Consider the following 57,671-nt stretch of genomic DNA (forward strand, 5'->3'; position numbering starts at 1 on the left):
TTTTTAACTTTATAGAATTTTCTGCTAAAATTGGCATATCGGTAAGTTGAACCAATACCTGATAAACTTTTTCTTTTTCAGGATTCCATTCATCATAACTTTGTTCGTCATTCCAATACAGTAAAGCAAAGATTAATCCCGCAATTCCTATGGCTAATCCTAAAGCATTCAAAAATGAAAACAGTTTGTTTTGCTTTAGGTTATATATAAATATTCGTATCCAATTTTTTAGCATTTTTATTCGTATTTTAAATATTTTAATACATCGACTCTTGTGGCTTGATACGCTCTTGATAGTACTACAACTAGCGTTAAAAACAGCAAAACAACAAATCCTATTACAAAAGGGAAAATTGAAATTTCGATTCTATAAGCGAAGTTTTCTAACCATTTATTCAATAAATAGTAGACTGGATATAAAGCAATTAAAAACCCTATTATACAATACAAAATGTATTGTTTGGAAAGTTCTTTTAGTAAAACATTAGTTTCGGCGCCAAGTGTTTTTCGAATAGCGATTTCTTTCATTCTACTTTGTATAGAATAGGAAGCCAAAGCAAATAATCCGAAAAGAGCAATGGCAATTACTACTAAATTTAATAATGAAAAAAGATTTTTTTGCTTTACGTAGCTGCTGTAAGATCTTTGATATTCTTTGTCGACGAAATCGTACTGAAATGGATAATCTATATCCACTATTTTGGTCCAAAATTTCTCGATATCACCCAAAATTTGATCCATATCTTTGGGAGTTGCGGCTACATAAATATTGTTTAGAAATACAGTAAACCACGGAACTGTTTTAAAATGGAAAAAAGACATTGGCGGTATTGCTTCACTAGGATTTCCTAGGTTAAAATCTTTCACAACACCAACAATTGTAATATCTTTATTATCCCATTTTACTATTTTTCCAATCGGATTTTTTTCTTTTAACATTTTGGCTGCAGTTTCATTAATCAACATCGTATTGATGGTATCTTGAGAAAATTTTGAACTTAAATAGCGTCCTTTTGCTATTTTTATATTCATCATTTCTAGCATACCAAAGTCAATAGGCATATTATCTCCATCAATATTTAAATCTTTATAATAATAACTTATTGTTGATTTTGCTCCTCTTCCAAATACAAAACCTCCACCTGAAACTTGATGTACACCTTTAATCCTTAATAATTCATTTTTAATTCTGTTATACCTATCAAATCTATATTGATCTGTAATTGCTTTATCTTCGCCGTAAACATTTCTATAGGAAATATTCAAAATTTGTTCTCCTTTAAAACCAAGATCTTTTTTACCCATAAAATCTATTTGTTGGTAAACAATGTAAGAACCGATGATAAAGAAACTTGCAATTGCAAATTGAAATATTAGCATTCCGTTACGCAACCAAACACCTTTTTTACTTCGTCCGAAATTTCCTTTAAGCACTTTCAGAGTTTCAAAATTGGAAACGTATATTGAAGGAAATATTCCTGCCATTATAACAATTACAATAAATAATAATATAAGTTGCTTATAAAACTGGCTTCCTTGCAAAAAAAGACTTTTATCTAAAAAATCATTATAATAGGGTAAAGAAAGTTCTACAATAACTAATGCTATCAAAATGGAGAACAAGGAAAGTATCGCAGTTTCAAAAATAAATTGTAGAATTATGTTTTTTCTTGAAGCACCCATAACTTTTCTAACTCCAATTTCTTTAGCTCTTTTAATAGCATTTGCTGTAGCTGAATTAACATAGTTTACTATCGACAGAATTAAAATTAAAATAGATAATCCAATCATAATTAATAAGAATTGAAAATTACCTTTTCCTTCCACTAAACCACCAGTTTTAGTATGCAAACGAAGTGCGGAAAGTGATTCTAAATTAGGTTTTGAAGTTCCAAATTTATCTTCATATTGTTGTACAGTAATTCCCATATTCTTTGCATAACGAACAGTCATATTCTCAAAATATAATTTTTTAAGATTTTTTGTCACAAGTTCTGTATCGTTAGAATTCTTTAATTTAAGCAACAAAACCAATTGAAAATTCCCCCATTGTTCGATAGATTTTTTTATTCTCAAATCCATAAAATTGACTACGCAAGAAGGTGCATAGGAAGATTTTTTATTCAATTTATATATACCTCTAACTATCAATTTCGTATTCCTTAAAACCAATTCTTTGCCTAACACCTCTTCTTGACCAAATAGTTGAAAAGCGAGTTCTTCTGATAAGCAAATACTGTTCTCATCTGGCAATGAACCTTTTTTATTTCCTTGTACAAAGTCAAAAGGGAAAAAGTCAAAAAAGTTACTTTGAGCAATTATTATTTTATCAGACTGAATTTTTTTATTCTTGAATGCAATAATTTCATTACTGTAATCTCCCTCTAAATAACAATATGACTCTACTTCCGGTGTAGTCTCTTTAATCGCTGCTCCAATAGGTGCTGAACTTGAAGCCCAAAAACTGGTTGCATCCATTTGATTAGCTAGTAGAAACACATTATTTTTATTTGGATTCCATTCATTGTAACTTTGCTCGTCGTTCCAATACAGTAAAGCAAAGATTAATCCCGCAATTCCTATGGCTAATCCTAAAGCATTCAAAAATGAAAACAATTTGTTTTGCTTTAGGTTATATATAAATATTCGTATCCAGTTTTTTAACATTTTTATTCGTATTTTAAATATTTTAATACATCGACTCTTGTGGCTTGATACGCTCTTGATAGCACTACAACTAGCGTTAAAAATAGCAAAGCAACAAATCCTATTACAAAAGGGAAAATTGAAATTTCGATTCTATAAGCGAAGTTTTCTAACCATTTATTCAATAAATAATACACCGGAAACAAGGCGATTAAAAAACCTATTATACAATACAAAATATATTGTTTGGAAAGTTCTATTAGTAAAACATTAGTTTCAGCACCAAGTGTTTTTCTAATGGCAATCTCCTTCATGCGTCTTTCTATCGAATAGGAAGCCAAAGCGAATAAACCAAACAGCGCAATGACAATAACAACTACGTTTAATAAAGAGAAAAGATTTTTTTGTTTCACATATTCCTTATAGGACCGTGCGTATTTTTTATCGACAAATTCATACGAAAACGGATATTCAGTGTCTACTTTTGTAGTCCAAAATTGCTCAATATCGTTGATAGTATTTTCAATATTCGCTGTATTTACTTTTACAAAAATTGAATTCACGTTTTGCGCCATCAACGGAAATGTTTTTAAATGCACAAATATCATTGGTGCTTTTTTTTCTTGTGGTCCTCTTAAATTAAAGTCTTTTACAACGCTTATTATTTTTAATTTTTCTCCATCACCAGAAACTATTTCTTTACCTATTGGTTGTCTGATTCCTAAAATTCTCACTGCAGTTTCATTAATAATTACGTTATTTATGGTATCTGAAGCATATTTATTATTAAAATATCTTCCTTCTTTTAGTTTGATGTCCATCATTTCCAGCATCCCAAAATCAACCGCCATATTTAATCCTTGAACATTAGCATTTTGATATAAATAATCTCGTGAAGAACGTGCTCCCTTTCCAAAAGAAAAATTGCCAGTAGCAACTTGACTAACTCCTTTTACCTTGGCTAATCGATCTTTTATTCTCAGGTAATCCCTTAAAAATTCATTTTGATAACTTTCATCAGAATGTGTGTCAAACTTTTTGAGATAATCAATTTCAATAATTTTATCACCTTTAAAACCTAAATTTTTATTGGTCAAATGGCTGACTTGTTGATAAACAATTGTTGATCCGATAATAAAAAAAACGGCTATTGCAAACTGAAAAACCAACATACTGTTTCGAAACCAAATTCCCATTTTACTCCTGTTAAAGTTTCCTTTTAATACTTTTTGAGTTTCAAAACTTGAGATATAAAGTGCAGGAAAAAATCCACCGAGAAAAACCACAATTCCAAAAATAAAGAGCAATTGTAAATAAAACTCACTTCCGTACATTTTTAAATCCTTCTCTAATAATTCATTGTAAAACGGCAATGATATTTCGACAATTACTAATGCAAAAAGAATAGAAACTAGTACTATTATGATAGTTTCAGATATAAATTGAGCAATAATATTTCTTCTACTTGCGCCTAATATTTTACGCATACCAACTTCTTTAGCTCTTTTTATAGCACTTGCATTAGCTAAATTGACATAGTTAACAATGGAAAGAATCATTATCAAAATAGATAATACTACCGTTATAATTAAGTATTGATAATTACCGATTCCTTCAGGATATCCCCAATTTTCATTTAATTCTGAATTAAGACGCGCATCGCTTAGGGTTTCTAGATGTATTGCCACGATTCCGTGTTCTTTTATTTGCTGTTCTAAAGTAATATTGGCTTCATTTGCTTCTTTTTTTATAACGTTTTCTATAAAAAGTTTTTCAATCTTACGTTCAACCGCTTCTTTACTAGCATTAGTTTTAAGCTTGAGAAGTAAGCAAAAATTAAAAGTTTCCCATTGATCTAAATTCTTCGTAATGATTTTTTTAAAATTATCCGTCAGTACTACATCAGGTGCAAATGAACTTTTCATTTCATTTTTATATACGCCATTTACAGTGTAAAAATTTTTACCAAACTTAATTTGTTTACCTATTGGATTTTCATTGTTGAAAAAAATCTTATAAATTTTTTCAGAAATAGCAATAGACGAATCATCTTTAAGCGCATTTTTATCATTTCCAAAAATGAAGGGAAATGGAAAATAGTCGAAAAATTTACTTTGAGTATTAAATGCTTTTTCAATTTTTTGCTTCTTTCCATTATAACTAAACAATTCCGAATCGTACCAATTAAAACTGTAGTTATAACTTTCAATATTTGGATCACCGTCAAAATATTTACCAAGAGTACCAACTGTATAAGGCCATTGTTCATTATTTACCTTATTTATAACCATATGAATATTGTTCTTTTCAGGATTCCATTCATTGTAACTTTGCTCGTCGTTCCAATAGAGCGTGGCAAAAATTAATCCTGCTATTCCTATCGCTAAACCCAAAACATTTAAAACTGTAAAAAGCTTATTGTTTTTGATGTGATAGAAAAATATATTTATCCAATTTTTTAGCATGATTCAAAAATTTATGAAGTGATTAGTACATCAACATTACGACTATTCGTTTTTTCAGAAAGTACTATTCCGTCCTTCATCAATATTGTTTTTTGCGAAAAAGAAGCGTCATAATCAGAGTGTGTAACCATCAAAATGGTAGCGCCATTGGCATGTAAATCCGTCAATAATTCCATTACTTCATTTCCGTTTTTACTATCTAAATTTCCTGTAGGTTCATCGGCAAGAATAATTTTTGGATCATTAATTAATGCTCTTGCTACTGCAACGCGCTGCTGTTGTCCTCCAGAAAGTTGTTGCGGATAATGTTTCAATCGGTGTGAAATATTCAGTTTTTCAGCAATTGCTTCTACTTTTTGTTTTCTTTCTGCTGCAGGAATTTTGTTGTAAATCAACGGTAATTCAATATTGTCATACACCGATAATTCATCGATCAAATTGAAGTTTTGAAAAATAAATCCAATATTTTCTTTTCTCACCTTCGATTTTTGCTTTTCTTTTAAACCCACCATTTCCTGATCGAGTAATTGGTAACTTCCGCTAGAAGCGCTGTCTAATAATCCCACAATATTCAGTAAAGTCGACTTTCCGCTTCCTGATGCTCCCATTATCGAAATAAAATCACCTTGATTAATGGTTAATGATACGTCACTTAAAGCTTTGGTTTCAATTTCTTCGGTTCTAAATACTTTTGAAAGGTTTTTGATTTTGATCATACTATTCGTTTTTTGATTGATGTTATTTATTTACTAACTATTTACTAAGAACTAATTACTACGTGCAATTCAATTCTGTTTATTCTAAATTTAAAACTTCTACTTGCTTGTAATCTTTGTAAGAGGAAGTAATGACTTTTTCTCCCGGTTTTAATCCTTCCAAAACTTCATAATACAACGGATTTTCTCTTCCTAATTTAATGGCTCTTCTTTCTGCTTGGTTTCCTTTGACTACAAAAATCCATTTTCCATTGGTTTCTTCGTTAAAACTTCCTTTAGAAACGACAATTGTTTTCGTTTTTTCAGATAAATTTAGTTTTACACCAAAACTTAATCCTTGCTTTAAATCCAATTTTTCTTTTGATATAAAATCCAGTTCGACTAAAAATCTTCCATTTTTAATTTCTGGAATTACTTTAGTTATTTGAACTTCTATGTTTTTATTGTCAAAAATAACCGTTCCTTTTTGCTTCTCTGAAATACGGTCCAGATAAAACTCATCCACATCAGCGACTAATTTATACCCTTTTCGATCATCTATAATTCCAATGGTAGAATTCTGAGGATAATTTTTTCCAAGAATAGGTTCAAATGAAGACAATCTTCCGGAAAGTGGCGCCGTAACCAGAAAGTTCTTTTTGTTAGTTCTTAAAATTTCAAGACTTTTATTCATCACTCCAATTGATTGATTGAATTGTCCGATTTGCACTAAATTGGCTTGCTTTTCTTTACTTACACTTTGTTTTATAATTCCCATTCGCTCTTGTTGAAAACGAAAATTTTCTTTGGTTTTGTTCCACTCGCTTTTAGCTAAAATTTCCTGTTCAAATAAATTTTTATTCAAATCATATAAATTTTTGGCATCTAAATAATCGTGTTCTATTGCAATCAAATCTTTACTGAGATTTAATTCTTGGTTTCTTAAATCGAGTTTCGCTTTATTCAGATTATTAATTTGCTCAATAATAGCGGTTTCTTGTTGCATATACGCCAATTCTGAATTAGGATTGTATAATTTTGCTAACGGTTGTCCTTTGCTTACTTCATCCCCATTTTCGACAAAAATTTCTTGAACAGATCCACCTTCAATGATATTAATCAACATCGAATTTAGTGGAACTGCCTTTGCTTGAAAAGACATAAAATCTTCAAAATAATTATCTTCGACTGATTTTATTGAAATTTCATTTCTTTTAATTGTAAGACTTCTCTTTTTTGTTGCCGATGTAAAAACAACATATCCAACAATCAAGATAATTGGTAATGCGATTAATACGTACTTTTTTTTGTTACTTTTACTTTTAATAATGGTATCCATTGTTGCTAATTTGATAAGTGTAAAGGGAATTTCATGCCACTGATTTATAAATCATAACAATTTAAATTTCAGTTATTTGCATTTAAAAAATTATTCTATATGTCCATTATTGAACACTATTTGTCCGTAAACGAACACTATTATAATTGACACTATTTTAATAGAAGCTTAAAAAATAAAATATACGCCGTAAATGAAAAAAACAAATGCCTCCATTTTAATAATCGACGATCAAGAAGACATTCTTTTTGCTTCAAAAATGTTCTTGAAAAAACATTTTGAAACTATTTTCACCCTTAGCAATCCAAAAAATGTAGTCGATTTATTAGCTCAAAATAAGATTGACGTCGTTTTATTAGACATGAATTACCGAATAGGTTTTGAAGATGGTAAAGAGGGTTTGTATTTATTGAAAGAGATAAAAACACTTTCGCCACGAACTGTAGTCATTTTAATGACGGCTTTTGGTAAAGTAGAAACCGCTGTCGAAGGATTAAAATCGGGCGCTTTTGATTATATTTTGAAACCTTGGGAAAATGAAAAATTGCTCGAAGTAGTCAAACAAGCCGTACACAAATCCCGTAAAGACCAAAAGAAATGCGATTCTAATTACTCCGATATTGAGTTTTTTACAGGAACTTCAGAAGTAATAAAAAAAGTTTACGCTGTGGCGGATAAAGTAGCCAAAACCGATGCAAATGTGCTGATTTTAGGTGAAAATGGAACCGGAAAATTTGTTTTATCACATTATATCTTTAGTCAATCCGAACGAAAGGAAAACCCATTTATTCATGTTGATTTAGGTTCTTTAAACACCAATATTTTTGAAAGTGAACTCTTTGGCTATGCCAAAGGTGCTTTTACGGATGCTAAAGTAGATACACCTGGACGTTTTGAAATGGCTCAAAATGGAACGATTTTTCTAGACGAAATAGGAAATGTGCCGCTTCATTTACAATCAAAACTACTGCAAGTTATTCAAACCAAAACAGTAACTAGATTAGGTGAATCGAAAGCTAGACCTTTGAACGTAAGGATTATTACTGCGACAAATTTGAATTTGAAGGAAGAAGTAGCCCACAAAAATTTCCGAGAAGATTTGTATTACCGCATTAACACGATGGAAATTATCTTACCACCTTTGCGAGAAAGAGACGCTGATAAAATACCGTTGGCAGAATATCTGTTGAAAAAAATGAGTTCTAAATATCAGCGAGAAGCCATTACTTTTGACGAAAAAGTAATCGATGCAATCGAAAAACACGCTTGGAATGGTAACATTCGGGAAATGGAAAACAGAATAGAACGTGCAGTAATTTTATGTGAGAACGATACAATTACTGTTTCTGACTTAGATTTAGACCAACTAACCGCGTACGATGAAAATACAACCGATCATCAACTTTGGTCAATTGAAAAAAATACCGTTGAAAAAGCGCTCTTAAAAAACAACAATAATATCAGTAAAACGGCAGAAGACTTAGGATTATCAAGAGGTGCATTGTACCGCCGTTTAGAAAAACATAACATTAGCACTAATTAATATGTTTAAATCTTTTAAAATTTACAATCTGCTTTTTGCACGATTGATTCTGATTCTTTTAATGAGTGCAATGTCTATTTTTCTATTTGAAAAAGAACTTATTTTCACTTCTACTTTTGTAGTTTTCATCGTAGTATTGCTTGTTATAGAACTTTATTTTCATGTTAAAAATGTATTTTCTATTTACGACAGAACCATTACTTCTATCTTAAAAAATGATTTTACTGCTGATTATTCAACTTATAGCGGCTATAAAAACTATGTAGAATTATTTCATTTATATGAAAGTTTAAAACACAAGCAAAAAGAAGAAACTTCAAAAGACATTGTGTATCGTTCGATTTTAAATAATATAGATAGCGGAATTATTATTCTACAAAAAGAAGAAACCGATTGGAAAATATTTTTGATGAATGATTACTTTTCTAAACATTTTCAGGTTCCTAAGGTTTCCAAGTGGAAATATCTTAAAAATCAATTGCCGTCTTTGTGCCAGATCATTGAAGATCATCAATTTCAGGAACTTAAAACCTCATTAGAAATACGTGTCAATCAGCAAGATAACCAAACTTTTGCGTTACAAACCTCAAGAAGTGAAATTTACAATCAAGATTATTTTATTGTTTTATTAGATTCTATCCAAAATGTGATTGAGAAAAAAGAAAAAGAAGCGTGGATTAATTTGATGAAAGTCATTTCTCATGAACTTTTAAATTCGATCACTCCTATTCGATCGCTTTCGCAAAATTTACAAGATTTAGTACAACAAGAAACCATTTCTACAGAAGATTTAGACGACATGAAAAATAGTGTAGCGGCAATGCTTAGAAGAAGCGATCATTTGCAGCAGTTTGTAGAAAGTTACCGAAAATTAGCGATGTTGCCTTCTCCCAAAAAAGAAAAAATCAAGTTGCACGACCTCATTCACAATAGTCTACAATTGATGGCGCCACTTTTTAAACAAGAACAAATTGAAGTGATTAACACTATTGCTTTAAACCATAACTTAAATATTGATTTTCAACAAATAGAACAAGTTTTGATCAATCTGTTTACCAATTGCAAGTATGCTTTAAAAGAAGTGTCAAAAAAGCAAATCTATCTATCGGCTGAAGCTAAAGAAAACAGAGTTTTTATATACATTTCAGATAATGGAAATGGTGTTGAAAAAGAGATTGAAAATAAAATATTCTTGCCGTTTTTTACAACTCGTAAGGAAGGTGCCGGAATTGGCTTGACCTTGTCTAAAAACATAATCGAATCGCATGGTGGCTATTTGGCTTACCGAAAGGATAATAACAAAACTACTTTTGTTATTTGTTTGGTTGATTAACAGTTTATCAAATAATTATATAAAACCTCCAAAGAGCAACCTTTGGAGGTTTTTTTTGTAATAATCCATTTATAATTTATATGATATTATTCAAAATAAGATTTTAGTATTAGATTTTTTTTAAGTCATTTTTTATCATTTACACACCACAAATAATGAGTAATTGTCTCAAAGTGGGTAATTTTTACACAGTGATAAATAGTAATAGTATTTGCAAGTGTTTGATTTACAATTAGAAATCGATTAGGAACAAAAATTGCTAAATATTTAAAAAATAATTACACATCATTTTAGTCCTTTACCATGAGAACACAAACCATAACAACCGCTGACATTTTATTTGCTAATAAGGAAATAGCATCTACACCTAAAACTACCACTTCAAAAAGTGCTATTGCCAATCGAATTGTTTTATTAGCTACAATGCTATTATTGATTGGTGGTGCTGCATTAGTATATTTTTTGCAACCCCATTTTTATAATTTTAATCAAAGCAGAATCAACTCTCCTATCGGATTAACATTTCTTATCATAACAACGGGTTTACTTGTATTTAAGGTTTTATTTTTACTATATAATGCTTATTTGTACTTACAATATAAGCCTATTGCCTCTGTCAGTGACGAATTATTGCCTACTTGTACCGTAATTGTACCCGCTTATAACGAAGGAAATTTAGTTTTTCAAACTTTATTAAGTATTGCTAATAGTGATTTCCCAAAACATAAATTACAAATTCTAGCGATCGATGATGGTAGTAAAGACGATACTTGGTATTGGATGAATAAAGCTAAAGAACAATTAGGAGATCAAATAGTTGTTTTTCAACAACCGGAAAACAAAGGAAAAAGACATGCACTTTACCGTGGATTTAATTTAGGAACTGGTGAAATATTTGTTACTATTGATAGTGATTCAATTATTAAAACGGATACTTTAAGAAACTTAGTTAGTCCATTTGTAAAAGATGCCAATTGTGGTGCTGTAGCTGGAAATGTTCGTGTACTAAACAATAAAACTGCTATTTTACCTAAAATGTTGAATGTGAGTTTTGTAATGAGTTTTGAATTTGTACGATCTGTTGAAAGTCAATTAGGAAGTGTACTTTGTACTCCTGGAGCCTTGGCTGCTTATAGAAGTTCTGCTGTTTTTGAATGCCTTCCAGAGTGGATTAATCAAACTTTTATGGGAAGCGCATCGGATATTGGTGAAGACAGAGCAATGACAAATATGATTTTAAAACAAGGGAAAAAAGTACTTTTTCAAAGAAATGCACTAGTTTTAACAGACGTTCCAGAAAAATACCAAGGATTGTATAAAATGTTCATTCGTTGGGGAAGAAGTAATGTTCGTGAAAACCTGGCCATGGCCAAATATGTATTTACCGACTTTAAAAAGGAATCTAAAGCGGGAACTAGATTGTTATTCATTAATCAGTTTTTAACATTAGTAATGACCTACCCTTTTTTAATTTTTATGTTGTTTTTTATAGTGGTTCATCCATTACTATTTATAAGTTCTACACTTTTAGGAATACTTATTGTGTCTAGTTTTCCTGTTCTTTTTTATGCTAAAAGATACAGCGCAGCAGAATCATTGTGGGCCTATGCTTATAGTGTTTTATATACTTTTGGTTTATTCTGGATTCCACCTTATGCCATTGCAACAGCAGGTCGCAGTGGTTGGTTAACTAGAGAGCTTTCTCAAAAATAAATTTTATGTTGTAATTAAAAAAGCCACTTTTGAAAGTGGCTTTTTTTTGATTTAAAACGAAATTTTACAATAATTCTATCTTTTATAAAACTCATAAAATAAAAAAACTCCTTAATTTCTTAAGGAGTTTCTTGGTGGGCGATGAGGGGTTCGAACCCCCGACCCCCTCGGTGTAAACGAGGTGCTCTGAACCAGCTGAGCTAATCGCCCTTTCGGGTTGCAATGTCTTTCGTTATTGCGAGTGCAAATATACAGCTCCATTTCGATTTCACAAGCATTATTTTAAAATAAATTGATATTTTTTTTCCGAAATTTGCTTTCACACTCTTTAACAGCATTTTAAATAAGAAATGAATCTGAATCATTTTTTTGTATTCACTTCTTATAGTCTTACATTTGCTTCACAAATAAAAAAAAATGGGAAGATTCAAAGAAAATGATTTACCAAAATCAAAAATTACAGCAAGTTCACTCAATAAAGCAAAAATAATTTTTAAATATGCAGGCAATAATAGCTGGAAATTCTATGTTGGTCTTGTTTTTTTATTACTAACCAGTGTAACGGCATTGGCTTTTCCTAAATTTATGGGAATGCTAGTGGATTGTGTCAATAAAAAAGACAGCCATTTAGCCAATCAAATTGCACTTGGCCTTGGATTGGTATTGATATTGCAATCCGTTTTCTCCTTTTTTAGATTGTCTTTGTTTGTCAATTTTACCGAAAATACCTTGGCAAATGTTCGGTTGGCTCTTTATACTAATTTAGTAAAATTACCAATGACGTTTTTCTCTCAAAAACGCGTTGGAGAATTAAATAGTAGAATAAGCAATGACATTACACAAATACAAGATACATTAACTACAACAATAGCCGAATTTCTGCGTCAATTTATATTGATCATTGGAAGTTTTATTATGTTAGCAAGCATCAATGTCAAATTAACCATTATGATGGTTTCTGTAGTGCCTTTAGTAGGTGTTGCAGCGGTATTTTTTGGTAGATTTATTAGAAAATATTCTAAAAGAGTGCAAGATCAAGTTGCCGAAAGTCAGGTTGTGGTTGAGGAAACCATGCAAGGTATAAGTATTGTAAAAGCTTTCGCTAATGAATGGTATGAAATAGCACGTTATAAAGAGAGAATTAAGGAAGTTGTAAAAATTGCTATTCAAGGTGGTCAACTTAGAGGTTATTTTGCCTCTTTTATCATTATTTGTTTGTTCGGAACTATTGTAGCGGTAGTTTGGTACGGCGTACAGTTAAGTATTGCAGGAGAAATTACCGTTGGAGAATTATTCACCTTCATCTTGTATTCTAGTTATGTAGGCGCTTCCTCTGGTGGAATTGCAGAATTGTATGCTCAAATGCAAAAAGCCATTGGTGCGACGGAACGAGTTTTTGAACTATTAGAGGAAACTCCTGAAAAAATAAATGCCGTTAAAAATAATACTTCTCTTGAAAAAATAAAAGGAAACGTAACGTTCAAAAACGTAGCGTTCAGTTATCCATCTAGAAAAGAAATCAAAGTTTTAAAAAATGTAAACTTTACCGCTAATTTTGGTCAAAAAATTGCAATAGTAGGACCTAGTGGTGTAGGAAAATCGACTATTGCCTCGTTATTATTACGTTTTTATGATATCGAAGGTGGAGAAATATTAATTGACGGAAAAAACATTTCTGATTTCGATTTAGAAAACTTACGTGGAAATATGAGTATTGTTCCTCAAGATGTAATCCTTTTTGGAGGAACCATAAAAGAAAATATCGCTTATGGAAAACCAGATGCTTCAGATGAAGAAATTCTTTTGGCAGCAAAACAAGCCAATGCCTTTAACTTTATTGAAGGTTTTCCGGAGAAATTTGAAACGATTGTAGGTGAAAGAGGAATTAAATTATCAGGAGGACAAAGACAACGTATTGCTATTGCTCGCGCTTTACTTAAAAATCCAAGTATTTTAATACTAGATGAAGCCACTTCCTCTTTAGATAGCGAAAGTGAAAAATTAGTTCAAGAAGCATTAGAAATTTTGATGGAAGGAAGAACAAGTATTATAATTGCTCACCGTCTTTCTACAATTCGCAGCGCTGATCAAATTTTAGTGTTGGATAATGGAGTGATTTCTGAACAAGGAACCCATCAAGAGTTAATTGGTTTAGAAAACGGGATTTATAAAAATTTAAGCAACTTACAGTTTAGTACTACTTAGAATCCTCTCCCCATCCCTCTCCAAAGGAGAGGGTGATTAGATAGAAAAACATTGGGTTCCAAAGTAAAAATTTACAATAATCGAAATATAAAATATTTTATTGCTATTCATGACCATCTCAAATTGATATAGAAATTAGAAATAACACTAAAGCAAAAAGCTCCAGTTTTTCAATTGGAGCTTTTTTGTATATTTAAAATTCTGACTCGTTAAAACTGAAAATTATTTCCCTTTTCTTCTATTTCTCTCTGATTTGATCATTGATAATTCACGACTCGTTTGTCCTGCTACTGAAGTATTTTCTTCAGCACGACGAATGAGGTACGGCATAACATCCTTTACAGGACCAAATGGAAGATATTTAGCCACATTATAGCCATTAGCAGCCAGATTGTAACTAATATTATCACTCATGCCATATAACTGTCCAAACCAGAATCTGTCATCATTGGCGTTTATTCCTTTTTCCTTCATAATATCCATGAGCTTATAAGTACTCAATTCGTTATGTGTTCCTGCAAAAATGGACATCATTCCCAAATGATCAGCCATATAACGCACCGTATCATCATAATTTTTATCAGTAGCCTCTTTAGTCTCGCAAATTGGAGACGGATATCCTTTTTCTATTGCTCTTGCAATTTCTTTTTCCATGTAGGCACCGCGAACTAATTTCATTCCAATAAAAAAACCTTCATTTTTAGCTTTTTCATGTAATTTTTTCAAATAATCCAAGCGATCCCAACGGTACAATTGTAAGGTATTAAAAACAATTGCTTTCTCTTTATTGTACTTGCGCATCATATCAGTTACTAAATCATCAGCTGCATCTTGCATCCAAGTCTCCTCGCCATCAATTAATAAGGCTACATTTTTTTTATGTGCTTCGCTACAAACTAAATCAAAACGAGCCACTACTCTATTCCATTCTGCTTGTTCATCTGCGTTTAAAGCTGTTTTTTCTCCAATTTTTTCATACAGTTCAAAACGTCCAAAACCGGTTGGCTTAAAAACAGCAAATGGGATCGCTTTACGTTCTTTGGCAAATTCAATAGTTTTTAGCGTCATCTCTAATGCAGCATCAAACTGATTTTCTTCTTCTTTTCCTTCAACAGAATAATCCAAAACAGACGAAACTCCTTTAGTATACATTTTATCAACTACGGATAAACAGTCATCTTCATTTACACCACCACAAAAATGGTCAAAAACAGTAGCACGAATCAATCCTTCGACAGGAAGATTTGCTTTTAAGGCAAAATTAGTAACTGCAGTTCCTATCCTAACTAAAGGTTGATTGTCAATCATTTTAAAAAGAAAATAAGCTCTATCTAGTTCCGTATCGCTTTTTAATGAAAATGCAACTTGTGTATTATCGAATATTTTTTCCATTTTTTTGTGAAATTTTTGTACAAATATAAAGAGAGTTTTAAATATTATTCAGCAAAAATTACCTTATTTTGCCATTACTATAAATTATTTAAGATGCAATCAATTCAAGCCAACGGATATCCAATTCATTTCAACGAAAAAGCATACGAAGCTTTAAACCTTCATTTAAAAGAAAACAAATATTCTAATCTTTTTATTTTAGTGGATAGCAATACAAATGAGTCTTGCTTACCAAATTTATTACCTCTTTTAGAAACGGATTTAAACATTGAAATAATTGAATTTGAAGCAGGAGAATCGAATAAAAACATCGAAACTTGCGTTCAAATCTGGAACGTACTAACGGAACTTGGAGCTGATAGAAAAACTCTTATAATTAATTTAGGTGGTGGAGTTGTTACGGATTTAGGTGGCTTTGTAGCCTCTACCTTCAAAAGAGGAATAGATTTTATCAACATTCCCACTACTTTGTTAGCGATGGTAGACGCATCAGTTGGAGGAAAAAACGGAGTTGATTTAGGCAATTTAAAAAACCAAATTGGAGTTATAAACGTTCCTAGTTTGGTTCTTATAGATACTCAATATCTTGAAACACTGTCTCAGAACGAAATGCGATCCGGTTTAGCCGAAATGCTAAAACACGGTTTAATTTATGATAAAAACTATTGGGAGCAATTTTTGGATTTGAAAGCCATTGATTTTGCTGATTTTGATCAACTAATATACCGTTCCGTTGAAATTAAAAATGAAATTGTAACTCAAGATCCTACAGAAAAAAACATTCGAAAATCTTTGAATTTTGGACATACTTTAGGGCATGCAATAGAAAGTTACTTTTTAGAAAATGAAAATAAAACTACTTTATTGCATGGAGAAGCGATTGCCGTAGGAATGATTTTAGAAAGTTATATTGCTTTGCACAAAAACTTGATTAGTAAAGCAGAGTATCATCAAATAAAAGCAAGCCTAAAATCAATATATGAAACTATTATTTTTGAAGATAATGACATCGAACCTATCCTTGATTTACTTATTCATGACAAAAAAAATGAATATGGTACGATACAGTTTGCTTTGATAGAAGGTATCGGAAAAATAAAGATCAATCAATCCGTTGAAAATGAATTAATTCTTAATGCCTTTGAGGATTATAAATCTTAATTTTATTTTTATAAAAAGGAAGCATACTGTTTATAATATTTTTTTACATTTGCATCAATGAAAAAGTGTCAAAATAAACCCAATTATAGTTCTAATAAAACGCGAAACAATATGTCTTTTCTAAGGATATTGAAACGCTTTTATTCTATTAAAGGAAACTTTAGTTTTGATATTTTTCAGTACTTGAAATCTGATCATGAGAAATTACAGATTATTTATGCTAATATTCGGGTTTGAATTATAGATTTATTTGTTTTAAAATATTCTAATCTCTAAAATTCAAAAAATCTAATGAATACAAAATATTCTGATTTAATCAATCAAACTTACTATTTTCCTCAAGAGGAATTCAAACTTAATAAAGACAATCTTCAGTTTCACAATATCGATTTGATGAGCTTGGTTGAAAAATATGGTACGCCATTAAAATTCACCTATTTACCTCAAATATCAAACAATATCAATAAAGCCAAAGGCTGGTTTAGAAAGTCGATGGAAAAAAATAAGTACGAAGCTAAATATTTTTACTGCTATTGTACCAAGAGTTCTCATTTTGAATATATCATGAATGAGGCTTTCAAAAACAATATTCACATTGAAACCTCTTCTGCTTTTGATATTAATATTGTTGAGAATTTACTTGAAAATGGTAAAATCAATAAAAGCACTTATGTAATATGTAATGGTTTCAAAAGAGATCAATATGTAGAAAATATTGCTCGATTGATCAACAACGGTCATAAGAATACTATTCCTATCATTGATAATTACGAAGAATTAGATTTACTGCAAGCAGAAATTAAAGGAAAATTTAAAATTGGAATTCGTATTGCTGCCGAGGAAGAACCTAAATTTGAGTTTTATACTTCAAGACTTGGAATTGGATACAAAAACATTGTTAGTTTTTATAAAAAACAAATTCAAGAAAATAAAAATTTGGAACTGAAAATGTTGCACTTTTTTATCAATACAGGAATAAATGATAATGCGTATTACTGGAATGAATTAGTAAAATGTATTAAAGTATATGTTGCCTTAAAAAAAGAATGTCCATCGTTAGACGGATTGAACATTGGTGGTGGTTTCCCTATAAAAAATTCACTTGCATTTGATTTTGATTATCAATACATGATTGACGAAATCATCAATCAAATTAAAATTGCTTGTGACGAAGCTGAAGTTGATGTTCCGAATATTTTTACCGAATTTGGATCTTTCACAGTTGGAGAAAGCGGCGGTGCTATTTATCAGATTTTGTATCAAAAACAGCAAAATGATAGAGAAAAATGGAACATGATTGACTCTTCTTTCATTACCACTCTTCCTGATACTTGGGCAATCAACAAACGTTTTATCATGCTAGCTGTAAATCGTTGGAATGATACTTACGAAAGAGTGTTATTAGGAGGAATGACTTGTGATAGCGACGATTATTACAACTCTGAGCAGAATATGAATGCCATTTACTTACCTAAATACAATAAGGAAAAACCTTTGTATATTGGATTTTTCAATACGGGAGCGTATCAAGAAACAATTGGTGGTTACGGAGGATTACATCACTGTTTGATTCCACAACCTAAACATATTTTAATAGATAGAGATGAAAATGGTATATTAGCTACCGAAGTATTCTCAGAACAGCAAACTGCTGAAGATGTTTTAAAAATATTAGGTTACGATAAAAAATAAAAACAAACCTTTTTTAATTACGCTACTATTCAAATTTATTTTATTAGATTTGGATAACTACTTTACAACTAAATAATTACAAGATTTTAAATTAAATAAAAATGAGCAAAGGACCAATTAGTCAGTTTATTGAAAAGAATTATTTGCATTTTAATGCAGCTGCCTTAGTAGATGCTGCAAAAGGATATGAAGAGCATTTATTAGATAATGGCAAAATGATGATTACCCTTGGTGGTGCGATGAGTACTGCTGAACTTGGAAAGTCATTAGCAGAAATGATACGCCAGGATAAAGTACATATTATCTCTTGTACTGGTGCAAACCTTGAAGAAGATATCATGAACTTAGTAGCTCATAATTCTTATAAGAGAATTCCAAATTACAGAGACTTGACGCCTCAAGAAGAAAGAGACTTGTTAGACAATCACTTTAATCGTGTAACGGATACTTGTATTCCTGAAGAAGAAGCTTTTAGAAGATTGCAATCTCATTTATTTGATATTTGGAACAAGGCAGATAAATCAGGAGAGCGTTATTTTCCTCATGAATTCATGTACCAAATGATTAATTCTGGAGTTCTAGAACAGTATTATGAAATAGATCCTAAAGATTCATGGATGGTTGCTGCAGCCGAAAAAAATCTTCCAATAGTAGTTCCAGGTTGGGAAGACAGTACCATGGGAAATATTTTTGCTTCTTATTGTATCAAAGGAGAATTCAAGCCAACAACAACAAAAAGTGGAATTGAATACATGATGTGGTTAGCAGATTGGTATCCTAAAAACTGTAGTGGTAAAGGAATTGGTTTCTTCCAAATTGGTGGTGGTATCGCCGGTGATTTCCCTATTTGTGTTGTACCAATGTTAGATCAAGATTTAGAAGTAGAAAATGTTCCGTTTTGGAGCTATTTCTGCCAAATCTCAGATTCTACTACGAGTTATGGTTCGTATTCGGGAGCAGTTCCTAATGAAAAAATTACTTGGGGTAAGTTAGATATTTCAACTCCTAAGTTTATTATAGAGTCAGATGCAACAATAGTAGCACCTTTAATTTTCGCTTATTTATTAGACCTATAGCATATTTATGAAAAGAGTAATAGTTGATTACGCAAAACTTACAAACGAAATTTTAAACCTTCTAGTAGAAAAATTTCCAGACGGTTATGATGATTCTAACATCATTAGTTTTAGAAACGCAAAAAATGAATTGATTGAAGCAGTCGAAGTGCGAACTGAAGATACTATTTATTTAGTAAAAGTAAGTACTAAGCTATCTGATAGGATTGAAAATTACGATGAAGATGATGAAATGTTAATTGACGAAGTAGTAGAACCGATCAAAGGTCTTGACTTAGACGATGACATCGAAGATGATGACGAAGATGAAGTTATCGACAAACCTGATACTGGTGATGACGAAGATGATGAAGATGGAGATGATAAGGATTTTTCTGATGATGAAGAAGATCAAGATGATGAAGATTAATAAATCTTAATTATAATACTATTTAAAAGGAACTCTCAATTGAGTTCCTTTTTTTATTACTTTAGGTTTAAATATACGCCAAAATGAAAAATCAAATTTTACACGACACTTTAAAGGAAAACTTTGGTTTTGAAAAATTCAGACCCAATCAGGAAGATATAATTAATTGTGTATTATCTGGACAAGATACACTTGCCATTATGCCTACAGGTGGTGGAAAATCAATTTGTTTTCAATTGCCTGCCTTATTATTCCCCGGAATTACCATCGTGATTTCTCCACTTATCGCTTTGATGAAAGATCAAGTAGATAGCTTAAAAGCAAATGGGATCGAAGCTTGTTTTATAAATAGTAGCCAAACCGAAGAAGAGCGTCAATTTTTCATAGAGAAATTACAATCTAATCTTATTAAATTAGTTTATATCGCTCCAGAAAGTTTATCGTTTTTGGACAATATTTTCAATAGCTTGACAATAAGCTTAATTGCAATTGACGAAGCACATTGTATTTCAGCTTGGGGACATGATTTTAGACCCGCTTATACCAATTTAGGGTATCTTAAAAATCGCTTCCCTTCTACTCCAATCTTAGCTTTAACTGCCACTGCGGATAAAGCTACACGTAAGGATATTAGCGATCAATTAAACTTAATAAATCCTACTGTATTTGTAGCATCATTCGATAGGAAAAATCTAAGTTTAGAAGTGCGTCCCGCTTTAGATCGTGTAAAAAAAATTATAGATTTTATAAAAGAAAAACCAAACGAGTCAGGAATTATTTATTGTTTGAGTCGAAAAACAACCGAAGAACTTGCCGAAAAATTACAAAAAGTTGGTGTAAATGCTAAAGCATATCATGCAGGTTTAGACAATAAAATTCGATCCAAAACACAAGATGAATTTATTAATGATGATTGCCAAGTAGTTTGTGCAACCATTGCTTTCGGAATGGGAATTGATAAATCGAATGTACGTTGGGTGATTCATTATAATTTACCTAAAAATATAGAAGGCTATTACCAAGAAATTGGTCGTGCAGGTCGCGATGGTTTACCTTCTGAAACGGTTTTGTTCGAAAGTTACGGCGATCTAATTCAGCTTCAAAAATTTGCATCACAAGGTTTGAATGCTGAAGTGCAACTAGCAAAGTTAGAACGCATGAAACAATATGCGGATGCCTTAAGCTGCAGACGTAAAATTTTACTTTCTTATTTTGGGGAACTCGTTACGGAAAATTGTGGGAATTGTGATATTTGTAAAAATCCGCCTTTATTTTTTGATGGAACTGTAATTGCTCAAAAAGCATTATCAGCAATAATACGCTTACAAGAAAGCGAACCATTACCCGTTATTGTTGACTTTTTGCGAGGTTCTAAAAATGCTTATATTTTTGAGAAGGAATATCAAAACCTAAAAACCTACGGCGTTGGCGCAGATCTTTCCTGGTACGACTGGAACCAATACTTAATCCAATTGATTAATTTAGGTTATTGTGAAATTGCCTTTCACCAACAAAATAAAATTAGATTAACGGCTTTTGCAAAAAAAGTATTATTTGAAGGTGAAAAAGTACAATTGACAACCGTGCAAAAAATTAATATTGAGAAGCAAGAAGTCAAAGAAAAAAAATCAAAATCAGTTGCTAATTCACTATTTGAAACCTTACGCAAATTACGTTATGAAATCTCAAAGGAAGAAGAAGTTCCTGCTTATGTGATTTTTAGTGATGCGGCTTTACGCCAAATGGAAACCGAACGTCCTATGAGCGAACAAGAATTATTAGCGATTGATGGTGTTGGAAAAGCAAAGCTAGAAAAGTATGGCGATGCGTTTATCAAAGCTATTATTGATTTTCAGAAAACAAATGCAGTTAAAAAAAAGAAGGAAACATCTACCTACAAAGAGACTTTAGAATTGTATCAAAATGGATTATCTGCTGAAGCCATTGCTGAAAAACGAAAATTAGGACTAAGCACTATTATGTCTCATTTAGCCAAATTATATCTTGACGGCGTTTATATTGATTTGAAAGCTTTCGTTTCTGATGATGAAGTAAATAATATTGCAAAAGCAAAAATAAAACTAGAATCGCCAGCAACCTTAAAGCCCTATTTTGATTATTTTGAAGAAAAAATGGATTATGGAAAAATCCGATTAGCATTAGCTATACTTGAAAAAGAAAGTGCTTTAATTTAAATTTAAAATATGATTCATTCCTTCCCGCCTTTTGTAAACATAGACACTGAAATTTTGATTTTAGGAACGATGCCTGGAATCGCCTCTTTAGAAAAGCAAGAATATTATGCACATCCTAGAAATCATTTTTGGAAAATAATCTACACCCTTTTCAATAATTTACCTGTGTCAGATCTTTTTGAAGAAAAGATAAACTTTCTCCAAGATCATAAAATCGGATTATGGGATGTTTTAGAAAATTGCGAAAGAAAAGGAAGTCTAGACATTCATATCAAAAACCATAAAGAAAATGATTTTGAAATGCTATTTGAAAAATTTCCTCAAATAACTAAAATTGTTTTTAATGGGAAAGAAAGTCATAAGTACTTCTTGAAAAAATTTGGCCAAATAAAAGGCATCACGTATTATGTGATGCCTTCTACTAGTCCTGCAAATACAATGTCTTTTGATAAAAAATTAGAAATCTGGTCTGCAATTTTAGACTAAATTACAAATACCTTTCTTCAAAAACTCTTTGATGGTGCTTTTGATGTCCAATCATAATAAAACCTATAGCGCGAACCGATATCCCAGCATTTGAAGCTATTCCTGTTCTTTCTAATTGTTCATTTGAAAAACTTTTAAAAAGATAAATATTTGAATGTCTAACTGCAGACAATTCAGTCAATAAATGCTGAATACTTCTAGTATTTGCCTGTGTATTGTTTACATAGTTATTTTCATCAAAACCGGGTAAAGGTGTTTGATCATTTCTAGAAATACGTAAAGCGCGATACGCAAAAATACGCTCTGTATCGATTACATGCTGAATAATTTCTTTGATTGTCCATTTTCCTTCTGCATAACGAAAATCAAATTTATCCATGGGTATGTTTTGAACAAAACGAATAAACTCATGCAATGAAATTTCTAATTCTTCAATCAAAGTGGCATCTCCCAAAACACTTATGTATGGGAAAAAATATTCTGCATATTCTTTTACTGGTAATTGTGATGCTTTCATTTTATTTATTTTTTAAGCGGAGTTTCTACTCGCATTAGTGTTTCCAAAAAGAGAACGTGTAACAATTTTTTCATACACTTTTATTAACTCCTCGTTGGGTATGTTTTCTTTATTTAATTCATTTATTCTAAGTAAAGCATATTGTTGTATTGTTATCAATGGCAACACAATACGTTCTCTAACATCAATAGAAGCTTTACCATCAGGATAATTTTCCATTAAAGTTTTATGACCTGCAATTTTCAAAAGTAAACGTTCTGTTTCTAAAAATTCATCATAAATAATTTGCCAAAACTCACCAAATTCGGGATCGTTTTTCATATATGCCGTCAGTGGAAAAAATGATTTTGCCAAGGACATCATACTATTTTCCAACAAGGTTTTAAAGAATAATGAATTATTGTATAGATCTTGAACTTTATGCCACTCGTTATTATCTTCAAATTTTTTCAAAGCAGTGCCCAAACCAAAGAATCCAGGAACATTTTGTTTTAATTGACTCCAAGAACCTACAAAAGGAATCGCTCTCAAATCAGCAAAATCTAAACTAGCAGATTGACTTCTTTTAGAAGGACGACTACCGATATTTGTTTTAGCATAATACTTTAACGTACTCATCTGTTCTAAATACGGGATAAATTTTGGATGATTTTTAAAACTTAAATATTTTTCATAACCTATATTCGCTAAAGCATCCAAAATACTTTTCTCCTCTACAGTCAACTCATTTTGCCCTTTATTAAACACCTGATTAGTAACACCAGCGCTTAATAAGTTTTCTAAATTGTACCTACAAGAATCTAAAGTACCAAAATTAGAACTTATTGTCTGTCCTTGAACAGTAATTTGAATTTCATTATTTTCGATATTTGGACCTAAAGAAGCATAAAATTTATGCGTTTTACCACCTCCACGTGCTGGAGGTCCGCCTCTACCGTCAAAGAAAATTACTTTAATACCATATTTTCTAGAAACAGCTGTAAGTTCTTCTTTGGCTTTATAAATACTCCAGTTTGCCATTAAATAACCACCATCCTTAGTTCCGTCTGAGAAACCAAGCATTATCGTTTGCTTGTTTCCTCTATTTTCTAAATGTTTTGCATAAGCGGGATTCAAATATAATTTTTCCATAATAGCATGCGCATTATGCAAATCATCAACCGACTCAAAAAGCGGAATAATATCTACTGTTGGTTCTTGCCAATTGCTTAAACGAAACAACGCAAAAGTTTCCATTACATTTAGTGCGCTCTCATTGTTACTAATTATATAGCGATTTGCACCAAATTCACCATTTCTACTTTGTATGGTTTTTATAACCTGAATCGATTCGATTGTTAATCGTGTTAATTCATTTTCAAAAACTTCCGGATTTAAATCTGCTGAAAGATTTGACAAAACATCAATTTTTTGATCTTCGGATAATTCAAAATAATTTTCTGGAAAAACAGCAGGATTTGTTTTCAAATAATAACCAACAACATCATTAAACACAGCATCATGTATTTTACTATTTTGACGGATGTCTAATGAAGCAAAGTGAAAACCAAAAAGATTTACTTTTATCAAAAGCGCTTCTAATTCATCCAAATATAAAGATTGATGCTTGGCTATAATTATATCTTTAATTGTATTTAATTCAGCTTTAAATTGCTCTAAGGATATAAACAATTCTCCTTTAGAATAAAAAACAGATCTATAAAGCTTTGATTCAAGTTCAGTAACCAAAGTATCTACACCTGAGAAAGTTAATTTTCTTTTTAATTTTCTAATTTCAATATAATAACACTTTAAAATAGAGGTTCTTAATCGTTCTGCAACATTCAAAGTAATTTGAGTAGTAACAAAAGGATTACCATCACGATCGCCTCCTGGCCAAAAACCAAGTTTAATTAATGGGTTTTGTATAGAGTTTCCTTTAAAAATATTTTTTTGCAAATAATGAACCATTTCACCAGAGGTCTCATAAAAAACATTTTCAAGATACCAAATCAAACTCACAGCTTCATCAAAAGGATTCGGTTTTACATCTTTTATAAAGGGAGTTTTACCCAATTGAGCCAACAATAGCTTAATTTCTAATAAATTATTAACTCGAATTGCATTAGTTAAGTCATTTATAATTCCTAAAACTGCGCCTGGATAAAATTGAGTTGGATGCGCCGTTAAAACTGTTCTAACATTAAAATCTTCTAAAAAATCAATTAATTCTTCTTGCTTATTTTTGACATCAGATTTCTCCTTGATATCTCTAAGAGACCCAATTCCTTCCATATTATGTACTGTAGAGAAAGCAGCATCTTCAATAGCATCAAATAAAACCACTTGTCGTTCTATATACTGAATAAAACGAAACATAATATCAATTTTCTCAGCTTCAGAGGCATTTTCTAAATACCTTGTAGCAAAAAAATCCAGTATTTCTTTAGGAGTTTCATGCTTTTTATAACCTGCATCGCATATTTCTGAAAATAAAGGCAGCAAAGCACCTGTATTATCAATAGAATCAAAAGGAAGCGTAATAAAAACACTATTGTAAATATTGTATTTTGACAACACCTCTTGGTTGAAGCGTTCAATTTTAGGTAAAGTGTACATATTGTATAGTTGTGGTTGGTTTAGTTAAATAAACTGTCATAAAAAAACCCCAAGTGTAAACTTGAGGTTATATTTATTATATAGCATTCAAGAACATTACATATTTTTGAAAATAGTATGCATCAAACGCTTCTTATCATTAATACTTTCTTCAAGAGAGATCATAGTTTCTGTTCTATAAACACCATCGATATCATCAATCATAAAAATCACATCCTTAGCATGTTTGGTATCTTTAGCTCTAATTTTACAGAAGATATTAAATTTTCCTGTAGTAACAGAAGCTACAGTAACGTAAGGAATTTCATTAATACGCTCTAAAACGAATTTAGTTTGAGAGGTATTGTTTAGAAAAACACCAACATAAGCAATAAAAGAGTATCCTAATTTATCATAATCAAGAACTAATGAAGATCCCATTATGATACCTGCATCTTCCATTTTTTTCACTCTAACATGCACCGTTCCTGCAGAAATCAATAACTTTTTTGCTATATCTGTAAAAGGAACTCTTGTGTTATCGATCAACATGTCCAATATCTGGTGATCTACTTCATCTAAACGAAATTTACTCATAATTCTAAAATTAATTTTTTTTAATTGCTTTAACAAAGTATAAAATTATATATAAAAAATAACAAAAAGATACAAATATTACGTTTTTATCATTCCGTTAACAAATTTTACATTATTTCCTAAATAAAAATTAGCTTTTTGGTTTAATTTTGGAATGTTATCTAAATCATCTTTGTAAGAAGCACCTTTCGCATCGTACTCAAAATGACCATAATAATGTTCTAAATTTCCTATTTGAGAAAAATAGGCATTAAAGCAAACTTCATTGTCAATTAATTCTTCTTTGTATTGTGCTGCAAAATTGGTGATTTTTTCAATACCATCATAACTTATTTTGATGTTTTTATAAATAAAATCATAAAAAACGACTTTATTTTGAGGAATATTCAAGTATTTGCCAATTCCATTAACAACTATAACGTTTTCGTAAAGTACAGAAAAACTACTCATTAGCGCCATAAAAACAAATTTACGCGTCTCTTCTCGCTGATAATCATCTTGAAAATGACCCGCTTCGAACAATAAAGTAGGAACTCCTAAGTACTGAAAAGTATCACCAATACAGTTAATATTAAACGAATCATCAAAGCGACCTATCTGATTAGGTAAATAAGACTGTAGCTTTTCGTTAATTGCAGCAATTAAATCAATTGATTTCATTCGTGATTCATTCACATCTCTATTCTCATTGAATGATGGCGCCAAAAAGGATAAGGTTGCAGGCTTCCCGGTGTCGGCTACACCAAAAATAGTACGTTGATCATGAAGATTAAAGCAAAAATCAGGCTTAAACGCATCAAAAGTAGCTCGTAAAAACTTACTTTCTGGCTGCGTAAGTACCTGTGAATCTCTATTAAGATCTACATCATTAGCATTTGATCTTGTATATAAAGCAGCTCCATCTGGATTTAACATTGGAATACATAAAAAAGTAAAATTCGTTAACAAATGATTAGCCAAGGTTTCATCGCTTTTTAGATAATTCAAAAAGTCAAACAATCCTTTTGTAGTAGTACTTTCATTTCCGTGCATTTGGGACCACAAAAAAATCTTAGTCTTTCCTATACCTATTTGATAGGAGTATATAGGTTTATCGAGGACAGATTTTCCGATTACTTTTAATTCATTATTACTGTTTAATTTATTCAATAAAGGTTCTATTTCTACTAAAGTGATATATCTACCACTGATAGATCTTTCTTTATTTTTATCAAATAATGCTATTAAATTCATGCTGATTTATTTAGTTTACAAAAGTAAACATCTTTATATTTACATTTGTAAACAACAAATAATATGCTTATTTCAATAGTGTAAACAGTTTATTTTACTTTTGTATTATAGCTAGAGTGATGATTAATGACAAATGTTACCGTTGTTAAAATAATTAACTAAATAACAGTAAATCAATATGTTAAAACCTATCGATTAAAGTGTTTATTAGCTAAAAATTACATTAAAAGTATAATTTACAACTGTAATTTAGGAAAATAGATAGCTTTTGATTACATTTGTAAATAGTTATCTTTCAATATTAATTTACAATGGTAAACATAGAGGATTTTATAAAAAGGCTTGAAATTATATTAGATTATTATAGCCTAAACGCTTCTTCTTTTGCTGATAAAATAGGTGTACAACGCTCTAGTTTGTCTCACCTACTTTCAGGAAGAAACAAACCAAGTTTGGATTTTGTACTTAAAATTTTAGAAGTTTTTCCAGATATAGATTTATATTGGATTTTGAATGGGAAAGGAAGTTTTCCTAAAAACACAGCAGAACAGCAAACGGCAGGAAAAGCGACGGAACTCTTAAATGAAAAAAATAGCACTACTCTATTTAATGAACCAATTAGTGCCCAAGATTTATTTTCGGAAAATCAAATTCCAGATCCTGTTCTTATATCAGGATCAAAGAAAATTGAAAATCAAAATTTTAACAAACAAAACGATTCGGAAGAAATTGATAAGATTGTAGTTTTTTATAAAAATGGAACTTTTAAGAGTTATCGTCCCAATTAACGTAAAAAATGATTTGAATGAATTGAAATGAATTTATTCTACACTATACCCCTTTTCTGGTATTTTACCTTTTACTCCAACAAAATGTTTTTTCAAAACTGCCAAATCTGAATCAAGATCTCCAGTAGGATAAACGGGCTTGCCTAAATTAACTTCTTTTTTACCAAAATCAAATGCAACCGGAACAATTGGAACATTGGCTTTAAGAGCAATGTAATAAAATCCTGTTTTAAGCTCGTTCGTTTTATTACGCGTTCCTTCTGGAGCTACAGCCAATCGAAAAACTTCTTTACGTTCAAATATAGCAGCAATCGAATCTACTTTATTTAAACCTCCAGAACGATCTAATGGTTCTCCTCCCATATATCTAAAATAGGATCCTAATGGAAAACGAAATAATTCTTTTTTGCCCACAAAGTTCATTTCTAATCCAGTAATCCCTCTAGTAAAAATTCCTAAATAAAAATCATGCGCACTCGTATGAGGCAACACCATCATAACACATTTTTTAAGATCGTGATCTATTGTTCCTACTATTTTCCAACCCATAAGGTTGAAAAAAATCCATTTATATATTTGTTTTTTCATTCTTTAATTTTTTGCACAAAATAAATAATTTAAATCCTATTTTTGGGCAAAACTGCTAGCAATGATAAAAAAAATATTAAGCTATTTAATTCCAATAAAAATCTATACTTCAAAATCTTCCTTAAGTAATGCCATAGAGGTTACTTGGGCTAATGGTGAACTTGTATTAGACTCACAAAATGCTAATTATTCATATGGTAGTTTACAAAGAATCTTGCGATTAGGATTAAAAAATATCGGATATGACAAAATAGTGTCTATGAATCATATTTTAGTTTTGGGAGTTGCAGGAGGAAGCGTAATAAAAACGCTAGTAGATGAAATTAAATTCAAAGGCAAAATTACTGGTGTCGAAATTGATCCCGAAATAATAAAAATAGCTAATACTTTTTTTAAATTAGATACTGTAGAAAACCTGCAAATTGTAATTGATGATGCTTTTGAATATGTTTTAAAAACAAAAAACAAATACGATTTAATTATCATAGATGTTTTTCAAGATACTTCGATGCCTGCTTTTTTGTTTGAAAATTTTTTTACCAAACGAATTTGCTATTTATTAAGAAGTCGTGGAGTTGTGCTTTTTAATACTATGATTTTAAATCAAAATCAAAATCTAAGAAATAAAAAATACGTTTCTGAATTTTACGAAAGTGATTTTAAAATTAGAACTATCGCCAGAGTAGAACAACATAATGAGTTAATTGTAATTGATAAGCTAACTTAATCATAGCATTTTTCTAGCTTTTTCTAAATCTTCTAAGGTATCAATTCCAATTCCAACATGAGTAGTTTCGACCATTTTGATGCGTTTTCCAAATTCTAAATAACGCAATTGTTCCAGCTTTTCAGAAGCTTCTAGCGATTTCATTGGCAAGCTGTAAAAATCCAATAAGGCTTGTTTTCTAAAAGCATAAATTCCTATGTGCTGCATATACCGAACACCTACATTTTTCTCTCTAGCATAAGGAATAACCGAACGTGAAAAATACAAGGCAAACTGGTTTTGATCTACAACCACTTTTACATTATTGGGATTATTTATTTCTTCATCCTCTTTTATTTCGCGCATCAAAGAGGCTAAGTCTATTTTTTTATCGGCATCTTTTTTGAAAAATTCAATCAATTCTTTTAATGGTTCTGAATTTATAAATGGCTCATCTCCTTGTACATTGACTACAATATCTACATCAATACTTTCAACAGCTTCTGCAATACGATCACTCCCCGATTCGTGTTCCTTGATACTCATAATCGCTTTACCATTATGAGAAATAATTTCATTGTAAATCAATTCTGAATCGGTTACCACAAAAACATCATCAAATAAATTTGTTTCTACAGCAGCTTCGTATGTTGTTAAAATCACTGTTTTTCCTCCTAAATCCTGCATTAATTTGGCTGGAAATCGTGTTGATGCGTAACGTGCGGGTATAACTGCTATTATTTTCATTTTTATGTTTTAATGCTAAGACAAAAATAGAACTATTTTTAAATTATCATCAAAAACATTATATCTTTAAATTTTTATTAATTAATAAGTAAATCCTGTATGAAGTCAATTTATATTGTTCTTTTTTTATTTTTAGTTTCTTGTAGTCCTATTAAAGTAAAAGATTTTAATTATGATTACACACAAGAGATTGTTGGCAAAATAAAGTCGATAGATATTAAAAAATACGAATACAAATTCATAAAAAAAGATACCGTTAACTTGGTTAAAAAGACGATTTTAAATTTTGACGTTAACAAAAATTTGAAGAATGAAAAATTCTTCACAGAAACTGAAAAAAAAGAGATTAGCTATAAGTATGTCAATGGATTAATTATCCAAAAAGAGGTAATTTCAGATAATGATACTACGATTATTGACTATAAATACGATGAAGCAAATAATTTAATTGAAGAAAAATCATCTGACAAAAATGGACTATATAATATTACTACTCAAGCTTTTGATAAATATCATAATCCCATTGAAATAAACAAGAACTTCGCTAATAAAATAAAACAAACAATTCAAATCGAATATAATTATAAAAAAAACTACTTTATCAGTAAGAGTTTTATAGACACCTTAAGCTATACCAAATTAGAATCTAAAAAATATTTTGATAAAAAAGGATATATTATAAAAATTCACGATATTAAATCTAAAACAAATGCTAACTATTTTACGTTTGAAATTGATAAAAAAGGAAACCTAAATACAAAAAAATATTATAAAAGCGATGGTACAATTATTGAAACCGTAGCATTTAAAAATGATTATGATAACAGGGGTAATATAATTAGTAGAGAACGATTTTTAAATAATAAATTAGTTGACAAAACTATTTACGAAATAACTTATTATTGATAATACATTTTTTTAAAAAAATATTTGATTAATTAGTTTTAGTTAGACTTACATATAATTCAATATGAATTTGAAAAAAACGACAGATGTAATAATTTTTAAGGAAAAAAAAAGTGCAGTTAAATATTGGTATTATTTAATATGTATTGTTATCTCTCTAATTTTTAATAGTTACTTTATACTTTTTAGTTCCATTATAACTTTATTTGTATTATCGAGAAATATTTTTCTGATTGACAATTCAGTAAGCAAATTGAATTTAAGATACAGTACTTTAATATTAATGAATAGAGGTATACTTAAGTATAATGATATTGATACTATTGAAAAAATTAAATTTTCTGTATTCTTTGAATTCTATAAGCTAAAACTTTATCAATATTGTGATTCTAACAGATGTTCAAATATCAAATACGGAATTAAAATAAATTTAAAAAATGGAAAATCAATTATTGTTCCATCCCAAAAACCTGAAGAACTTAAAAAAAACATTGAATTACAAATTAAAGAAAACTGCTCCTTACCCGGTTATTTAGTGTGATTGTAATTTTTAATATAATATAAAAAATATCTTTGCAATTGAAAAAAAAATAGTTCTAATGCGAAAATATGGAGTCTTTAATACTGAAGAAAACAAAAGCACTAATTCCAAACAATTATCAACAAACAGAATTATTTTAAGAAAGCATTGTAGTTGCATCAGTAAAATTACTCCACAAAACTTTCGTCTTTAAATCCTATCAAATACAATTTATTCTTGGCTCTAGTCATTGCGGTGTACAACCATCTGATATAATCTCTGTTGATTCCGTCTGGCAAATACGGTTGTTCTATAAAAACCGTATTCCATTGACCACCTTGGGACTTATGACAGGTTATTGCATACGAAAATTTAACTTGAAGTGCATTAAAATATTCATTCGCTTTTACTTTTTGAAACTGTTTAAATTTGGTTTCACCTTCATAATCCTTCAACACTTCTTGATACAATCGATTCGATTCTTCATAGGTTAATGATGGCGATTCGCTCTTTATAGTATCCATTAACAAAACTGTTTCAATAGGTTTTTGATCGGGATAATCGATCATTCTAATTTTAACTTTCGCAAACTTAAAACCATACAATTCTTTGATATTAAAAATTTCTAAAACTTCTATAATATCACCATTGGCAATAAAACCCGCTTCATCAGAATCCTTTAACCAAAAATAATTATTTTTCACCACCATCAAAAAATCTCCCGAAGACAGTTCGCTTTCCTTGTCTAAAATTTTAGTTCTAATTTGTTCGTTATATTGATTGGCCCTTTTATTAGAACGAACAATAAAAGCGGTATCTTCAATACTATAATTACTGTACGCCGAATTTATTGCATCTTGAATATCATATCCATCTGTTAGTCGAATAATATCTTTGAATTTTTTTACATCAAATTTGAATTCATTGATGAAAGAATCTTTCAATAATTCTCGAAGTTCCGTAGCATTGTGCAAAATTCCCGAATTTTCTTCCTGACGCATTACTTCGTCTAGTTCGATATGTTCTACTTCTTTGTCATAATTCATTCCTAAAGTACGAATATCTAAAGCGGGACTAATATCTAGATTTACTGGAGGTAATTGTGCCGTATCTCCCAGTAAAATCATCTTGCAATTTTTTCCTGAGTACACATATGAAATCAAATCATCCAACAAAGAACCATTTTCATATAATTTTGAGTCAGAATTGGTATCTGAAATCATCGAAGCTTCATCGACTATAAAAATCGTATTGGTATGTTTGTTTTGCTGTAAGGTAAAGGAGACGCCGCCACCTGAAGATTTTTTAGGAAAATAAATCTTTTTATGAATTGTAAAAGCAGGTTTATCCGAATAATTGGCAATTACTTTCGCCGCACGACCTGTTGGTGCCAGCAAAACATATTTCTTGTTGATGTCTAATAAGCTATTTACTATCGTAGAAATTACTGTTGTTTTTCCAGTTCCAGCATACCCTTTTAGGACAAAAATGGTTTTATTTTCGACTTCAGTCAAAAAAATAGCGATTTTTTGAAAAAAAATATCTTGTTTATAAGTAGGTTGAAACGGAAATTTTCTCTGTAAAAGACTGTAAAACAAGGAGGAATTCATCTGGGAATAGGTTGAAAAATGAATTTCAAAGATAGGGTTTCCATTTTAAAATGAGATTGTGAATGCTATTGATTTTTGAAATTGAAATTCGCATTGAATTTGATTTTTACAATTGTCATTGCTGTTTTTATTTGTAAGTTTGTTGACTCATTTAATTCGCTTCAAAATAAAAATTGTAAATGAATTATAAAACAAAATATGCCAACACAAAACACCAACATCACCGAAAAGGTTTATAAAAAACTCTCTGTTCAAGTTTCCTTGAATGGTTTGTCTTTTTGTTGTTTTGATACACTCAATAATACCGTTAGTTCTTTTAATGAAGTGCATTTTGACACCATTCATAAAGCCACTAAAATTGAGGATTTATTTGCTGAAGCTTTTGCTAATTATCCTGAATTAAAGCAACAATATGATGAGATTTTAGTAATTCATAACAACAATCTTTCTACATTTATTCCAGAACCGCTTTTTGATGAAAATCATTTAGGAAGCTATTTGCAATACAATACAAAGGTTTTTGAAACTGATTTTTTTGCTTTTGATCAAATTGCTAATTATCAGATGAATACCGTTTATATTCCTTATGTAAATATCAATAATTTTTTTATTGATCAATTTGGTTCTTTCGATTACAAACACGCCAATACCATTTTGGTTAATAAATTATTGATTTACTCCAAAAATAAAGATGAAAAAAAGATGTTCGTTCATATAAATAATGGGCATTTTGAAATTATTGTTATTCAAAACCAAAAGTTATTACTCTTTAACTCCTTTGAATACAACACGCCAGAAGATTTTATTTATTATCTCTTGTTTACTGCCGAACAATTGAACTTAAATCCCGAAAATTTTCCGTTAGAACTAATTGGCGACATTACCAAAGATAGTAGTTATTACACAATTGCATATAAATACATTCGCAATGTCTCTCTAATTGATGTAGAGGATTTGCGATGGAATAATTATTTTTCTGAGGCCGAAAACAGAAAACACTTTATACTTTTCAACTCATGAGAATAATTTCAGGAAAATACAAAGGAAGACGTATTTCACCACCAAAAGGTTTGCCCGTTCGCCCTACAACAGATATGTCTAAAGAAGCATTGTTTAATGTTTTGAACAACCATTTTAGTTTTGAAGGACTTAAAATATTAGACCTATTCGCAGGTACAGGAAATATTAGTTATGAATTTGCTTCACGCGGATGTACTCCTATTACCTCTGTAGATGGAGATTTTGGATGTGTAAAATTCATCAAGCAAGTTGCAACCGAATATGATTTTAATATTGCCGCAACAAAAAGTGATGTTTTTGCTTATCTAGAAAAATGCAAAACATCGTACGATATAATTTTTGCTGATCCTCCTTATGGTTTAGATCAAAAGACTTTTGAAAAAATCATTGAATTGGTTTTCCAAAAAGAATTATTAAACCAGGACGGAATGATGGTTATTGAACATTCAAAATATACCAAACTAGATCACATGATTCACTTTTCTTTTCAAAAAAGTTATGGTGGTTCTATTTTCAGTTTTTTCGAATTTGAAAGCAATGATGAAAATGAGGAAGAATCAAATTTAAACGATGGCGAAGAGGAATAATTGATCTTATCGTCTTACAAACAAAAAAAGATGCCTTTAAAGCATCTTTTTTTGTTTTAATTCTAAATCTTAAAATTGAATCGAAAACTTCAAATAAAAAAAATTACGCTTTCATTTCGCCAGCTATTAGTTTTCCTTTATAGAATACACCTTCTCGTTTGGGCAAACGCGCGACTGCTTCTGCAGAACAACTTGCATTTACTAGAATAAAATTGGCTTCATTATCTACAAGAGGCCAAGTACGAATTCCTGCATCATCAAGTGGCAAAATTTCGTTAGTAGTGGCAATATGTAACGCGCGACTCAAACCAAACTCATCTGTCCAACCGTAAAGTTGGGCACATAATTTTGCTTTTTCAAGCATATCACAATTTCCAAAAGGTTGCCAATGATCTACAATGCTATCTGTTCCAGTCATTAATTTAACACCATATTTCTTCAAAGTAGGAATTGGCATTATGGTTCGGCCAATAGGAACTGTAGAAACTACTCCAATACCCAATATTCCCATTTGTTCTGAAATTTTTTCTAAGTCTTTTTGCTCCATTCTCGCAAGAGCAAAACCATGACTTATATAGGTTTTTCCTTGAAGCTGTTTATTCTCTTCTGTTTTTTTGATTATGTATTCAATTGCCGCCTTTCCTGTTGGTAATCCTTCGTGCAAGTGAATATCGATTCCTTTATTATTATCAATTGCAATTTGGAACATAGAATCAAGAGATTGCTCTAAATTCCCATCAACAGTAGTTGGATCTAGTCCTCCAATAAAATCAACCCCCATTTTAGCGGCTTCTCTAAGCAAAGGTTCTGATTTTGAATACAGAATACCATGTTGTGGAAAAGCTACAATTTCCCAAGCAAAACTATCTTTGTTTTTATCTAATGCGGCTAATAAATGTTCCAAACTTTTTAATCCGCTTACGGGATCAATATTGGTTTGGCAACGGGCAAAATAAGTACCTTGACTTTGCATAAGCTTAATCGCTTCTTCGGCTTTATGCTGGGAATCTGTTAGTAATTGTGGAATTATTTTTTCCTCTAACCTAATCATGTCCTTTACAGTGTAGCCTTTTCTTGGCGCAGCGTTCCATTTTCCAGCGTAATACGTTTTATCAATATGTATGTGCATATCACGTAATCCGGGAAGCATCAAGAAACCCTTTGCATTAATTGTTTTCAATTTTAAATCGAGTTTACCTTTGGCTATCTTTTTGATTTTACCATCGGCAATATGTAAATTGTATAAATCGGTTTTGGTAGCAATAACTTCGTTTTTTTCGTTGTATTCAAAACCTTCTTCGAGTCTTACATTCGTTAAAATATATTCCTTCAAATCAGCTATTTTTTTATCTTCAGGCATCACATTTGTCATTGCCGAACTACCAACACTAGAAAGTAAAGCGGCACCAGTTGCTGCTGCGCCCATTCCCAAAAACTTTTTTCTACTAATCGCGTTTTGATCCATATTCTCTTTTTATTATTTTGCTAATCTAGATTAATCCTTTATTAAGATGTACTAAATAGATGGTAAATTTATACTGAACTGTAATAGTAACAAAGCAATTGGAAAACTGATAAATAAAACGGCTCAAAAAAATTAAAAAATTAAATTTCATCTTAATGAGCCTTTCCTAAAATTTATAAACTAAACCAATTTTGCATTATTTTTTTTTCGATACTTTTATTTTGATGGTGTACATAATCATTACGAACGGCATCATAGCGATAATCTAATTCCCATTTTTTAAAGTTTTTTGCAACATCCGTAATAGCGTCACAAACAAAATTAATTTCAGCATTAGTCATTGTAGGATGAATAGACATTCGAATCCAACCTGGACGTTCAAGCATACAACCTTCTAATATTTTCTTTTCAATACTTTTTGACGTTTGCTGATCTACGTTTAATAAAAAGTGACCATACGTTCCCGCACAAGAACAACCCCCACGAGTTTGAACTCCAAATCTGTCATTTAATAATTTTACAATTAAATTAAAATGAGCATCTGTAATATAGAAAGAAAAAATTCCTAATCGATCTTTATGCTCAGACGCTAGAATGGTAAGATTCGGTATTTTAGAAAATTTCTCAAAAATGATTTCATTCAATTCGTGTTCTCTCTTGATAATATTAGAAACTCCCATTTTTTCTTTCAATTGAATTGAAAGTGCAATTTTTATAGTTTGCAAAAATCCTGGCGTTCCTCCATCCTCTCTCGTTTCAATATCGTCAACGTAATCATGATCCCCCCAAGGATTGGTATAACTTACTGTACCACCACCAGGATTATCGGGCACTATGTTTTTATAAAGTTTTTTATTAAAAATTAAAACACCACTGCTTCCCGGACCTCCTAAAAATTTATGTGGAGAAAAGAAAATAGCATCTAAATAAGCTCCTTTTTCTTCTGGATGCATATTGATGTCCACATAAGGAGCCGAACAAGCAAAATCTACAAAACACAAACCACCATGGTTATGTATCGTAGTAGCAATTTTATGATAATCCGTTCTAATACCCGTTACGTTAGAGCAAGCAGTTACCGAAGCAATTTTGATTGGTCTGTTTTTATATTGATCTAAAACCTTTTCAAAACTCTCAAAACAGATTAATCCAGAATAAAGACAAGGAATTATTTCGACATCAGCAATTGTTTCCAACCAAGACGTTTGATTGGAATGATGCTCCATGTGCGTAATAAAAACAATAGGCTTTAAAGCATCAGGAACCTGAGTATATTCCTTTAAGTTTTCAGAAACTTTTAATCCTAAAATACGTTGCAGTTTATTAACAACTCCAGTCATTCCTGAGCCTTCAGTTATCAAAACATCGTCTTCGCTAGCATTTACATGCTTTTTGATTATTGCTCTAGCATCATGATACGCCATGGTCATAACTGAACCAGTAATAGAAGTTTCAGTATGTGTATTAGCTACAAATGGACCAATATCATGCAGTAATTTATGTTCTATAGGATGGTACAATCTTCCGCTCGCGGTCCAATCTGCATAAATAATTTCTTTTTCGCCATAAGGAGATTCAAACTTTTGGTGCATACCCACAATTTTTTCTCGAAACTGTGTAAAATAAACCTCTAACTCAGAAACTTCGGTAGCTGCTTCAGTAGTCGTTGGAGTGGCCTCTTTTGAAAAAATATTTTTAAAAAAACTCATATTCAGTAGATTTAGTTTATTGATAAAAAAAGCATTCCATTTTTAGAATTGGAATGCTTTTAAATAATCGGTTCGTTATTTATTTTTTATTATAATTAGCCACTCCTGTTTTTAACCAATTTTGGTATTCTTCGACATCTGGAGTATAACCAACAGGGTCAATTAAATTTTCTCCTTCATTGTCCGTCAATACATAAAAAGGTTGAGCGTTCGCTTTGTATTTTATGGTTTGAAATTCACTCCATTTTTGGCCAACGTATTTCAGTTTTTTACCTGGCCTTAGTTTAGACTCGATTTCTTCTCCTGCAGGAAGTGGTCTTTTATCATCTACATATAATGAGATAAGCACTACTTCATTGTTAAGGATGGATAGAATTTGTTCTTTTGGCCAAACTTGTTGCTCCATTTTTCTACAGTTTACACAAGCATAACCTGTAAAATCTAACATAACCGGTTTATTTACTTTTTTGGCGTAAGCCATACCTAAATCATAATCTGTAAAAGCCAAAATATTATGTGGTGCCATTAAATGTGCTCCTTCTGGAATTTCGAGAGTTGCTGCAGTAGATCCACTACCTTGAGAAGATCCAACTCCATAAGGAGATTCACTGTAATGTTGTGCGGGTGGGAAAGCGCTGATCAAGTTTAGAGGCGCTCCCCATAAACCTGGAATCATGTAAATGGTAAAAGTTAATGTCAGTAAACCTAAACTTAATCTTCCAACAGAGATGTGTGTTAAAGGAGAATCATGTGGCAATTGAATTTTTCCAAAAAGGTAAAAAGACAAAGTACCAAAAATAGCAATCCAAATCGCTAAGAAAACTTCGCGCTCTAGTAAATGCAATTGCAATACTAAATCGGCATTTGATAAAAATTTAAAAGCTAATGCTAGTTCTAAAAATCCTAAAACTACTTTCACAGTATTCAACCATCCACCTGATTTTGGTAAGGAGTTTAACCATCCTGGGAAAGCGGCGAATAAGGCAAACGGAATGGCTAATGCCAAAGAAAAACCTAACATCCCTACGATTGGACCTACTTGATTTCCGCCAGCTGCTGCTTGTACTAATAAAGTTCCCACGATTGGACCTGTACAAGAAAAAGAAACGATCGCCAAGGCTAAAGCCATGAAGAAAATCCCGATTAATCCACCTTTATCTGCTTTTGTATCTACTTTATTTGCCCATGAATTAGGAAGCATAATTTCGAAAGCACCTAAAAAGGAAACTGCAAAAACAACCAAAAGCACAAAGAAAATAATATTAAACCATACATTAGTCGACAATGCATTCAAAGCATCGGCACCAAAAACAGCACTTACGATTGAACCTAACAACACATAAATGATAACAATAGATAATCCGTAGATTATGGCGTTTTTGATTCCTTTAGCTCTAGTTTTACTTTGTTTGGTAAAGAAACTCACCGTCATCGGAATCATTGGGAATACGCAAGGTGTCAATAAAGCTGCAAATCCAGAGAAGAAAGCGATGATAAAGATGGCTAACAAGCTTCTATCGGTTTCTTTTTTATTTTTACTTAGTGTCGTTTTCTCCGCCTTAATTTCAGCTTTAGCAGTCGAATCTATAGCTACTTCTTCTTTTTCTAAAGTATCTATTGTATTTTTTTCGGCAGCAATTAAAACGGCTTCTTTTTCTACTGCTACTTCTTCTTTAATAGCTGCAACTAAAGTATTTTCTGGAATTTGAAAATTCAAATCTACATAAGAAGGAGGCAAACAATTGGCATCATTACAAACCATAAACTCTACTTCAGCTACCACTTTTAAAGCTTTTTTTGAAAGTGACTTAATGCGTTGTTTGAAAACAGCTTTACTTTCAAAAAACTTAATCTTCATGTTAAAAACAGGATCATTAATCGTGCGTCCCGTTCCTTCAGTAGGTTTTCCTACTAATTCAAAGTTTGCATTTTTGGTAAAAGTAAAAGCCGTAGGAACTGGTCCGTCATCAGGAACACTTTGAGAATACAAATGCCAACCGTCTTCAATAGTAGTCTGGATAACCAAATCAAATTGTCCCTCTCCAACAGCTACTACTGAAGTAGACCATTTTACAGGATTGTGTATTTGAGAAAAAGAAATAGCACTTATAAAAAAGGCTAAAAGAATTATTATTTTTTTCATTAGAATTTAATTTTTGAGATTGAAGTAAAAAAAAGGGCCATATTTAAATGACCCAATAAATACTTTCGTTGGTTGCTTACTAATTCAAAATACTTATACAAAAAATAAGTAGTAACGAAAGATGTTTTGAATATTATTTTTGAGGTTTAAATATAAATTCGAAACTTTCTGCTTTGTCCAAAATTGTATTGACCAATTTTTGAACATCTTGTGGTGTAACCGAATTTATAAGATCTAAATTATTGGCCGCATCATTTCTATTGTATCCTTCGATGGTGTAGTCATACATTACATTCAAACCGTAATTTGTATATTCTTTTTCCTCCTTCAGGTCTTTTAAATAACTAGTCAATACTTTATCTAAATCTTCTTTATCGATGTCTCCTTTTCTAATCTTCTCTATTTCTTCATGAACAATGGCTACCAACTTATCTACTTTGTCAGGATCACAATCAAAATAAACATAAAAACTAGCTATTTGTTTGGGTCTTTTTGGTAAAGAGCTAAAAACGCTGGCTCCATAAGTTCCACCTTCTTGCTCTCTCAAAGTTTCTAACAATCTATTTTCAAGAACATCTTGAAACGCTTTTAGAACATAAGTATTTTTTAAGCTGTACGTAAATGGATTTTTAAAAGCAATTCTTACCGTAGCTTTTGGGTCTTCCATGGCCATGAAAATTTCTTTTTTGTTCGTTCCTTTTAACCAAGAAACCGAATTATCTTGCCATTTTTCTTTTTTCTTTGTAGTTGGCAAACTAGCAATGTATTTTTCTAGCAAAGGTTTTAGATCCTCTTTTGAGATATCACCTGCAATAAAGAAAGTAAAGTCAGCAGGATTTTTAAAACGCTCAAGATAAATAGCTTTAATTTTTTCGAATGAAATATCTTTGATATACTTTTCATCAAACAAACGTTTTCTAGGATTATTAAATCCGTACAAAGTTGTAGTGATGCTATCTTCCATTTTATAGGCAATATCATTCTTTCTTTGAATCAAACTGTTGTCTAAATTGTTCAATAAAACTTTAAAACTATCTTGGTCAAAACGAGGTTTTACAAACTGTAAATGAATCATTTGCAATAATGTTTCGATATCTTTAGTGGTAGTCATACCCGAAATATTTTCTTCTAAATCCGAAATACCAATTCTGGCATTCGCATTTTTACCCGCCAATACTTTTCTTAAATCTGTCGCATTATAATCGCCTAAACCAGACATTCCCATTAAAGTACTAACCATTGCTGCCGATGGAAGATCAGCATCTTTTACTAAAGAATTACCTCCAAAACTAGCCGCTTCTAAAAGCACATTGTTTTTTTCGATATCGGTAAATGTATAATCTACTACTACTCCATTGCTCAACACAAAACGGGTAGAGCCTATTTCTTTATTTACTTTTTCAGATTTTATCTTTCCTGCTTTTATTTTCAGACCAGAAATCAATGTTTTACCCACAAATTCATCCGTGTAAGCAGTTATAGTAGCATCATTTTCTACTTGCTTAATCAATTGTAAAGCTGCAGCTTCAGAAAGATTATTTTCTCCTTCAACACCCGTTACATCAAGAACTCTGTTTTCTGGAGAGTATAATTTTTGAATAAAATCTTGTAAATCTTTAGGAGTCATTGTAGCAAAAATCGTTTTAACGATTTCATACTCTTTTGGCATGTCTGTCATTGCCTCATTTTCTAAATAGTTTTTCTGAATCGTATTTACTATTTCTGCATGAGGTGTTTGATCAATTTTACTAATTTTAGTTTGGTAATAATTGTTGTACACTGCCATCGTTCTATCAATTTCTGCTTGTGTAAAACCAAATTTCACGGCTCTATTTAGCTCTATTAAAGCAACTTTAAAAGCTTCTACTTGATTATTTGGTTTAGGTGAAATCAACAGTCCGAAATTATTTTTTGCTCTAGCAAAACTTTGAAAACTAGCGCTTGCCGATACAAATGGAGCGTCTGGTTTTTGAGAAATCTCTCTTAATCTAGAGCTCAACATTCTTGAAATCATTCCGCTAAATAAAGATTCTTTAAGATCAGCAACAGTTTCGTCTTTTAAAGATTTTGGTTGATTTATGGTAAAAGAAATCGTTGAGGTTGCCACTTCTTTATCTATTCCTAAATTATAAAGCATCACTTTATTATCAGGAATTTGTATTACAAAACGCTCAATAGGATTTTTTATAGCTTCTATTGGAGAAAATAATTTTTGAATTTTTTGTTCAATCTCAGCTACGTCAACATCACCCACAACAGCAATCGCCTGCAAATCTGTTCTATACCAATCGTGATAAAAGTCTCTAAGTGCTTTGTATTTAAAATTATCAACTACGCTCATTAAACCAATAGGCATACGATCTGCATATTTAGTATTATTAAACATCGCTGGTAATGATTTTTTAAAAAGACGCATATACCCATTTTGTCTTGTTCTCCACTCCTCTTTAATTACGCCACGTTCAGCATCAATTTCTGCTTCAGTCAGCAATAAACCATCTGCCCAATCATGCAAAATCAATAAGGAAGTATCAATAAGTCCCGGAACATTTGTAGGGATATTATCCATATTATAAACCGTTTCGTCAAAAGCGGTATACGCATTGATGTCTTTTGCGAAAACGGCTCCATGTTTTTGAAGGGTGTTTAAAACTCCTTTACCAGGAAAATTTTTAGTCCCGTTAAAAGCCATGTGCTCCAGAAAATGCGCCAATCCTTGTTGATCATCATTTTCTAAAACCGAACCTACATTTTGTATAATATAATAACTTGCCACATTTTTTATTACATCCGTTTTATAAATGTAATACGTCATTCCATTTTTAAGAACTCCTTTTTTAATTCTGGTATTCACCGGAAGCGGATCATTCAATTTTAGTTCTTGTGCAGTAATTGTGTGCACTGCCAAAGAGAGAAAAAATACGGTTAATAGATTTTTCATGTTTATGTAATAATAAATTTTAGATAGGTAGTTTACAAAAGCACTACACTATTTAGTAATTAAAAAAAAGAAATGTTTGCTTTGGGCGTGACCTTTCAGATTGCTTCGTCGTTCCTCCTTGCCTCTTCAGGTCGGGCTTTACGTTCCCGCTTTTTTTATCAATTTCTCGTTCAAAAACGAGAATTTCATAAAAAAGAGCTTCACTGCAATCCCTCACGCAAAAAAACAGCATAAATATGCCCGTTCTGTTACCGATTCTCATTTTAAAAATCGAAACAAAATAATATAATACTTGTAATCAATAACATTAAGCGATCAATTACCAAACCTATGAAAATTAAAAAAATCATAGGTTTAGTTCTAATAATTGATGCTTTTGAATTAATAATTAAAGATCAAGAGAATTTAAGATATCTAATAATTCTGGTTCTGAAGGTCTAGGAGAATCAGAATTGATGATTTTACCTTCTTTATCTAAAATGATAAAACGTGGAATTGCTTGAATGTAATATCCTGCAATAAATGAAGAATTAATTTCTTTATCCGCTAAAAGTTGGATTCCAACTAAACCTTCTTTTTTAATCATATCACGCCATTTTTGTTCGTCTTTCAAACGGTCAATTGAGATACTTACAAATTTGATGTTTTTACCGTGATACATTTTTTCTACTTTTCCAATAAAAGGAAATTCGTATTTACAAGGTCCGCACCATGTTGCCCAAACATCAATAAAAACGTAGCTTCCTCTAAAATCAGAAAGTGAAGTTTTTCCACCATCATGATTGATGTAATTTTTAAAATCTGGTGATTGTTTACCAGCTCCTAATTCACTATTATTTCTTTTTTCCTCAACAAAATTTATAGCCATTCCTTTATTAAACTCCTCTAAGTATACTAATTGAGCCGTAACGAAATCAGTCTCTAAAGTGGATTTTTTCTGATCTAATTCAGTTTTAAATTCGTCACTGAATTTTTTCATTTTAGAATCAAAGTTTGGCTTTTCAACATTCAAGAAAGCTTTGTAATCTGCTCCCATTAAACCGCCTTCTAATTTAGCTCTAAATCGTAGGAACGTATTTTCATGTTCACCTTTTCCTTTGAAAACGATAGTTTTCGAAAGACTTTTAGCATCAAAATTAATTTCTAAATCCATGTCATTAGCTAGATAAGCAGCAAAAATATTTCCGTAAACTGCATTATAATACGCCGCTTTTTCTAATTTTATAGTGTCTCTAAATACACCGTTAGCTTCTACTTTAATTGTAAAAGATTTTCTAGTGGTGGGATTATAGAATCTTAAACCCAATCCTTCTGTTGGATTTTCAATTTTTCCGTGTAAAACCACATAATCTTTAGGTGGCATAACTTTTTGGCAAGAAAGCAAAACTACTAGTAATGCGATCAAAAATACATTTTTCATCTTTTGGTTTTTAAAAAATTAATAGAAAAAAAGGAGAGTACTAAATTAGTTAGAATAGAATTTATTCAACGCTTTTTAAGCACTCTCACTTTAAGTGGTTAGGATTAATAACCTTTGTTTGGAATTATAAATTTATTACCGGCAATTACTTGCAATGGTATTGGTAATACAAATTGATTTGGAGAAACTAAACTGGCTTTAGCAGATGAAGCTGTAAGATTTCCAAGATTAACATAACGAACAATATCAAACCAACTTTCTCCATTTTCAAAGAAAAGTTCTAGTAATTTTTCCTCACGGATGTCATTTAATAAAGTCGCTTTATCAGAAAGAGTTTTTAAATCTACTCCTGCACGAAATCTAATATCATTAAGACTTTCTAATGCAATATCAAGATCTCCGCCTGTTCTTCTCGCTTCGGCTTCCGCTTTGATTAAATAAATCTCACCAAGACGCAAGTGATATAATGTATTACCTTGAGATTGTTGGTTGTCTGCAAATGGATATTTACCATTTCCGTTCCCTTTTTTCGTGTTATCAGAATAAGCGAATGCATAACGAGGGTCGAAACCAGAACCAGAACCTACTAAACTTCCATCATTTGAAGTGCCTTTTTGTACATCAGCCAACGTTTTAAATGTATTGCTAGACTTCATTCTATTTACTTGATACATCGCTGTTTTACCTTCATTATCTGGACCAGTAAATGGTGCAAAAATAACTTCTGAAGATCTAAAACTTTTTGCAAAAATATCAGCATAATTCAATTCTAACTCATATCCTTCATTGGGACCATTGCTGATCACATCATCAGCTAAAGTGGCTGATTCAGTAAATTTCCCTTCGTATAAATATACTTTAGATAATAAAGCTTTTGCAGCAAGACTCCCCGTATAGAAGTGGTCTATATAAATAGGTCCTTTATCCGAAGCAAAAAGCAAGTCCTCTTCAATTAGTTTGTAAACTTCTGCTACTGTATTTCTTGGTTTTGCGTCAAGCGTTGTTGAGAACTCAGTTCTCAAAACTACTCCATAAGTAGAGTTTAAATTATAAAACTCTCCAAAATAGCGAAGTAAATTAAAATAAGCAAAAGCTCTTTGAAACTTAGCTTCAGAAAGCATTTCTCCTTTTCTTTCTTCTGAGATACCAATAGCCTTTCCTGCTTCTAATTCTTGAATTAAAAAGTTACAAGAATTAATAGTTTTGTAATGACCATTGTACAAATTAGTCAAATAGATATTATCCACTGGAACTTCATTGGTATTGAAACCTTTACTACCACTAATACCAGTTGAAAAAGTACCTTCAATCCCCAAAGCGGCTAAATGCAAAGGGAAAAAGTTAACATCAAACGCTCTTCCTGAATTATAAACACCATTTAGTACTAATTGAGCCGAAGCTTCATCTCTTACTGCATCGTCAGGAGTTAATTTATTAAATGGTTTTATATCATCAATACTACAACTTGAAATGCTTGTTGCAAGTGCCAAAAATAAAACGGTTTTAATTTTTTTTATATATTGTTTCATCAGTTGATAGATTTAAAATTGTAATTGAATTCCAAAAGAGAATGATTTTGCCAAAGGATATGGATCCTCATTACTCACTTGATCTGTAATATTTCCTCTTTCTGAGAAAGTTTCAGGATCAATTCCAGGCCATTTTGTCCAAGTCAATAAATTTGTACCAGTTAATGTTAGTGATGCTTTATCAATTCCAATTTTATTTAATACTGTTTTATCGAAATTATAACTAAACTGCAAGCTTTTTAATCTTAAATAAGAACTATCGTAAACATATCTATCTGATGTTCTTCCATTCGCAGAAGGATCGGTATAAACTGTTTTTGCATAACGCGCATTTGGATTTTCAGGAGTCCAAGTATTTAAAGCATATTCACTGTACTTGTTTTCTCCCAATGAATTTAGCGTACTAGTAGGAATTGCATTCCAAATTGATTTTGCTCCTACTGAATATTGAAACAATGCGCTAAGACTAAAACTTTTGTAAGCGAATGTGTTTGAAATTCCACCAAAGAATTTTGGTTGAATATTACCAATTACTGCCCTATCATCAGCCGTTATTTGACCATCACCATTGGTATCTATCATTTTAAAATCTCCAACTGTAGTTGACATTTTATCATAAAAACCAGTAGGTGATGCATTATTCAAAGCATCTACTTCATCTTGAGATTGAAAAATTCCAGCTACTTTATATCCTTTAATAGTTCCTACTGGTTGCCCTTCAATAAAGAAATCCAATTGGTAAGGATTAATGCTAGCTCCGTTTAATTTTAATAACTTATTTCTATTTAGTGACCAGTTTACGTTGGTAGACCATACAAAATCTTCATTTCTAATGATATCACCACCTAAACTAACCTCTATACCTTTATTAGAAACATCCATAAAGTTCGAAAAGTAAGAGTTAGGACCTAATTCAAAAGGAATAGGTGTTTTTACTAAAGCTCCTGTAGTTTTTCTATCGTAAATATCAAAACTTCCTTTTAATCTATTATTAAAAAATCCAAAATCTAGACCCAAGTTAACTTCGTCAGTTGTTTCCCAACCAATATTTGGATTTGGAAAATTATTATCAGGCATTATAGCTGAACCACCATTGTAAAGACTTCCTGGTTGATTTTGAAAAAATTGCAGATATGCAAAGTCAGAAACGTTAGTAGATCCAACTCTACCCACACTTGCTCTTAATTTTAAACTACTTATATCCTCTACACCGTATAGAAACTCTTCATTAGAAATATTCCAGCTCGTTGACAAAGATGGAAAATATCCTCTTTTGTTATTTGGACCAAATTTTGAAGAAGTATCCGTTCTAAAATTCAAAGTTGCATTATACAAATCTTTGTAAGTATAGTTTAAACGAGAAAACAAGGAATATAATCCAGTTTCTAAACGAACACTTGAATACCCAAGTACCGCTCTTGCAGAATTGGCGTTAATAAGAATTTCGTCATCTGGAAAACCAGTATAAAAATGGTTTGAATTATTGAAACTCGTACGATCCCAAGCAGCTCCAGCTAATAAACCAATTTTATGATTGGATATTAAAAAACTGTAATTTGCTGTTAAATTGGTAGTAATGTTAGACACTAAACCATCCGCTTCGTTTAAGAAAGAGTCCGTTGGAAAAAACAGATAATCAGTTTGTGCAATTTTTGGAATAAATGAACTGTTTTTATTATAAAACACAGAAGCATTTACATCCGTTTTCAGTTTCAAATCTTTTAATGGCTCTACTTCAAGATATGCGCTACCAATAAAATTATAGGCTTTATTATCCGTTTTATTACTTAAACGCATTAAAGGATTAGGCTCTAAGGTCATAAACCCATTTTGATAATCTGGCTGTCCCGCTAATTTTCCGTTAGCATCTCTTGGTGCTAAATCCGGACGTGCACGTGCGATAGAAGTATTTACAGTATATTGATTTAATACGTCATTGTCTCCATTTTTTTCTTGAGTATGTCCCACATTAATAGAGGTTCCAACTTTTACAAAATTTGTAACATCAGTATCCATCGAAAGACCTAAATTATACTGTTTCATGTTATCATTAACAGTCAAGCCTTCTTGATCTATAAATGAAGTACTAAAATTATAATTCGTTTTATCGCTACCACCACTCAAACTTAAATTAGCTTGTTTAGTGACCGCCATAGATCTAAAAACTTGTTTGTTCCAATTGGTATTTGAAGTTCCAAAGTAATCGGGTCTCATCCCATTAGAATTTACAGTGAAAGTATCAAAATCTAATTCTACGTCAGCAATCTCTTGAAAGTCAAAAGCAAAGAAAGGATCTAATTGACCATTATTCATCGCATCAACACTATTAGACAACATCAAATTATAATAATTTTTATATTGATTTGCATCCAACACCGATACGGTTTTAATAGGTTGTGCTAATGTTGTAGCATAAGAGAAATTTACTCTTGGTGCTTGCCCCTTTTTACCTCTTTTAGTTTTAATGATAATAACACCATTAGCACCACGAGATCCATAAATAGAAGTGGCTCCAGCATCTTTTAACACATCAAAACTCTCAATATCATTAGGATTTAATGTAGATAAAGGATTTGCACCTTGTAAAGCATCCATATTAAACGGCACTCCATCAATTACAAATAAAGGTTGGTTTAATCCGCCACCTACAGAAGATAATGGTGAAGTTATACCTCTAATATTAATACGAACAGGAGCACCTGGACGACCTGTATTTTGAGATACCTGAACTCCTTTTACTAATCCTCCTAAAGCTCTATCAAAACCTACGGTTCCTGTTGCTGATTGAATAATATCTTTAGCACTCACAGAAGAAACGGCACCAGAAAATTCACTGCGTTTTTGCTTACCATAACCTACAAGTACCACCTCTTGTAGTTCATTTAATTCTTCTTGCAGAACTACTTTTAATGGAGATTCACCTGCATAAGCAATACGTCTTGACTCATAACCCAAATGTGAAAAAAGCAAAATTCTCCCCGCAGCATCAGCATTCAATTTAAATTTTCCGTCAAAATCAGTCAATGTACCGACTTTTGTTCCTTCGATCATAATAGAAACACCCACAAGAGGCAAGCCCGCTTTGTCAGTAACAATTCCTTGTACTTGCTTTTGTTCCGTTGCAAAAGGAATTTCAAAACTATTGTTTTTTTCTACTTTTTTAAGAACTATCTGATTGCCTAAAATTTGATAAGAAATATTGGTATTACTAAATAGTTTTCCAAGAACATCTACAACTTTAGTTTTATCAACATTTAAATCAATTTTTTGATTAACATTCAGCTCATTTCTGTTATAAAAGAAATGAAAATCAGTTTGATTTTCAATAATCTGAAAAATATTGGTCAATGCTACCCCGTTAACATCCATGGTAACTGTATTTTTTTGACCGTAACTACTTGATGCACTGACTTGCATAAGAGTGGTGAATAAAAATAGGAGTGAGAATTTCATCTTTAAATTAGAGTTATTCAAAATGCGCAGCAACGCACCTTTAGTTCGTTGTTTTTTCATAATTTTACAATGGGTTTAATTTGTTAGTTTTAGATTAAATCACTTTTTCAAATGATAAGGGAAGGTGTTGGCGCACCTTCCTTTTTTTTTGGTTTTTTTTTATTTCATTTTCTGCGGTCTATTTATAGTTACTACTCTATTATTAATGGTATAGTTAAAGGCCTTATAGGTTTGAAAGGTTTTCAAAACCTGATCAATATTTTCTTCTTTGAAAGTGGCAGTGATCATAATATCATTTAATTCTTCGTAGTTATTTACAATATCAACGTTGTATTTTCTTTCTAATTTATTGGTAATGACACCAAAAGAGTCATCTATAAACATTAACTCTCCAGAAACCCAAGCAATGTATTTCCTAACATCGACAGCTTCCGTTTTTAAATGCTTATTTTCAAAAAAGGCTCTGTTACCAGGTTTCAACAGTACTTCTTCATTTGCTACTACTTTACTTGATGCAGCCACGCTTCCTTCAACCAAAACTGTATATGTTTTTGCATCTTCCTGATACGAGGTCATATTAAATTTGGTACCTAAAACTTTAACATTCATATCGTTTGACCCTACTATAAAGGGATGTTTAGGATCTTTGGTAACATCAAAATAGGCTTCTCCATTTAAAAAAACTTGACGATTCAATCCCTTTATAAATCGAACAGGATATTTTAATGAAGTTCCCGCGTTTAAATGTACATTGGTTCCATCCGAAAGTTGGAGTTCAAAACGTTTTCCGTAAGGTATTTTTATTGTATTGTAAACCAGAGTATCTTTTGCGGCAGCGTTACTATATACTAATTGATTGCCTTTTTGAGTTCCCACTACGGTACCATTAGCATCTAAAACTTGAGTTGATCCATCCTCTTTAATAACTTGTATGTCGCCATTAGCTAACTGAAGAGTGATTCCTTCTTGAGAAATAGGATTTTCTAAAACGGGCTTAAGAGAGATAGCTTCCTTATCGAAATAAAAATAACCAACAGAAACTAGAATTAATATTACTGCTGCATATTTTAAAAATACAGAACCTATTTTCAAAAATCTGATTTTGGTTTCATTTAAAGCCAACACATCCTCTTGTACTTTAAGCGGAGTATCTAGTTGCGATACCACTTTTTGCCAAGCTTTATCTTTATCAATATTTCCAGCAAAAAGAATTTGTTTTGTTTTTTTATAAAAAAGTATGTAGTCAGAAAAAGCTTTTTTATTTTCTGGCGATTCATTTATCCAATCTTTTAAAACAGAGAATTCATTTTCGTTTATTTCTTTTGAAATATAAACGGAAAGGATTTCTAAAATATTTTGAGGAATAGTGTTCATTTGTGTCATCTTATATTATACAGAGTACAAAAGATGAAAAATGGGTGACAAGAATTTAATTTTTTTTTAAACTAAAAGTAACATTACTATAACATCTAATGAATTCCGAAGTTGTTTTAACGCTCTTGAGTAATGCGTTTTAACCGTATTTACTGATATTCCCAACTCTAATGCAACCTCTTTGTATTTTTGATTTTCTAATACAATGGCTTTAAAAACTTCTTTACTTTTTAATGGTAAAGCTTCAATTTCTGTATATAATTTCTGTTTTTCTTGCTCTAGAAACTCTAAATCAAGTCGTTCCTCTTCCATTAACACATTAACTTGATCTTCTATTTCTTCAAAAAAGTATTTACTTTGCTTTTTTACGGCTTTTAGACTGTTGTTTTTTACAGCTTTAAAAAGATAAGGACTTATTGCTTGATCCAAATCTAAATAGATTTTTTTATCCCAAAATTTAATAAATAAATCTTGAACAATATCTTCAGCTAATTCAAATGAGTCACAGTATTTTAAGGAATAAACACTGAGTGGCATATAATATAGGTCAAACAATTCTTTATAAGCAGAAGAATCTCCCACCTTAAGTTTTTCAAGGATTAATAAATCTTGTGACTTCATAAAGAATGATTGCTACTAGGAAAAGTGGTTTTAGATTTAAATGATACACTACAAACAGATTAATTTTGAAAAACGAATAGTTTTAGAAAAATAATGGGTCATAAATATTGCCCGAATATAGACTATTTTCAAGCAAAATCAAATCTATAAACCTTACAAAGTTAACTTCTGCACAGCATTGTACATTTTTATTTACAAAAAATGAACGTTAGATTCTATTACGGTTAGTGAGTAAGAGTCTTATATTAAAATATTTACAGTTTGATCCATTAAAAACTAATCTCAAATTATTATTTAACATTTTCTTTAAAATAAATGCAAACAAGCTGCTAAAAGATTACTTTTTTCGAAAAGCAAGATGCACTATTAAGATAAGAACTGATAAAACGATTCCAAGTGTCGAAACTCCCACCCATTTGTAATTTCCCCACGCCATTGCGCCAGCAACAGTACCAAAAGCACCTCCAATAAAAAAACCAACCATATAAATAGTATTCACCCGATTTCTAGCTTCTGGATTTTTAGAAAAAATAATTTTTTGATTCGTAATGTGCAAGGATTGCAATCCTAAATCGACTAGTAAAACTCCCAGCATCAGACCTATTAGTGAATTACCCGAAAAAAACAGTATTATCCAAGAAAGAATTAAAAGTAATGTTCCAGCTAATATAACGGTATGATTACTCACAGAACTACTAATTTTACCAACTACAGTAGCACCTAATGCGCCAACTATGCCAAGAATTCCAAAGGCACCGGTTATGGCACTTCCGAAACCAAATGAATCCTGCATCAAAAAAACCAATGTAGTCCAAAAAGCACTAAGCCCTGCAAAGGCTAATCCTCCTCTTAATGTTGCCAATCTTAGAGAACCGTCCGTTTTAAAATAATGATAAAGTGATTTCATTAAGCTAGCATAACTCCCTTTAAATACGGGTGCAATGGTTGGTAATTTGTACTTTAATATAATGTACAATAAAACCATCATTACTGCTGCTGCATAAAACATAACACGCCATCCAAACTGATCTCCTACAAAACCACTAATCACTCGGCTTCCTAATATACCAATTAGCAAACCGCTCATCACAATACCTATTGCTCTACCTCTATTATTATCATCAGAGAGTTGTGCTGCCATTGGTACAAATAATTGTGGTATAGCGGAGGTAAAACCAACAAGAAAACTACTGATAGTTAATATTAAAAGTGATTTTGCAAATCCTGCTGCCAACAACGAAATAACCATGATTAGAAAATCCAATCGCAATATTTTCTTATTAGAAACTTTATCTCCCAAGGGAATAATAAACAATAATCCTAAGGCATAACCTAATTGAGTAAACAGCGCTACATTACTAACCTCTGCTTCTGTAACCTTAAAACTAACTGCAATTTGATGCAATAATGGCTGATTATAATATAAATTGGCAACCACCAAACCAGCGGAAATACTCAATAAATAGAGTACTTGATTGCTAAGAGTAACTTGTTTCATTTTATGATTTAGAAATAGAAATTAAATAGAAATTTTATAAAAAAAAGGCATTGATACATTCAGTCTTATAAACAATTGCGAAGACTGAGAAGCAAATGCTTTATTTTTTTTTTCAAAATTAAATAGAATAATATTAAAAAACATTGTCATAGATCAACGTTTAAAAAAATTACAATTGCGATTTTATCCTACTTAAAGTAGAAGGAGAAATACCTAGATAAGAAGCTGCCATCTTATTAGACACTCGTAATAAAAAATGAGGTTGATTTTTGATGATCCATTTCAATTTTTCTAAAGCATTATTGCCTTGAAAACTATAAATACGTTGTTGTGCAGTAATGAAACCCAATTCTAAAATCCTCTTATAAAGACTATCGAATGCTGGAAACTGATCGATTAATTTATAAAAATCAGTTCTTGATATTACTAGTAATTCACATTTTTCTATAGTTTGCAAATATTCTGCTGCAGGTTTTTGATCAATAAAACTAGGTAATGCCGTGCAAAACATTCCTTCAAAAGCAAAATACCTTGAATTTTCTGTTCCGTCCGTATTTAATGTGTACAATCTTAAGGAACCTTTATTTATAAAATAGTAATAATTACAAATTGTATCAAAATCAATAAGAATTTCGTTTCGTTTAGTCTCAATGGGTTTAAAGCAAGAAAAAATTAACTTTAAATCAGCTTCACTTATTGTGCTTTGATCTGTAATATATTTTTTTAAAAGAGAATACATTTAAAATTATTGTTGAATTAGAAAAACATTCAAAAATGCAAAAATAAATTCAAATTTTCGTTTTTATATTTAACTAATGAATTTCCAATTTCTCTACTTTTTAAATCTTTTCAAAAGCAATTATCATAATTGCATTAGAAATAAAAAAACTAGATTGATTATGTACAAATATTTTGAACTCACTTTATTTTTTTAATTTCGATAATTAATAATCTTATTTAGTATTATAAAATAACAATGGTGTATTATTAAATAAAAATTTTATTCAAAAAAGAAAAGCTAAAACCAACTATTGTTCTTGTTTAAAATGGTAATATAAATTAATATAAAGTTAAAATGAAATTGTTTTGTATTTTTGAAATTTAAAAGCAAAAATTCACAGCATGAATTCCTATTACATCCATAATGGTACTGAAAGTACTGGTCCCTTTGATTTTGATGAGTTAAAAGCAAAAATGATTGCAAAGACAACTCCTGTATGGTGTGCAGGAATGGAGGATTGGAAATATGCTGGAGAAATAACGGAATTGCAACCATTATTTGTAATTGTACCGCCACTGATTAATAATTTTGTAACACCTACAACACAAACTGAAATAGGTAGCCTTGAGGAAACTGAAACAACTGAGCCAACAGCCAATTCAAAAATATTAGGCATCAATAAAACATTTTTTTATGTACTAATAGCCCTAGTAACACTATTTATAGCAAGTTCTGTATTTACTTATTTTGAAAATAAAAGAAGTGCTGAATTAGAGCAAAAGAACACTAGAACTGAAAAAGAAAATCTTCAATTTCAATTACAAGAAAAAACAATTAAAGAACAAAAAAATCAAATTATTGAACAAGAAAAAATAGCTTTTGAAAAAGTTCTAAAAGAAAGAAAAGCAACACTAAATAGCAGACTTGTAGAAGTTCAGGAAAAACTTTTTAAATCTGTTAGCGCTCTAGAACAAGCCAAGAATAAATTAAATAAAGCCCAAGATTTTCAGTTTTTAAGATGTGCTACTCAAAGAGAACAAGAAATTAATTCGAGCCAAAAAGAGATTGACTCTTTAGATAATGAAGTAGTTGAATTAAAAAAAGAAATGGATCATATCTCTTTAGAATTAGAAAAAATAAAAATATAGATTAAAATTCATATTTCAAATTAGAAATTAAAATACAGATTCATATAGAATTATAATTCATTATTTTTATATTAAGCTATTGCTTTTTTGTATGCTTACTAAAATCATATTAGTTTTTCATTAAAGCCTTATTCCTTCTATAAATTAAATCTAAAAATTATTTTATTTGCGATAATACAATTAAAACAACAGCTATTAAAGCTAGAAAAAGTCCCGCTAAATTTATTTTAGACAATTTCTCCTTAAACACAAAAATACCTAAAAGACTTCCTAAAATTATTACACCCATATTCATTCCTGCAAATACAGTCGAAGGATTTTCGGAAAATGCTTGGTGAGCTTTGAGATAGAAAAGAATATTTCCAAAATTAAAAAAACCAACTAAACCTCCAAAAGCGATGTTTTTAATCTGCAAACGGACATTATTAGCTATCCATTCATAAATAACAACAGCAACCATAATTAGCAAAGCAATGCAAAAAACTACAAATAAGGAAGTGGTATAAGGCAAAGTGGTGTACGATGCTATTTGTTTAAAAAGAATATCTATTAAACCAAAACCAAGTAAAACTATAGCAGGATATATCCATTTATTTTTGGTGTTTTCAGATGGTTTTGAGAGAATCAATAGTATTGCTGGTAAACCAATTAAAAATGCAATAATTTTTAATGAATTAAAGTCTTCTTTGAAGATTAACCAAGCGGCTAGAATAGGAATAAATAGTGAAAGTCGTTGTGCTGCATCTGTCTTTACAATTCCCATATGCTTGATTGAAGCAGCCAAAAATAAAAATACGGACGGCAACAAAAGTCCAATAACGATGTACAAAGTCCAAGGCGATTCTGTGTCAACTGACTTCAAATTAGGACTAAAAAACAAATAGCAAAGAATTATAGCAAAGAGATAGTTTGCTGCTACAATTTGTGAATTATTGACATTGTATTTGCGAGTTATTTTAAAAATAACACCCACAGTAACGCTACAAATAATACTTAAAATTAGAAAAAGCATAATAAATTTTTAGAGTCCAAAAATACTCTTTATTGGTTTAAAAATAGTTCTTTTTAGAAAATTAAACCTTATTATAAGTACAACTTAAAAGCACTTTCTGTCCCCGCCAAAACACAAAGCCATAAAGAATTTAATATTTTGAGTTATTACAATTCTTTTAATTTACATCAATAGTTTAAAAAGTTAACAAATAGATTTTACTAAAATTCAGAACACATCAATTGGGAAGTCAATTGATTTGGCTTACTTTCGCATTATGGATTCTTTTACACAAATCGTTTTAGGAATTGCAGTTGCCGAAGTATGCGCTGGAAAAAAACTTAAAAACAGAACCTTTATTTACGGTGCAATTTTAGGGACATTACCTGACTTAGATGTGATAGTTGGATTGTTCATAAATCCTGTAGACGCTATATTAATTCATCGTGGCATTAGTCATTCTCTTTTTCTTTTTTTGCTAATTAGTCCGGTTTTGGGTTGGCTAATTTCTAAGCTTGAGAAAGGTAAAATCATCTTTTTTTCTGCTACTAATATGGCTTTCTGGGGCTTACTGACTCACGTTTTGCTAGATATGTTTACTTCCTGGGGAACTCAAATTTTATGGCCTTTAGAGCCACGATTGGCATTAAAAACTATTTTTGTAATTGATCCACTTTATACAATTCCGCTTATTGTAGCATTAGTATTCGTATGGAAAACAAAGAACACGACACTGCGTAACAAATACATCATCAGAGGATTAATAATCAGTAGTTTCTATTTGCTTTTATCTTGTTTTATAAAACTTTACACCTTATCACAATTTGAAAAAGCACTAAAAAATCAAGGAATTCAATATTCTGAAATTATTGTAAAACCAACTGCTTTTAATTTGATTTTATGGAATGCAAACGTCGCTACTTCAGACAATTATTTATTAAGCGATTATTCCCTTTTTGACACACAACCCATTTCATTTGTTGTTTACAGTAAAAATAAGATTCTAGAAAAGCAATTGCTAGGAAATTCAGATTTTGAAAAACTCAAAAAAGCTAGCGAAGGTTGGTATATTATTTCAAAAAAAGACGGGGATTTATATTTTAACGATCTGCGTTTTGGCCTTTTAAATGATAATCCAACCAACCCACAATTTGCTTTTAGTTACCAGTTTATTCAAAATCCTGCTGGAATGCATGCGATCGAAGTCCCTAAAAGTAAGAGAGATGGAAAAAAATTACTCCAAAAGATATTCACTCGTTTAAAAGGGAATTAAATCACTTTTTACTAAATTAAATATCGACTGACGTAGATTAAGCTGTCACGTCGAGTGCATACGAGAGGCTTTTTTAAAGTAATCCCTATAAAGAATCTTCACTGCGCTCGATTAGACAATATTTAGTGTAGCTGTCACGTCGAGCGCAGTCGAAACGCTTTTTTCAATTAATATCTATAAAGAATATCGACTGTGCTCCATTAGACAATATTTAGTGTAGCTGTCAGGTCGAGCGCAGTCGAGACGCTTTTTTTAACTAATTATTAAAAAAAATCTCGCGTAAGCTCGATTTGACAATATAAATAATTTGTATTAAAAAAATTAATCACTTTTTAACCAACCCGTTATACTCATTCTAGTGTTATTCGTAATCAAAACTTCATGCACTAACTCGTCACTTTTAAAGAAAACTGTTTTACCTTGAGTGGGTGCTATTTTTTGATTATTATTTTGTTGATGAATAAGCAATTCGCCCCCATCACTTTCTTGCCAATCGGCATTCAAATAACTAATCATAGAGTATTTTCGGCTGGGATTATTTTTGAATTGATCCAAGTGTTTTAAATAAAAATCACCTGATTCATATAAAGAATAATGAAACTCATAACTAGTAATTCCTGCAAAGCAGCTTCGATTGAG

The 57,671-nt window shown here is 30.9% G+C and carries 43 protein-coding genes and 1 tRNA gene (2 of these 44 running past the window's edge); 17 read left to right on the top strand and 27 right to left on the bottom strand.

The genetic code is table 11. The features are described 5' to 3' along the window. The 5 genes from MW871_RS12505 to MW871_RS12525 all read right to left on the bottom strand — a co-directional run. Positions 1-235: the 5' end (the start) of an ABC transporter permease gene (locus tag MW871_RS12505; RefSeq protein ID WP_248428882.1), read on the bottom strand. It extends 2,186 nt beyond the left edge of the window; 235 of the gene's 2,421 nt are visible here — the first part of the coding sequence; it begins with the start codon at positions 233-235; its stop codon lies beyond the left edge, outside the window. A gap of 2 nt (positions 236-237) precedes the next feature. Beyond that, positions 238-2,667, bottom strand: coding sequence for an ABC transporter permease (locus MW871_RS12510; protein ID WP_248428883.1), 2,430 nt, complete (start codon positions 2,665-2,667; stop codon positions 238-240). A gap of 2 nt (positions 2,668-2,669) precedes the next feature. Then, on the bottom strand, positions 2,670-5,111 hold the full coding sequence (locus tag MW871_RS12515) for an ABC transporter permease (RefSeq protein WP_248428884.1): 2,442 nt from the start codon (positions 5,109-5,111) through the stop codon (positions 2,670-2,672). Between the two features lie 11 nt (positions 5,112-5,122). Further along, positions 5,123-5,827 (bottom strand): ABC transporter ATP-binding protein, encoded by a 705-nt coding sequence (locus MW871_RS12520; protein WP_188050928.1) that lies wholly within the window; start codon positions 5,825-5,827, stop codon positions 5,123-5,125. Between the two features lie 79 nt (positions 5,828-5,906). Beyond that, positions 5,907-7,145, bottom strand: coding sequence for an efflux RND transporter periplasmic adaptor subunit (locus tag MW871_RS12525; RefSeq protein ID WP_248428885.1), 1,239 nt, complete (start codon positions 7,143-7,145; stop codon positions 5,907-5,909). Positions 7,146-7,338: 193 nt separating this feature from the next. Here MW871_RS12525 and MW871_RS12530 point away from each other — a divergent pair, with 193 nt between their 5' ends. The 3 genes from MW871_RS12530 to MW871_RS12540 all read left to right on the top strand — a co-directional run bounded on the left by MW871_RS12530 (position 7,339) and on the right by MW871_RS12540 (position 11,734). Further along, a complete protein-coding gene (locus MW871_RS12530; protein ID WP_248428886.1) occupies positions 7,339-8,688 on the top strand; it encodes a sigma-54-dependent transcriptional regulator in 1,350 nt (449 codons plus the stop codon). Positions 8,689-8,758: 70 nt separating this feature from the next. Beyond that, entirely contained in the window at positions 8,759-10,021 is a 1,263-nt protein-coding gene (locus tag MW871_RS12535; protein WP_345799462.1) for a sensor histidine kinase, read from the top strand. Positions 10,022-10,324: 303 nt separating this feature from the next. Next, on the top strand, positions 10,325-11,734 hold the full coding sequence (locus MW871_RS12540) for a glycosyltransferase family 2 protein (protein ID WP_188050924.1): 1,410 nt from the start codon (positions 10,325-10,327) through the stop codon (positions 11,732-11,734). A gap of 132 nt (positions 11,735-11,866) precedes the next feature. Here MW871_RS12540 and MW871_RS12545 read toward each other — a convergent pair. Beyond that, positions 11,867-11,944 (bottom strand) — tRNA-Val (locus MW871_RS12545). A 207-nt stretch (positions 11,945-12,151) separates the two neighbouring features. Here MW871_RS12545 and MW871_RS12550 point away from each other — a divergent pair. Beyond that, positions 12,152-13,939 (top strand): ABC transporter ATP-binding protein, encoded by a 1,788-nt coding sequence (locus MW871_RS12550; protein ID WP_248428887.1) that lies wholly within the window; start codon positions 12,152-12,154, stop codon positions 13,937-13,939. Positions 13,940-14,161: 222 nt separating this feature from the next. On the opposite strand, the gene MW871_RS12555 is transcribed toward MW871_RS12550, so the two are convergent. Then, entirely contained in the window at positions 14,162-15,331 is a 1,170-nt protein-coding gene (locus MW871_RS12555) for a proline dehydrogenase family protein (protein ID WP_210646466.1), read from the bottom strand. A gap of 93 nt (positions 15,332-15,424) precedes the next feature. Between MW871_RS12555 and aroB the strand changes: the two genes are divergently transcribed. From aroB to MW871_RS12585, 6 genes are all read left to right on the top strand, one after another. Continuing rightward, the gene (gene aroB, locus MW871_RS12560; RefSeq protein ID WP_248428888.1) at positions 15,425-16,492 is read left to right on the top strand and encodes a 3-dehydroquinate synthase; all 1,068 of its coding nucleotides are present in this window, start codon (positions 15,425-15,427) and stop codon (positions 16,490-16,492) included. A gap of 291 nt (positions 16,493-16,783) precedes the next feature. After that, positions 16,784-18,184 carry a type III PLP-dependent enzyme domain-containing protein gene (locus MW871_RS12565; RefSeq protein ID WP_188050920.1) on the top strand — a complete coding sequence of 467 codons (1,401 nt, stop codon included), beginning with the start codon at positions 16,784-16,786 and terminating at the stop codon, positions 18,182-18,184. A 101-nt stretch (positions 18,185-18,285) separates the two neighbouring features. Next, complete coding sequence (locus tag MW871_RS12570; RefSeq protein WP_188050919.1) at positions 18,286-19,260, top strand: deoxyhypusine synthase family protein; 975 nt, start codon at positions 18,286-18,288, stop codon at positions 19,258-19,260. A 7-nt stretch (positions 19,261-19,267) separates the two neighbouring features. Then, positions 19,268-19,669, top strand: coding sequence for a DNA primase (locus MW871_RS12575; RefSeq protein ID WP_248428889.1), 402 nt, complete (start codon positions 19,268-19,270; stop codon positions 19,667-19,669). 83 nt (positions 19,670-19,752) lie between these two features. Further along, positions 19,753-21,864, top strand: coding sequence for a DNA helicase RecQ (recQ, locus tag MW871_RS12580; RefSeq protein ID WP_248428890.1), 2,112 nt, complete (start codon positions 19,753-19,755; stop codon positions 21,862-21,864). Positions 21,865-21,873: 9 nt separating this feature from the next. Then, positions 21,874-22,350 carry a DNA-deoxyinosine glycosylase gene (locus tag MW871_RS12585; protein ID WP_248428891.1) on the top strand — a complete coding sequence of 159 codons (477 nt, stop codon included), beginning with the start codon at positions 21,874-21,876 and terminating at the stop codon, positions 22,348-22,350. Between the two features lies 1 nt (position 22,351). Here the strand turns inward: MW871_RS12585 and MW871_RS12590 are convergent, their stop codons facing one another. From MW871_RS12590 to MW871_RS12605, 4 genes are all read right to left on the bottom strand, one after another. Beyond that, the gene (locus tag MW871_RS12590; RefSeq protein ID WP_210646461.1) at positions 22,352-22,867 is read right to left on the bottom strand and encodes a DinB family protein; all 516 of its coding nucleotides are present in this window, start codon (positions 22,865-22,867) and stop codon (positions 22,352-22,354) included. 12 nt (positions 22,868-22,879) lie between these two features. Beyond that, entirely contained in the window at positions 22,880-25,465 is a 2,586-nt protein-coding gene (locus tag MW871_RS12595; protein ID WP_248428892.1) for a phosphoenolpyruvate carboxylase, read from the bottom strand. Between the two features lie 96 nt (positions 25,466-25,561). Beyond that, entirely contained in the window at positions 25,562-26,041 is a 480-nt protein-coding gene (locus tag MW871_RS12600) for an Lrp/AsnC family transcriptional regulator (protein WP_066082003.1), read from the bottom strand. Between the two features lie 78 nt (positions 26,042-26,119). Beyond that, positions 26,120-27,274 carry a M14 family metallopeptidase gene (locus MW871_RS12605; protein WP_248428893.1) on the bottom strand — a complete coding sequence of 385 codons (1,155 nt, stop codon included), beginning with the start codon at positions 27,272-27,274 and terminating at the stop codon, positions 26,120-26,122. Between the two features lie 311 nt (positions 27,275-27,585). Between MW871_RS12605 and MW871_RS12610 the strand changes: the two genes are divergently transcribed. After that, positions 27,586-28,062, top strand: coding sequence for a helix-turn-helix domain-containing protein (locus MW871_RS12610; protein ID WP_248428894.1), 477 nt, complete (start codon positions 27,586-27,588; stop codon positions 28,060-28,062). 33 nt (positions 28,063-28,095) lie between these two features. Here MW871_RS12610 and MW871_RS12615 read toward each other — a convergent pair whose 3' ends face one another. Then, positions 28,096-28,650, bottom strand: coding sequence for a 1-acyl-sn-glycerol-3-phosphate acyltransferase (locus MW871_RS12615; protein ID WP_188050912.1), 555 nt, complete (start codon positions 28,648-28,650; stop codon positions 28,096-28,098). 61 nt (positions 28,651-28,711) lie between these two features. Between MW871_RS12615 and MW871_RS12620 the strand changes: the two genes are divergently transcribed. Then, positions 28,712-29,377 (top strand): spermidine synthase, encoded by a 666-nt coding sequence (locus MW871_RS12620; protein ID WP_248428895.1) that lies wholly within the window; start codon positions 28,712-28,714, stop codon positions 29,375-29,377. Here MW871_RS12620 and kdsB read toward each other — a convergent pair whose 3' ends face one another. Next, positions 29,378-30,103: a 3-deoxy-manno-octulosonate cytidylyltransferase gene (gene kdsB, locus MW871_RS12625; protein WP_248428896.1), complete on the bottom strand. Its 726-nt coding sequence runs from the start codon at positions 30,101-30,103 to the stop codon at positions 29,378-29,380. Between the two features lie 99 nt (positions 30,104-30,202). Here kdsB and MW871_RS12630 point away from each other — a divergent pair, with 99 nt between their 5' ends. Beyond that, positions 30,203-31,009: a hypothetical protein gene (locus tag MW871_RS12630; RefSeq protein ID WP_248428897.1), complete on the top strand. Its 807-nt coding sequence runs from the start codon at positions 30,203-30,205 to the stop codon at positions 31,007-31,009. 708 nt (positions 31,010-31,717) lie between these two features. On the opposite strand, the gene MW871_RS12635 is transcribed toward MW871_RS12630, so the two are convergent. Further along, on the bottom strand, positions 31,718-33,139 hold the full coding sequence (locus MW871_RS12635; RefSeq protein WP_248428898.1) for an ATP-dependent DNA helicase: 1,422 nt from the start codon (positions 33,137-33,139) through the stop codon (positions 31,718-31,720). Between the two features lie 198 nt (positions 33,140-33,337). Here MW871_RS12635 and MW871_RS12640 point away from each other — a divergent pair, with 198 nt between their 5' ends. Together MW871_RS12640 and MW871_RS12645 are read left to right on the top strand one after the other, a co-directional pair. Beyond that, on the top strand, positions 33,338-34,159 hold the full coding sequence (locus tag MW871_RS12640; protein WP_248428899.1) for a DUF3822 family protein: 822 nt from the start codon (positions 33,338-33,340) through the stop codon (positions 34,157-34,159). Beyond that, on the top strand, positions 34,156-34,746 hold the full coding sequence (locus MW871_RS12645; protein ID WP_188050906.1) for an RsmD family RNA methyltransferase: 591 nt from the start codon (positions 34,156-34,158) through the stop codon (positions 34,744-34,746). The genes MW871_RS12640 and MW871_RS12645 overlap by 4 nt, the downstream gene beginning before the upstream one ends. A 103-nt stretch (positions 34,747-34,849) precedes the next feature. On the opposite strand, the gene MW871_RS12650 is transcribed toward MW871_RS12645, so the two are convergent. The 11 genes from MW871_RS12650 to MW871_RS12700 all read right to left on the bottom strand — a co-directional run bounded on the left by MW871_RS12650 (position 34,850) and on the right by MW871_RS12700 (position 53,638). Further along, positions 34,850-36,211, bottom strand: coding sequence for an amidohydrolase (locus MW871_RS12650; protein WP_248428900.1), 1,362 nt, complete (start codon positions 36,209-36,211; stop codon positions 34,850-34,852). Positions 36,212-36,384: 173 nt separating this feature from the next. Beyond that, positions 36,385-37,920 (bottom strand): aminotransferase class V-fold PLP-dependent enzyme, encoded by a 1,536-nt coding sequence (locus MW871_RS12655; RefSeq protein ID WP_427854654.1) that lies wholly within the window; start codon positions 37,918-37,920, stop codon positions 36,385-36,387. A gap of 79 nt (positions 37,921-37,999) precedes the next feature. Continuing rightward, positions 38,000-40,063 (bottom strand): protein-disulfide reductase DsbD family protein, encoded by a 2,064-nt coding sequence (locus MW871_RS12660; RefSeq protein WP_248428901.1) that lies wholly within the window; start codon positions 40,061-40,063, stop codon positions 38,000-38,002. Between the two features lie 133 nt (positions 40,064-40,196). Continuing rightward, positions 40,197-43,004 carry a M16 family metallopeptidase gene (locus MW871_RS12665; protein WP_248428902.1) on the bottom strand — a complete coding sequence of 936 codons (2,808 nt, stop codon included), beginning with the start codon at positions 43,002-43,004 and terminating at the stop codon, positions 40,197-40,199. Positions 43,005-43,392: 388 nt separating this feature from the next. Further along, a complete protein-coding gene (locus MW871_RS12670; RefSeq protein ID WP_248428903.1) occupies positions 43,393-44,424 on the bottom strand; it encodes a TlpA family protein disulfide reductase in 1,032 nt (343 codons plus the stop codon). A gap of 104 nt (positions 44,425-44,528) precedes the next feature. After that, on the bottom strand, positions 44,529-45,953 hold the full coding sequence (locus MW871_RS12675) for a RagB/SusD family nutrient uptake outer membrane protein (protein WP_248428904.1): 1,425 nt from the start codon (positions 45,951-45,953) through the stop codon (positions 44,529-44,531). Between the two features lie 12 nt (positions 45,954-45,965). Then, positions 45,966-49,466: a TonB-dependent receptor gene (locus MW871_RS12680; protein WP_248428905.1), complete on the bottom strand. Its 3,501-nt coding sequence runs from the start codon at positions 49,464-49,466 to the stop codon at positions 45,966-45,968. A gap of 99 nt (positions 49,467-49,565) precedes the next feature. Beyond that, positions 49,566-50,780 carry a FecR family protein gene (locus tag MW871_RS12685; protein WP_236023950.1) on the bottom strand — a complete coding sequence of 405 codons (1,215 nt, stop codon included), beginning with the start codon at positions 50,778-50,780 and terminating at the stop codon, positions 49,566-49,568. Between the two features lie 66 nt (positions 50,781-50,846). Further along, on the bottom strand, positions 50,847-51,401 hold the full coding sequence (locus MW871_RS12690; RefSeq protein ID WP_210646445.1) for an RNA polymerase sigma factor: 555 nt from the start codon (positions 51,399-51,401) through the stop codon (positions 50,847-50,849). A 337-nt stretch (positions 51,402-51,738) separates the two neighbouring features. Beyond that, positions 51,739-52,899, bottom strand: a complete 1,161-nt coding sequence (locus MW871_RS12695) for an MFS transporter (RefSeq protein ID WP_248428906.1) — start codon at positions 52,897-52,899, stop codon at positions 51,739-51,741. A gap of 169 nt (positions 52,900-53,068) precedes the next feature. Next, positions 53,069-53,638, bottom strand: coding sequence for a Crp/Fnr family transcriptional regulator (locus MW871_RS12700; RefSeq protein WP_248428907.1), 570 nt, complete (start codon positions 53,636-53,638; stop codon positions 53,069-53,071). A 383-nt stretch (positions 53,639-54,021) separates the two neighbouring features. On the opposite strand from MW871_RS12700, the gene MW871_RS12705 reads away from it, so the two are divergent. Beyond that, on the top strand, positions 54,022-54,768 hold the full coding sequence (locus tag MW871_RS12705) for a GYF domain-containing protein (protein WP_248428908.1): 747 nt from the start codon (positions 54,022-54,024) through the stop codon (positions 54,766-54,768). A gap of 157 nt (positions 54,769-54,925) precedes the next feature. Here the strand turns inward: MW871_RS12705 and MW871_RS12710 are convergent, their stop codons facing one another. Further along, a complete protein-coding gene (locus MW871_RS12710) occupies positions 54,926-55,780 on the bottom strand; it encodes a DMT family transporter (protein ID WP_248428909.1) in 855 nt (284 codons plus the stop codon). 256 nt (positions 55,781-56,036) lie between these two features. Between MW871_RS12710 and MW871_RS12715 the strand changes: the two genes are divergently transcribed. Then, positions 56,037-57,032, top strand: coding sequence for a metal-dependent hydrolase (locus tag MW871_RS12715; protein ID WP_248428910.1), 996 nt, complete (start codon positions 56,037-56,039; stop codon positions 57,030-57,032). A 321-nt stretch (positions 57,033-57,353) separates the two neighbouring features. On the opposite strand, the gene MW871_RS12720 is transcribed toward MW871_RS12715, so the two are convergent. Beyond that, positions 57,354-57,671 carry the 3' portion of a 2OG-Fe(II) oxygenase gene (locus tag MW871_RS12720; protein WP_188050892.1) on the bottom strand. It continues 276 nt past the right edge of the window, so only the last 318 of its 594 coding nucleotides appear in the window; the start codon falls outside the window, past its right edge; it ends in the stop codon at positions 57,354-57,356.

It is taken from the genome of Flavobacterium pygoscelis (genome assembly GCF_023162025.1).
In the GTDB taxonomy this organism is placed as follows: Bacteria; Bacteroidota; Bacteroidia; order Flavobacteriales; family Flavobacteriaceae; genus Flavobacterium; species Flavobacterium pygoscelis.

Bases quoted from the DNA above. Each gene is read 5' to 3' on its own strand.
- MW871_RS12615 (WP_188050912.1), bottom strand. From the start codon at position 28,650: ATGAAAAAACAAATATATAAATGGATTTTTTTCAACCTTATGGGTTGG.
- kdsB (WP_248428896.1), bottom strand. From the start codon at position 30,103: ATGAAAATAATAGCAGTTATACCCGCACGTTACGCATCAACACGATTT.
- MW871_RS12535 (WP_345799462.1), top strand. From the start codon at position 8,759: ATGTCTATTTTTCTATTTGAAAAAGAACTTATTTTCACTTCTACTTTT.
- MW871_RS12705 (WP_248428908.1), top strand. From the start codon at position 54,022: ATGAATTCCTATTACATCCATAATGGTACTGAAAGTACTGGTCCCTTT.
- MW871_RS12695 (WP_248428906.1), bottom strand. From the start codon at position 52,899: ATGAAACAAGTTACTCTTAGCAATCAAGTACTCTATTTATTGAGTATT.
- MW871_RS12680 (WP_248428905.1), bottom strand. From the start codon at position 49,466: ATGAAAAAACAACGAACTAAAGGTGCGTTGCTGCGCATTTTGAATAAC.
- MW871_RS12525 (WP_248428885.1), bottom strand. From the start codon at position 7,145: ATGGATACCATTATTAAAAGTAAAAGTAACAAAAAAAAGTACGTATTA.
- MW871_RS12510 (WP_248428883.1), bottom strand. From the start codon at position 2,667: ATGTTAAAAAACTGGATACGAATATTTATATATAACCTAAAGCAAAAC.
- MW871_RS12645 (WP_188050906.1), top strand. From the start codon at position 34,156: ATGAGAATAATTTCAGGAAAATACAAAGGAAGACGTATTTCACCACCA.
- MW871_RS12575 (WP_248428889.1), top strand. From the start codon at position 19,268: ATGAAAAGAGTAATAGTTGATTACGCAAAACTTACAAACGAAATTTTA.
- MW871_RS12550 (WP_248428887.1), top strand. From the start codon at position 12,152: ATGGGAAGATTCAAAGAAAATGATTTACCAAAATCAAAAATTACAGCA.
- MW871_RS12690 (WP_210646445.1), bottom strand. From the start codon at position 51,401: ATGAAGTCACAAGATTTATTAATCCTTGAAAAACTTAAGGTGGGAGAT.
- MW871_RS12600 (WP_066082003.1), bottom strand. From the start codon at position 26,041: ATGAGTAAATTTCGTTTAGATGAAGTAGATCACCAGATATTGGACATG.
- MW871_RS12610 (WP_248428894.1), top strand. From the start codon at position 27,586: ATGGTAAACATAGAGGATTTTATAAAAAGGCTTGAAATTATATTAGAT.
- MW871_RS12640 (WP_248428899.1), top strand. From the start codon at position 33,338: ATGCCAACACAAAACACCAACATCACCGAAAAGGTTTATAAAAAACTC.
- MW871_RS12630 (WP_248428897.1), top strand. From the start codon at position 30,203: ATGAAGTCAATTTATATTGTTCTTTTTTTATTTTTAGTTTCTTGTAGT.
- MW871_RS12635 (WP_248428898.1), bottom strand. From the start codon at position 33,139: ATGAATTCCTCCTTGTTTTACAGTCTTTTACAGAGAAAATTTCCGTTT.
- MW871_RS12565 (WP_188050920.1), top strand. From the start codon at position 16,784: ATGAATACAAAATATTCTGATTTAATCAATCAAACTTACTATTTTCCT.
- MW871_RS12530 (WP_248428886.1), top strand. From the start codon at position 7,339: ATGAAAAAAACAAATGCCTCCATTTTAATAATCGACGATCAAGAAGAC.
- MW871_RS12655 (WP_427854654.1), bottom strand. From the start codon at position 37,920: ATGAGTTTTTTTAAAAATATTTTTTCAAAAGAGGCCACTCCAACGACT.
- MW871_RS12585 (WP_248428891.1), top strand. From the start codon at position 21,874: ATGATTCATTCCTTCCCGCCTTTTGTAAACATAGACACTGAAATTTTG.
- aroB (WP_248428888.1), top strand. From the start codon at position 15,425: ATGCAATCAATTCAAGCCAACGGATATCCAATTCATTTCAACGAAAAA.
- MW871_RS12540 (WP_188050924.1), top strand. From the start codon at position 10,325: ATGAGAACACAAACCATAACAACCGCTGACATTTTATTTGCTAATAAG.
- MW871_RS12675 (WP_248428904.1), bottom strand. From the start codon at position 45,953: ATGAAACAATATATAAAAAAAATTAAAACCGTTTTATTTTTGGCACTT.
- MW871_RS12620 (WP_248428895.1), top strand. From the start codon at position 28,712: ATGATAAAAAAAATATTAAGCTATTTAATTCCAATAAAAATCTATACT.
- MW871_RS12515 (WP_248428884.1), bottom strand. From the start codon at position 5,111: ATGCTAAAAAATTGGATAAATATATTTTTCTATCACATCAAAAACAAT.
- MW871_RS12590 (WP_210646461.1), bottom strand. From the start codon at position 22,867: ATGAAAGCATCACAATTACCAGTAAAAGAATATGCAGAATATTTTTTC.
- MW871_RS12700 (WP_248428907.1), bottom strand. From the start codon at position 53,638: ATGTATTCTCTTTTAAAAAAATATATTACAGATCAAAGCACAATAAGT.
- MW871_RS12555 (WP_210646466.1), bottom strand. From the start codon at position 15,331: ATGGAAAAAATATTCGATAATACACAAGTTGCATTTTCATTAAAAAGC.
- MW871_RS12670 (WP_248428903.1), bottom strand. From the start codon at position 44,424: ATGAAAAATGTATTTTTGATCGCATTACTAGTAGTTTTGCTTTCTTGC.
- MW871_RS12605 (WP_248428893.1), bottom strand. From the start codon at position 27,274: ATGAATTTAATAGCATTATTTGATAAAAATAAAGAAAGATCTATCAGT.
- MW871_RS12660 (WP_248428901.1), bottom strand. From the start codon at position 40,063: ATGAAAAAAATAATAATTCTTTTAGCCTTTTTTATAAGTGCTATTTCT.
- MW871_RS12665 (WP_248428902.1), bottom strand. From the start codon at position 43,004: ATGAAAAATCTATTAACCGTATTTTTTCTCTCTTTGGCAGTGCACACA.
- recQ (WP_248428890.1), top strand. From the start codon at position 19,753: ATGAAAAATCAAATTTTACACGACACTTTAAAGGAAAACTTTGGTTTT.
- MW871_RS12520 (WP_188050928.1), bottom strand. From the start codon at position 5,827: ATGATCAAAATCAAAAACCTTTCAAAAGTATTTAGAACCGAAGAAATT.
- MW871_RS12715 (WP_248428910.1), top strand. From the start codon at position 56,037: ATGGATTCTTTTACACAAATCGTTTTAGGAATTGCAGTTGCCGAAGTA.
- MW871_RS12650 (WP_248428900.1), bottom strand. From the start codon at position 36,211: ATGGATCAAAACGCGATTAGTAGAAAAAAGTTTTTGGGAATGGGCGCA.
- MW871_RS12570 (WP_188050919.1), top strand. From the start codon at position 18,286: ATGAGCAAAGGACCAATTAGTCAGTTTATTGAAAAGAATTATTTGCAT.
- MW871_RS12595 (WP_248428892.1), bottom strand. From the start codon at position 25,465: ATGTACACTTTACCTAAAATTGAACGCTTCAACCAAGAGGTGTTGTCA.
- MW871_RS12685 (WP_236023950.1), bottom strand. From the start codon at position 50,780: ATGAACACTATTCCTCAAAATATTTTAGAAATCCTTTCCGTTTATATT.
- MW871_RS12710 (WP_248428909.1), bottom strand. From the start codon at position 55,780: ATGCTTTTTCTAATTTTAAGTATTATTTGTAGCGTTACTGTGGGTGTT.